Source organism: Mesorhizobium sp. WSM4850 (genome assembly GCF_055811735.1).
In genome coordinates, this window is record NZ_JBVVPV010000014.1 from 1 (window position 1) to 52,130 (window position 52,130).

Annotated in this window: 48 protein-coding genes and 1 tRNA gene; 23 read left to right on the forward strand and 26 right to left on the reverse strand. The window is 62.4% G+C overall.

Going from position 1 to position 52,130, the window contains the following annotated elements:
• Positions 1-96: 96 nt before the first annotated feature.
• Together AC0L2Z_RS15600 and AC0L2Z_RS15605 are read right to left on the reverse strand one after the other, a co-directional pair.
• The gene (locus AC0L2Z_RS15600; RefSeq protein WP_473628623.1) at positions 97-1,203 is read right to left on the reverse strand and encodes a CobW family GTP-binding protein; all 1,107 of its coding nucleotides are present in this window, start codon (positions 1,201-1,203) and stop codon (positions 97-99) included.
• Between the two features lie 4 nt (positions 1,204-1,207).
• Positions 1,208-2,389, reverse strand: a complete 1,182-nt coding sequence (locus AC0L2Z_RS15605; RefSeq protein WP_473628625.1) for a D-alanyl-D-alanine carboxypeptidase family protein — start codon at positions 2,387-2,389, stop codon at positions 1,208-1,210.
• A gap of 305 nt (positions 2,390-2,694) precedes the next feature.
• Between AC0L2Z_RS15605 and AC0L2Z_RS15610 the strand changes: the two genes are divergently transcribed.
• Positions 2,695-3,858, forward strand: coding sequence for a M20 aminoacylase family protein (locus tag AC0L2Z_RS15610; RefSeq protein WP_473628626.1), 1,164 nt, complete (start codon positions 2,695-2,697; stop codon positions 3,856-3,858).
• 239 nt (positions 3,859-4,097) lie between these two features.
• Here AC0L2Z_RS15610 and AC0L2Z_RS15615 read toward each other — a convergent pair whose 3' ends face one another.
• The gene (locus tag AC0L2Z_RS15615; RefSeq protein ID WP_473628627.1) at positions 4,098-4,397 is read right to left on the reverse strand and encodes a hypothetical protein; all 300 of its coding nucleotides are present in this window, start codon (positions 4,395-4,397) and stop codon (positions 4,098-4,100) included.
• 234 nt (positions 4,398-4,631) lie between these two features.
• On the opposite strand from AC0L2Z_RS15615, the gene AC0L2Z_RS15620 reads away from it, so the two are divergent.
• Positions 4,632-4,708: transfer RNA gene (locus tag AC0L2Z_RS15620), tRNA-Arg, on the forward strand.
• A 127-nt stretch (positions 4,709-4,835) separates the two neighbouring features.
• Here AC0L2Z_RS15620 and AC0L2Z_RS15625 read toward each other — a convergent pair.
• Together AC0L2Z_RS15625 and AC0L2Z_RS15630 are read right to left on the reverse strand one after the other, a co-directional pair.
• The gene (locus tag AC0L2Z_RS15625) at positions 4,836-4,982 is read right to left on the reverse strand and encodes a hypothetical protein (RefSeq protein WP_287140264.1); all 147 of its coding nucleotides are present in this window, start codon (positions 4,980-4,982) and stop codon (positions 4,836-4,838) included.
• 127 nt (positions 4,983-5,109) lie between these two features.
• Positions 5,110-6,249, reverse strand: coding sequence for a hypothetical protein (locus AC0L2Z_RS15630; protein ID WP_287218410.1), 1,140 nt, complete (start codon positions 6,247-6,249; stop codon positions 5,110-5,112).
• A 397-nt stretch (positions 6,250-6,646) separates the two neighbouring features.
• Between AC0L2Z_RS15630 and AC0L2Z_RS15635 the strand changes: the two genes are divergently transcribed.
• Positions 6,647-8,488, forward strand: coding sequence for an alpha/beta hydrolase (locus tag AC0L2Z_RS15635; protein WP_473628629.1), 1,842 nt, complete (start codon positions 6,647-6,649; stop codon positions 8,486-8,488).
• Between the two features lie 21 nt (positions 8,489-8,509).
• Positions 8,510-9,604 (forward strand): helix-turn-helix transcriptional regulator, encoded by a 1,095-nt coding sequence (locus tag AC0L2Z_RS15640; RefSeq protein ID WP_473628631.1) that lies wholly within the window; start codon positions 8,510-8,512, stop codon positions 9,602-9,604.
• Positions 9,605-9,750: 146 nt separating this feature from the next.
• Here the strand turns inward: AC0L2Z_RS15640 and AC0L2Z_RS15645 are convergent, their stop codons facing one another.
• From AC0L2Z_RS15645 to AC0L2Z_RS15680, 8 genes are all read right to left on the reverse strand, one after another.
• Positions 9,751-10,809: an ABC transporter ATP-binding protein gene (locus AC0L2Z_RS15645; protein WP_473628632.1), complete on the reverse strand. Its 1,059-nt coding sequence runs from the start codon at positions 10,807-10,809 to the stop codon at positions 9,751-9,753.
• Between the two features lie 45 nt (positions 10,810-10,854).
• The gene (locus tag AC0L2Z_RS15650) at positions 10,855-11,676 is read right to left on the reverse strand and encodes a carbohydrate ABC transporter permease (protein WP_023797160.1); all 822 of its coding nucleotides are present in this window, start codon (positions 11,674-11,676) and stop codon (positions 10,855-10,857) included.
• The gene (locus AC0L2Z_RS15655) at positions 11,677-12,618 is read right to left on the reverse strand and encodes a carbohydrate ABC transporter permease (RefSeq protein ID WP_473628634.1); all 942 of its coding nucleotides are present in this window, start codon (positions 12,616-12,618) and stop codon (positions 11,677-11,679) included.
• The gene (locus AC0L2Z_RS15660) at positions 12,618-13,955 is read right to left on the reverse strand and encodes an ABC transporter substrate-binding protein (RefSeq protein ID WP_473628635.1); all 1,338 of its coding nucleotides are present in this window, start codon (positions 13,953-13,955) and stop codon (positions 12,618-12,620) included. The genes AC0L2Z_RS15655 and AC0L2Z_RS15660 overlap by 1 nt, the downstream gene beginning before the upstream one ends.
• Positions 13,956-14,018: 63 nt before the next feature.
• Positions 14,019-14,678: a GntR family transcriptional regulator gene (locus AC0L2Z_RS15665; RefSeq protein WP_473628637.1), complete on the reverse strand. Its 660-nt coding sequence runs from the start codon at positions 14,676-14,678 to the stop codon at positions 14,019-14,021.
• Positions 14,679-14,701: 23 nt separating this feature from the next.
• The gene (locus tag AC0L2Z_RS15670) at positions 14,702-15,586 is read right to left on the reverse strand and encodes a dihydrodipicolinate synthase family protein (RefSeq protein ID WP_473628638.1); all 885 of its coding nucleotides are present in this window, start codon (positions 15,584-15,586) and stop codon (positions 14,702-14,704) included.
• A 149-nt stretch (positions 15,587-15,735) separates the two neighbouring features.
• Positions 15,736-17,022 (reverse strand): D-tagatose-bisphosphate aldolase, class II, non-catalytic subunit, encoded by a 1,287-nt coding sequence (locus AC0L2Z_RS15675; protein ID WP_473628640.1) that lies wholly within the window; start codon positions 17,020-17,022, stop codon positions 15,736-15,738.
• A complete protein-coding gene (locus AC0L2Z_RS15680; protein ID WP_473628641.1) occupies positions 17,019-17,963 on the reverse strand; it encodes a sugar kinase in 945 nt (314 codons plus the stop codon). The genes AC0L2Z_RS15675 and AC0L2Z_RS15680 overlap by 4 nt, the downstream gene beginning before the upstream one ends.
• A gap of 130 nt (positions 17,964-18,093) precedes the next feature.
• Between AC0L2Z_RS15680 and AC0L2Z_RS15685 the strand changes: the two genes are divergently transcribed.
• Positions 18,094-19,116 carry a LacI family DNA-binding transcriptional regulator gene (locus AC0L2Z_RS15685; RefSeq protein ID WP_413468450.1) on the forward strand — a complete coding sequence of 341 codons (1,023 nt, stop codon included), beginning with the start codon at positions 18,094-18,096 and terminating at the stop codon, positions 19,114-19,116.
• On the opposite strand, the gene AC0L2Z_RS15690 is transcribed toward AC0L2Z_RS15685, so the two are convergent.
• The 3 genes from AC0L2Z_RS15690 to AC0L2Z_RS15700 all read right to left on the reverse strand — a co-directional run bounded on the left by AC0L2Z_RS15690 (position 19,104) and on the right by AC0L2Z_RS15700 (position 22,267).
• Positions 19,104-20,081, reverse strand: a complete 978-nt coding sequence (locus tag AC0L2Z_RS15690; protein WP_473628643.1) for an alpha/beta hydrolase — start codon at positions 20,079-20,081, stop codon at positions 19,104-19,106. The two genes, AC0L2Z_RS15685 and AC0L2Z_RS15690, sit on opposite strands and share 13 nt — an antisense overlap.
• A gap of 16 nt (positions 20,082-20,097) precedes the next feature.
• Positions 20,098-21,246, reverse strand: a complete 1,149-nt coding sequence (locus tag AC0L2Z_RS15695) for a Gfo/Idh/MocA family protein (RefSeq protein WP_473628645.1) — start codon at positions 21,244-21,246, stop codon at positions 20,098-20,100.
• 259 nt (positions 21,247-21,505) lie between these two features.
• Positions 21,506-22,267, reverse strand: coding sequence for a DeoR/GlpR family DNA-binding transcription regulator (locus tag AC0L2Z_RS15700; protein ID WP_473628647.1), 762 nt, complete (start codon positions 22,265-22,267; stop codon positions 21,506-21,508).
• Between the two features lie 162 nt (positions 22,268-22,429).
• Here AC0L2Z_RS15700 and AC0L2Z_RS15705 point away from each other — a divergent pair, with 162 nt between their 5' ends.
• The 12 genes from AC0L2Z_RS15705 to AC0L2Z_RS15760 all read left to right on the forward strand — a co-directional run bounded on the left by AC0L2Z_RS15705 (position 22,430) and on the right by AC0L2Z_RS15760 (position 34,109).
• Positions 22,430-23,230 carry a beta/alpha barrel domain-containing protein gene (locus tag AC0L2Z_RS15705; RefSeq protein ID WP_128300831.1) on the forward strand — a complete coding sequence of 267 codons (801 nt, stop codon included), beginning with the start codon at positions 22,430-22,432 and terminating at the stop codon, positions 23,228-23,230.
• Between the two features lie 3 nt (positions 23,231-23,233).
• Positions 23,234-24,184 carry a PfkB family carbohydrate kinase gene (locus AC0L2Z_RS15710; protein WP_287066549.1) on the forward strand — a complete coding sequence of 317 codons (951 nt, stop codon included), beginning with the start codon at positions 23,234-23,236 and terminating at the stop codon, positions 24,182-24,184.
• Positions 24,185-24,273: 89 nt separating this feature from the next.
• Complete coding sequence (locus AC0L2Z_RS15715; protein ID WP_473628649.1) at positions 24,274-25,419, forward strand: ABC transporter ATP-binding protein; 1,146 nt, start codon at positions 24,274-24,276, stop codon at positions 25,417-25,419.
• 117 nt (positions 25,420-25,536) lie between these two features.
• Positions 25,537-26,781, forward strand: coding sequence for an ABC transporter substrate-binding protein (locus AC0L2Z_RS15720; RefSeq protein WP_473628651.1), 1,245 nt, complete (start codon positions 25,537-25,539; stop codon positions 26,779-26,781).
• A gap of 139 nt (positions 26,782-26,920) precedes the next feature.
• Positions 26,921-27,817, forward strand: a complete 897-nt coding sequence (locus tag AC0L2Z_RS15725) for a carbohydrate ABC transporter permease (protein ID WP_236368783.1) — start codon at positions 26,921-26,923, stop codon at positions 27,815-27,817.
• 5 nt (positions 27,818-27,822) lie between these two features.
• Positions 27,823-28,665 carry a carbohydrate ABC transporter permease gene (locus tag AC0L2Z_RS15730; RefSeq protein WP_023797144.1) on the forward strand — a complete coding sequence of 281 codons (843 nt, stop codon included), beginning with the start codon at positions 27,823-27,825 and terminating at the stop codon, positions 28,663-28,665.
• A 191-nt stretch (positions 28,666-28,856) separates the two neighbouring features.
• Positions 28,857-29,672: a sugar phosphate isomerase/epimerase family protein gene (locus AC0L2Z_RS15735; protein WP_473628653.1), complete on the forward strand. Its 816-nt coding sequence runs from the start codon at positions 28,857-28,859 to the stop codon at positions 29,670-29,672.
• 10 nt (positions 29,673-29,682) lie between these two features.
• The gene (locus AC0L2Z_RS15740; RefSeq protein ID WP_473628655.1) at positions 29,683-30,759 is read left to right on the forward strand and encodes a Gfo/Idh/MocA family protein; all 1,077 of its coding nucleotides are present in this window, start codon (positions 29,683-29,685) and stop codon (positions 30,757-30,759) included.
• Positions 30,759-31,577 carry a sugar phosphate isomerase/epimerase family protein gene (locus tag AC0L2Z_RS15745; protein WP_473628656.1) on the forward strand — a complete coding sequence of 273 codons (819 nt, stop codon included), beginning with the start codon at positions 30,759-30,761 and terminating at the stop codon, positions 31,575-31,577. Before AC0L2Z_RS15740 ends, AC0L2Z_RS15745 begins: the two co-directional genes overlap by 1 nt.
• A complete protein-coding gene (locus AC0L2Z_RS15750) occupies positions 31,577-32,410 on the forward strand; it encodes an alpha/beta fold hydrolase (RefSeq protein WP_473628658.1) in 834 nt (277 codons plus the stop codon). The genes AC0L2Z_RS15745 and AC0L2Z_RS15750 overlap by 1 nt, the downstream gene beginning before the upstream one ends.
• The gene (locus AC0L2Z_RS15755; protein ID WP_473628659.1) at positions 32,407-33,129 is read left to right on the forward strand and encodes a ribulose-phosphate 3-epimerase; all 723 of its coding nucleotides are present in this window, start codon (positions 32,407-32,409) and stop codon (positions 33,127-33,129) included. The genes AC0L2Z_RS15750 and AC0L2Z_RS15755 overlap by 4 nt, the downstream gene beginning before the upstream one ends.
• On the forward strand, positions 33,129-34,109 hold the full coding sequence (locus tag AC0L2Z_RS15760) for an ROK family protein (protein WP_473628660.1): 981 nt from the start codon (positions 33,129-33,131) through the stop codon (positions 34,107-34,109). Before AC0L2Z_RS15755 ends, AC0L2Z_RS15760 begins: the two co-directional genes overlap by 1 nt.
• 272 nt (positions 34,110-34,381) lie before the next feature.
• On the opposite strand, the gene AC0L2Z_RS15765 is transcribed toward AC0L2Z_RS15760, so the two are convergent.
• Together AC0L2Z_RS15765 and AC0L2Z_RS15770 are read right to left on the reverse strand one after the other, a co-directional pair.
• Positions 34,382-34,597: a hypothetical protein gene (locus AC0L2Z_RS15765; RefSeq protein WP_473512073.1), complete on the reverse strand. Its 216-nt coding sequence runs from the start codon at positions 34,595-34,597 to the stop codon at positions 34,382-34,384.
• Between the two features lie 148 nt (positions 34,598-34,745).
• A complete protein-coding gene (locus tag AC0L2Z_RS15770) occupies positions 34,746-35,282 on the reverse strand; it encodes a TetR/AcrR family transcriptional regulator (protein ID WP_473628661.1) in 537 nt (178 codons plus the stop codon).
• A 151-nt stretch (positions 35,283-35,433) separates the two neighbouring features.
• Between AC0L2Z_RS15770 and AC0L2Z_RS15775 the strand changes: the two genes are divergently transcribed.
• Both AC0L2Z_RS15775 and AC0L2Z_RS15780 read left to right on the forward strand, forming a co-directional pair.
• On the forward strand, positions 35,434-36,696 hold the full coding sequence (locus AC0L2Z_RS15775; protein ID WP_473628663.1) for an efflux RND transporter periplasmic adaptor subunit: 1,263 nt from the start codon (positions 35,434-35,436) through the stop codon (positions 36,694-36,696).
• The gene (locus AC0L2Z_RS15780) at positions 36,693-39,776 is read left to right on the forward strand and encodes an efflux RND transporter permease subunit (RefSeq protein WP_473628665.1); all 3,084 of its coding nucleotides are present in this window, start codon (positions 36,693-36,695) and stop codon (positions 39,774-39,776) included. Before AC0L2Z_RS15775 ends, AC0L2Z_RS15780 begins: the two co-directional genes overlap by 4 nt.
• 67 nt (positions 39,777-39,843) lie before the next feature.
• On the opposite strand, the gene AC0L2Z_RS15785 is transcribed toward AC0L2Z_RS15780, so the two are convergent.
• A complete protein-coding gene (locus AC0L2Z_RS15785; RefSeq protein ID WP_027153453.1) occupies positions 39,844-40,317 on the reverse strand; it encodes a L,D-transpeptidase in 474 nt (157 codons plus the stop codon).
• 579 nt (positions 40,318-40,896) lie between these two features.
• On the opposite strand from AC0L2Z_RS15785, the gene AC0L2Z_RS15790 reads away from it, so the two are divergent.
• Positions 40,897-41,064 (forward strand): hypothetical protein, encoded by a 168-nt coding sequence (locus AC0L2Z_RS15790; protein ID WP_023797130.1) that lies wholly within the window; start codon positions 40,897-40,899, stop codon positions 41,062-41,064.
• A 39-nt stretch (positions 41,065-41,103) separates the two neighbouring features.
• Here the strand turns inward: AC0L2Z_RS15790 and AC0L2Z_RS15795 are convergent, their stop codons facing one another.
• Positions 41,104-41,790: a response regulator transcription factor gene (locus tag AC0L2Z_RS15795; protein ID WP_023797129.1), complete on the reverse strand. Its 687-nt coding sequence runs from the start codon at positions 41,788-41,790 to the stop codon at positions 41,104-41,106.
• A 47-nt stretch (positions 41,791-41,837) separates the two neighbouring features.
• On the opposite strand from AC0L2Z_RS15795, the gene AC0L2Z_RS15800 reads away from it, so the two are divergent.
• Positions 41,838-42,617, forward strand: coding sequence for a response regulator (locus tag AC0L2Z_RS15800; protein WP_063830524.1), 780 nt, complete (start codon positions 41,838-41,840; stop codon positions 42,615-42,617).
• 51 nt (positions 42,618-42,668) lie between these two features.
• A complete protein-coding gene (locus tag AC0L2Z_RS15805) occupies positions 42,669-44,753 on the forward strand; it encodes a GAF domain-containing sensor histidine kinase (RefSeq protein WP_473628667.1) in 2,085 nt (694 codons plus the stop codon).
• Between the two features lie 131 nt (positions 44,754-44,884).
• Here AC0L2Z_RS15805 and AC0L2Z_RS15810 read toward each other — a convergent pair whose 3' ends face one another.
• The 6 genes from AC0L2Z_RS15810 to AC0L2Z_RS15835 form a co-directional block, all read right to left on the reverse strand.
• Positions 44,885-45,295: a hypothetical protein gene (locus tag AC0L2Z_RS15810; protein WP_473628669.1), complete on the reverse strand. Its 411-nt coding sequence runs from the start codon at positions 45,293-45,295 to the stop codon at positions 44,885-44,887.
• Between the two features lie 228 nt (positions 45,296-45,523).
• A complete protein-coding gene (locus tag AC0L2Z_RS15815) occupies positions 45,524-46,810 on the reverse strand; it encodes a flavin monoamine oxidase family protein (RefSeq protein ID WP_473628670.1) in 1,287 nt (428 codons plus the stop codon).
• A gap of 132 nt (positions 46,811-46,942) precedes the next feature.
• A complete protein-coding gene (locus AC0L2Z_RS15820) occupies positions 46,943-48,001 on the reverse strand; it encodes a dipeptidase (RefSeq protein ID WP_473628671.1) in 1,059 nt (352 codons plus the stop codon).
• A gap of 211 nt (positions 48,002-48,212) precedes the next feature.
• Positions 48,213-48,512, reverse strand: a complete 300-nt coding sequence (locus AC0L2Z_RS15825; protein ID WP_023797123.1) for a GNAT family N-acetyltransferase — start codon at positions 48,510-48,512, stop codon at positions 48,213-48,215.
• A gap of 3 nt (positions 48,513-48,515) precedes the next feature.
• Positions 48,516-49,151: an alpha/beta hydrolase gene (locus AC0L2Z_RS15830; RefSeq protein WP_023797122.1), complete on the reverse strand. Its 636-nt coding sequence runs from the start codon at positions 49,149-49,151 to the stop codon at positions 48,516-48,518.
• A 112-nt stretch (positions 49,152-49,263) separates the two neighbouring features.
• Positions 49,264-50,196 carry a VOC family protein gene (locus AC0L2Z_RS15835; RefSeq protein WP_473628673.1) on the reverse strand — a complete coding sequence of 311 codons (933 nt, stop codon included), beginning with the start codon at positions 50,194-50,196 and terminating at the stop codon, positions 49,264-49,266.
• 232 nt (positions 50,197-50,428) lie between these two features.
• On the opposite strand from AC0L2Z_RS15835, the gene AC0L2Z_RS15840 reads away from it, so the two are divergent.
• The gene (locus AC0L2Z_RS15840; RefSeq protein WP_023797120.1) at positions 50,429-52,009 is read left to right on the forward strand and encodes an alkaline phosphatase family protein; all 1,581 of its coding nucleotides are present in this window, start codon (positions 50,429-50,431) and stop codon (positions 52,007-52,009) included.
• Positions 52,010-52,130 lie beyond the last annotated feature (121 nt).

The window sequence follows — 52,130 nt, forward strand, 5'->3', positions numbered from 1 at the left end:
GCGACATCGATGGCGTGAGCCACCACGAAAGCGCAAATTTCAGTCCATGCCAAAACTATCTTAGCGCATATGCCCTCGAGGGGGAGATCAGCCGCTTCACCGCCCGGCGATGGCCAGCGGGTTGTTTTCCAGCGCTGCGCGGTCCGGTGTGTCGATCGACGGCCGGTTGGTGAAGGCGGCAAACAGCCGGCGGACGTAATCTTCCGGCATGTCGAGCGTGATCAGCACCAGCCTTGTGCCGCGTTGGCCGTCCGGCCAGGACGGCAGCCGCGCCGGCGGATGCAGGATCTTCTGCACGCCGTGGACGACCAGTGGCCGCGAAGGGTCTTCCAGCAATTCGATGACGCCCTTCATGCGCAGCAGGCGCTCGCCATGTGCTGATCGCAACAGGTCGAGGAACATCTCGATCGCCGAAAACGGCACCGGCCCCTCATGAACGAGCGAGTAGGAGCGCACCCGGGAATCGTGCCGGTGGTCATGATCGTGGTCATGGTCGCCGTGGTCACCATGGTGGTGGTGATCATGGGCGGCTTCCTCGCCCAGCCAGCGCCGCACGTCGGAGGACTTGGTGGCTGGGTTGTAGAGGCCGCAATCGAACAGCGCCGCTGCATCGGTCCTTCTGTCACCCGCATCGAGCAGCTCGGCACCCGGATTGATCTGCCGCAGCCGCGCCCGCAGGGCCTCGACGTCGCGCGGATCGGTGGCAAGATCGGCTTTCGTCAGCACGAGGCGGTCGGCGACCGCCGCCTGCTTCACGGCCTCGACATGGGCGTCAAGCGTCGCATCGCCGTTGACCGCGTCGACCAGCGTGATGACCCCGTCGAGCCGGAAGGCCTCGACCAGCGCCGGATGCGCCATGATCGACTGCAGCACCGGCGCCGGATCGGCCAGGCCGGTGGTTTCGATGACAACGCGGGCAAGGCGGGCGATGCGGCCGGTCTGTAGCCGGTCGACGAGATCGGCCAGCGTGTCGACCAATTCGCCGCGCACCGTGCAGCAGAGACAGCCGTCGGAAAGCTGGATGATCCCGTCGGAGGCCTGTTCGACCAGGAGATGGTCGATCGCCACCTCGCCGAACTCGTTGATGATGACCGCGGTGTCGGCGAGCGCGGGATCCCTGAGCAGCCGGTTGAGCAGCGTCGTCTTGCCGGCGCCGAGAAAACCGGTCAGCACCGAGACTGCGATGGGAAAGCCGCTGCTCATCAGGCTAGTTCACCGCCTTGGCGGGCTCCTGGGCCGCAGTGGCGGAACCGATCACTGCCGGCTCGGCGCCGGGCGGCGGCGGCAGGTCGGGCCGCCAACTCGGCAGCGGCACGTCGGCATATTCCTCGCCCGATGCATCGAGCATGGCTTTCGGTATCGGCCCGGTGGCGCCGCCAAGGCCGACTGCGACCAATGTCGGCGCGTGATCGAGTTTTTTTCGATAGAGAGATTTTGCCGCATTCTTATCGCCGACCGGGGGAGCTTCCGACTGCTCCTTAGCCGGCTTCTTCCTGCAAATCTCGTCATTCAGGTTGTTGATCGATGTGGTGTCGCCATAGGAAGGCAGCGCGGCCACCGTCAGCCAGCCCGGTGTCGGCGTGGCAAAGCCGTGGTCGAGCAGCCTGGCGACGGTCTCGGCGCGGGTGATGGCCGACTTCTCGCCAAGCACCACCGCCACCAGCGTGCGCCCGTCGCGTGTTGCCGAGCCGATCATGTTGAAGCCCGAGGGACAGACGAAACCGGTCTTCATGCCGTCGGCGCCGGGATAGCGGCCGATCAGGAGATTGTAATTCGAGATCTGCTTCTTGCCGATGGCCAGGCCCTCAATCGAGAACCATGAGGCATATTGTGGAAACTCCGTGCGGATCGCCATAACCAGCAAGCCGAGATCGCGCGCCGTCGTATACTGGTCCGGCGAGAACAGCCCGTTCGGGTTGACGAAATGCGATCCGCTCATGCCGAGCCGGCGCGCCTCGGCGTTCATGCGTTCGGCGAAAGCCGCCTGCGAACCGCCGATGTTCTCGCCGACGGCCATGGCGACGTCGTTGGCCGATTTGACCAGCATCATCTTCAGCGCGTTATCGAGCCGCATCACCGAGCCCGGCTTGAAGCCCATCTTGCTCGGCGGCTCGCTGGCGGAACGCTTGGTGACCTTGATCGGCGAATCGAGCCGGGCCTCGCCGGCGGCAATCGCGCGGAACGCCACATAGGCGGTCATCAGCTTGGTCAGCGAGGCAGGATACCAGCGCTTGAAAGCCTCCTGGTGCTGGAGGATGTTGCCATTCTCCAGGTCGAACACGATCGTCGGATTGGCGAGAGCCGAACCGGCCAGCGCCGGCACCACAGCGCACGCCAGCAATGCATGTCGCGCAAAAGTGCGCAGCGGTTTTGCGATAACGACATGCATAAAAACAACAACGCTAAAGCGCGTCGCCCGGTCAAACGCGACGCGCTTTAGTTTGAGGAAATGCCTGTACCGCATGGTGGAATCCGAAATCGCCTCTTGCCGCAGTCGCCTCTGGCTCCGTAAGATTTGTTACGCGATCGCCAGCATGGTGATCCGGTCCCTCTATCCGGATCACTATCTTGCGGTGCTATTTAGCCTATGTGACGTCAAGATGGCAAAGTGCCTGAATGACAATTCTAAAACAGCAGGCACAATTGCAAAGCAGCAGGCTGATTCCGTCTGCTCCAACAGCGAGATGGAACATCATGCCGATCCTGAACCGCGCCGCCGAAATGCAAGACGAGGTCGCCGGCTGGCGCCGCCATCTGCACCAGACGCCAGAGCTGAATTTCGACGTCTTCGAGACCGCCGCCTTCGTCACCGAGAAGCTGCAGGCCTTCGGTTGTGACGACGTGGTGACCGGCCTCGGCAAGACCGGTGTCGTCGGCATCATCCGCGGCCGCTTGGGCGAAGGCACGAGCATCGGCCTGCGCGCCGACATGGATGCGCTGCCGCTCAACGAGATCACTGGGAAACCCTACGCCTCGACCATTCCTGGCAAGATGCACGCCTGCGGCCATGACGGCCACACCGCGATGCTGCTCGGTGCCGCCAAATACCTTGCCGAGACGCGCAATTTCGCCGGCTCCGTCGCAGTGATCTTCCAGCCGGCCGAAGAAGGCGGCGGCGGCGGCAACGAGATGGTCAAGGACGGCATGATGGAGCGCTTCGGCATCTCCAAGGTGTTCGGCATGCACAACATGCCGGGCCTGCCGGTCGGACAATTCGCCATCAAGCCGGGCCCGATCATGGCGGCGACAGCCGAATTCACCATCACCGTCAAAGGCAAGGGCGGGCATGCGGCGATGCCGCACGGCACGATCGACCCGATCGTCATCACCAGCCAGCTCGTCGGCGCTCTGCAGACGATCGCCTCGCGCAGCACCGATCCGGTCGAGGCTGTCGTGGTGTCGGTGACGAAATTCCACGCCGGCGACGCCTACAATGTCATTCCCGAGAACGCCGAGATCGCCGGCACCGTGCGCACGCTGAAGAAGGAGGTCGCCAGGAAGGCTGAGCAGCGTGTGCGCGCCATCTGCGAGGGCGTGGGCGCGGCCTTCGGCGCAACGATCGAGGTCGATTACAAAGCCAATTATCCCGTCACCTTCAACCATCCGGAGGAGACGGTCTTTGCCAGCGATGTCGCCGCTGAAATCGCCGGCGAGGCACAGGTGCAACGCGCCATCCAGCCGGTGATGGGCGGCGAGGATTTCTCCTACATGCTGGAAGCGCGGCCGGGCGCCTTCATCTTCATCGGCAATGGCGACACCGCCGGTCTCCACAACCCTGCCTACGACTTCAACGACGAGGTCATCCCGCACGGCATGAGCTATTGGGTGAAGCTCGCGGAGACGGCGCTGGCCGCTTGATGCATCGGCCATAAAACCGCCCTGCGACTTGATCCGAGGGGTGCGCTGCGATTGGGATGGCTGCCAGGCGGTCGGGTCCGGGACGTGGCGATGCTCCGATCGTCACTTCCGACCGGACCGCCTCCGCGCAAGACCCAAGGCAATGCCCAGGGCGATACCGATTCCGATACCCGCAATAATATTGTCCAATGCGACGCTGCAACCGCTGGTCGGCTGCCATCCGATGTTGCCTGGGACCGCTACGGCCCGCTCTTCGGGTCGTCGACCTCCAGCGCCTCCACGACGGGCGCCAGATCACTCTCTTCGGCGGGATCGGCAGCCTGCGGCTGTTCGCCTGTCCTGGCCTTGCTCAGAGCCTTCTCAATGGCCTCTTCGATGTCGCCGATCTCGTCTTCGCGCACCTCGTGACCATAGCCAGCCGCGTCGGCATCCTGCTCGAATTGCTGAATCAGGACGGCCACGCTCACTTCGCTTTCCGCGGGCAGGTTACCGACGTTCTCCTGCAGCCAGGTTTCAAAGAACTCTTTCGTAGCACTCATGCGGCATCTCCTTCGGCACACTAAAGCGCGGCGGTGGTCCGAAGTTCCGCTGTTTCCGGCTCATGTTTGCAGTCCACACTCGTGGTTCAATCGTAGGCCGACGAGGATGCAATTTCGAATTGTGAGCAGAGGCCTCTCGACGGCTATGCTTCATCGGCCATTGTCGAAACCGGTTGATTGGGTACAGAGCGCCTCTTGGCGAAACGATCCGAAGCGGTTATGTGTCGGCCGCGTGGTCCCGTAGCTCAGTAGGATAGAGCGGCAGATTCCTAATCTGTAGGTCACAGGTTCGATTCCTGTCGGGATCACCACGCTATTCAATTACTTAGCGAGCCATCGCCGTAAACGGGGCAAAACCGGTGGCGGACGCGGCGTTATGACTCGGGTGTATCGGGTTAGAGCGGGAGGCGGTTTGGCGGGCGGCGTGATTCTGTCGGGCTACGGCGAAGCCACCGCGGGCAGCATGAGCGGATTTTTCACGACCATAGCCGTGGCAAGAGCGAAAACCAGCAGCAGCACTGAAATTAGGACGAGGCCGCTGCCACCGATCAGCAACGGCACCACCGCCACCAGCGCCTGCGGCATCGGAGAGACGCTTTCGCGGACGTTGCAATAGGCCCGAGCAGTGCAATTCGGATGCTTGCGCCCGATGTGGCGGGCGCTCCGACCGGCCGGCTATCTGTGGCCATCACAAGATTGCCGCGGCAAGTGACTAGCGGAACAGATATTTTGATACCTCTGGATTGCCTCGTCGCCACATAACGTTATCCAGAAAGTAGTGGTGCACGTTGATGAATATCCACGCTATGAAGAGAAACAGCGACGAGCCGAGCACCTCTTTATTATAAGGAATCAAAGCAGACAACGCGATCGGGACCAGCCAGAAACCGAGAATCCCAAGAATACTACCAATGATGATAAAGCCCAGCACTCGCAACCTATACATCGGACCAATAATGGACAGGACCTTGAATTCGGGCTCTATAACAGCATCTGAACGGTCGAGCTCTACATTGGTCTGATAACGCCAGACCACCGCCAGGTACTGCAACGAATGGAGCGCCGGCACCACAAGGAGCCAGAGCGGGTTTATCCTCACAAATAGAATCCAGGCGTATAGAGACACGACGTAAGCGACGACGCCGTTGTACGGTAGCGTGCCACCATGCTTGCGCCAGCGATTGATCAGCATCACGACCGTGGCTGCCGTGGAAGCGGCGGCGGCAAATACGGCAATATTGGTGACCCATGAGGGGGCGGCAAATGTGTAGTAGTCCAAGCCCCAGAATTGCCTTTCGGTGATCACCGCGTTTGTCTGAAGCCAGGCGAACAGCCATACGGCATAGCCGTTGAACAGCAGCACTTTCTTGTCTTGCTCGTTGAAGAACCTGCGCTTCAATACGGCGTCTACCATCAGCATGCCGTAGCCTTGCTTGACATAGTGCCAGCCCACAAAAAAGGCCATCGCATTGCCGGCATACCCCAGCAGGCGCGCATTCCCCGCTATTGAACCGTAAGCAAAAAAACCGCCCATGATCAGCGGGACGACAACGCCCGCGAAGATGTAACGGACCTGAAGGTTCTTGTCATATCCGTCTCCGCGCACCTTCCGCCCGAAATTGCGATAGAAAAGTTGATAAGAGTGGGCAAAGTGCGGATGGTTTATCAGATGAGCCAGCAACAACATCGTTGCGCCCACGAAACCTTCGTATTTAAGAGGGACAAAAAACAAGACCGGCAGGATGAGGAACGCGCTCCCGCCAAGCATGAGAAAGTCAGCGACCGGACCAAAAAGATACTTCTGTGGGGCCGCCGCCACAGGAACCGCATCTGCCGAAAGGTGAAGTGCCATATTTATGCCCCTTGGGGAAACTCATTTAACCAGCCCGTCGTTTCCTAATGGTTAACGTGAAACGGTTGTGACCACGATAATTGTTGGTCGTTCCATCGCTGCGGCATTTCTTCTTCTTATGCCCGTCGCGATAGCGTTCCAGGCAAAGCGCATTGTGGGATTCGCAATCGCGTGCATGCCGACGATCTCGTCGGCATGCACTAACCCGAATGCGACGGCGATCTCATCACGACAGCCCTGGATTGCTGCCGCCGCCGAAGGAGTAAGTCGGCGCGCTCCACAGGCTCAGGGGTACGGCAACGGTGACAACTGCCCTCACGCCACTGTCGCCATGATCCTATACCCAAATGGGTCATGCGCGGCCCATGGAACCACTCTATTATCGATGAGGGGTAGCTTGCTGCGAGCAAAATCGCACTTGGCAATTGGTGGGGCAGGGGGAAACTACGATCATTCCTACGACCGCGCTGATGTCAAAGCTCAGTGGGTGGCGAGCGACTGCCTCAGGCCTTGCTTCATGCTGGAGGGCAACATGCGCGCCTCTTTTCGACGTATGTTCATCAATCTGGATCGAGTACTCTTTAAGCTCGCGTCAGCTGTACTTCTCTTTTGCGCGTGGAGCGGGGATATCCATGCCGGAGAGTTCAAGAAAACGAATTGCTGGTTCGAAGTTCCGCGCGACCGTGGAATGACGTGCGGGACTCTCAATGTCCCTGAAAACCGCAAAAAAGCTTCTGGGACTGAGATCACTCTATCGGTGGTGGTCTTCGAACCCGACCGCGAGCGGCATGAGCCCATTGTGTTTCTCACGGGCGGGCCTGGCCAGCCCACCGATATTGGCGACAGGGAAGACATCGAGGCATGGTGGCAGTTCATAAGTGATCAAAATTGGATGATCGGGCGCCGAGTGGTCGTGGTCGACCAACGAGGGATAGGCAAGTCAATTCCCAGGCTGAGCTGTTCGCGATACTTCAAGGCCGATCATTGGAACTCCATTTCGCTAAGCGTCGATGCTGAAATCAGCTTTGACAAGCTCATGAGAGATGAGGTGGTCGCGTGCCGAAGCGCGCTGATAGCAAAGGGCATTGACCTCTTCGCCTACAACACCGCCGAAAATGCAGCAGACGTCAACGACGTTCGCATGGCTCTTGGCATAAAGAAGTGGGTACTCTACGGCGTCTCTTACGGCACAAGAGTTGCCTTGGAATTGATGAACGAGCATCCAGAGGGCGTCTCGGCGAGCATTCTGGATTCCGTTCTTCCCCTTGATATCGACTACCTCAAGGAAGACGGGCGAAATCTGGATCGTTCCTTGCGACTGCTGGAACAAGATTGCCAAAAATCAAAAAATTGCATGCGCGGACTGGGAGACGCGGTGCGAGCGATCGTAAAGCAGTTGGACAAACAGCCGGTGCTTTTGCGGAGCGACGACGGAGAAAACGCTCCCGCTCAGTACAGATATGTCTCCGGCGCGGATTTTCTTGAGCTTATATTCGGGCTGCTATATGATCGTTACGCTATCGAAGATCTTCCAAAGCTAGTCGAGAAAACATACGAAAACGATTTCAGACCGCTTGCGGAAATGATATTTGAGCATGACGATACAGAGATTGCCCAGGGCATGGATTTTTCTGTCACTTGCTCTGCGACCAACAGATCCGAGTTGCCTGACAAGCGCCTCGAATACTGGACGAAGTGGATCGGAGAGGCCGACTATACCTGGGTTTGCCCGCTTTGGTTTCCCCAGGGAACGACGGTTTCGCAAAAGCATCCCCGCCGCCTGGATATCCCGACCCTGCTGTTGGCGGGCGAGTATGATCCGGCAACACCAACTCACTGGGCATATCGTGCGGCCAAAAGCCTTCCTTTTGGGCAGGTCGTCGTGCTTCGCGGGATTGGGCACGATGTGATCGATTCCGACCCTTGCGGATCGGAGGTTGTCGGCGATTTCCTGGCCAACCCCAGACGCAAGCTGAAGACTGGGTGCATTGGACGGATGCAGGCTCCGCAGTTCACCGCGGCGGCGGAGGAGCAGTGGCGAGGGCCAGAAACGCAGCGGGCTGCGGCGATAAGGTCGCAAAAGCAGATGAGGTCGCCGTTCCGGTTCAGGCATCGCTTTTCAACATCGCCCAAAAAAACACCAATTCTCCTGGCGGCAAGCGCCGCCAAGTTGCATCACGATCGCGGGCGGCCCCGAGGCGGTCCGACTCGCTATCCAAGATTCAGTATGTTTAGATAGGTGCCTACCAAGGGGCTGGCGGTGGGCGCTGCTTTCGATTTTGACGCGATCGGTGTTGCCTTTGTCGAGGCAGCCCTCGATCCATCACGCTGGGATTCCGCGATGGAGGTGGCAGAAAAGGCCACCGGGAGCGCCGGACCGCTGCTCTTCGACATAAAAGGGCACCTGCCACTCGTGCCTTGCAGCCGCAACATGGCCCCTGCTCTCGACACCTATGTCCGCGATGGTTGGATTGACCGCGACGAGCGGTATCGCCTCATCAACTTCCTCGATCGGAAAGGGGTCACCTCGGAGTTCGACCTCCTGACGTCAGACGATATCGCCAAGCATCCATACTACCAGGAATTCCTCGCGCCTTTCGGCCTGCGATGGTGCGCGGCCGTCAAGATCGCTGCAGGCGACGACTTCTGGGCACTGTCGCTGCAGAGGTCGATCCAACAGGGCCCGTTCACGCCAGACGAAATGAGACAGCTGGCGGACCTTTCGAAACAGCTGGGCTCTGTGGCCGCAGTTGCGCGGGCAATCGGTTTCGGGAGGGCCGACGCGGCACTGGATGCGTTTAGCGCCACCGAAACGCCTGCCGTCATGTTGGATAGGAGCGGCAATGTCCTCCGGTCCAATGCTCCGGCGGAAAGGCTTCTGGGGCGAAGCCTGCAGATTACGCGCCGGCGTCTGGTCTACTTTGACCGAACCGCGACAGATGCTCTCGACCGATCGCTGAAAGCGCTGCTGTGTTCGCCGGACACGGCCGCATCCATGCCACCCGTGCCACTGCCCAGACTGCAAGGGCGGCCGCTCCTTGCCTATCCCTTGCGACTGCCGAAAGTCTCCTACAACGCGCTGGCGCCGTGCCAAGCAATCGTCATCCTCATTGATCCTGACGCGAGACCTCCTCCTGCCGAAGCCGTGCTGCAGTCCTGCTTCAGGCTGACAGCGTCCGAAGCGAGGCTGGCGAGAAAGATTTGCTCGGGACACGGCGTTGAAGCGGCAGCCGACGAACTTGGCGTTTCCTATGAGACCGGGCGCAACCAGCTGAAATCGGTCTTCGCGAAGACGCAGACGCATCGGCAGTCGGAGCTGGTCGCGCTTCTCACAAGGCTCTCGAGCGGCCGATAGTTCGGGCATGACCGTTCTGTCCAGCGCCATCAGGCACGTTATTGTCGGTGGAAACGCGTTTGGCGACAGGCGCCGCACTTGGTACTACGGCGCTTTTGCGTGAATATCGTCTTCGCGTCAGCGCACCCGCCGAGCAGGCCACGCCATCACATACGCCGACCTGTTTTCGCGTCGAACAGGTGGGCGCAGGCGCGATCGACTTCGATCCCTATCGCCGCGCCCTGCTTGAGCGGCAGCCGCTCGCGGAACAGGCAGGCAATTTCCTCGCCGGCGCAGTCGACCTTGGCGAAGATTTCCGAACCCGTGGCTTCCAGAAGCGTGACCGTGCCCGGCATGCCCTGGGGAGTTGCGCGGATGTGCTCGGGGCGGATGCCGTAGACAAGTTCGCGTCCTGCAGCGTCGGTCGGGCGGGCGCCGTCCGGCAGCGGCAGGATCAGCCCGCCGACGCTGCGGAACACGCCTTCCTCGATGCGGCCGGCAATGAAATTCATGGCGGGTGAACCGATAAAGCCGGCAACGAAGAGATTGGCCGGCTGGTCGTAAAGGTCGAGCGGCGCGCCGATCTGCTCGACCAGGCCGTCATGCAGCACGACGATCTTGTCGGCCATCGTCATGGCTTCGATCTGGTCATGCGTGACATAGATCGTGGTAGTGCCGAGCCGCTGGTGCAGCGCCTTGATCTCGCCGCGCATCTGGACGCGCAGCTTGGCGTCGAGATTGGAGAGCGGCTCGTCGAACAGGAAGACCTGCGGGTCGCGCACGATGGCGCGGCCCATGGCGACGCGCTGGCGCTGGCCGCCGGAGAGCTGACGCGGATAGCGCTCAAGCAACTTTTCCAGGCCGAGGATATTGGCGGCATTCTTGACGCGGCCAGCGGTATCGGCGGGATCGGCTTTCTTGATCTTGAGGGCAAAGCCCATATTGTCGGCCACCGTCATATGCGGATAGAGCGCATAGTTCTGGAACACCATGGCGATGTTGCGGTCCCGCGCCCGCAGATTGTTGACCATACGCTCGCCGATGGTGATCTTGCCGCCAGAGATCGTTTCAAGTCCGGCGATCATGCGCAGCAGCGTCGACTTTCCGCATCCCGACGGGCCGACCAGGATGACGAATTCGCCGTCGGCGATATCGACACTGACGTCGTGAATGATCTTGGTGGCTCCGAAAGCCTTCTGCACGTTGTTGATGGTTACCGATGCCATTGGATTTCTCCGGGAGAAAAATTGATGTCGAGCTGGAGTGCGTCTTCAGCCGCCCTTGACCGCGCCGGCGGTCAGTCCCGCGACGATCTGCTTTTGCGCGAACATGGTCAGCACCAGCACCGGCAGCGTCACCACCAGTGCGGCGGCGGCGAGCGGCCCCCAGCTCACCTGCTCGTAGGAAAGCATGTTGTAGACGGCGACCGGCAGCGTCCGCGTCTCACGGCTGGCGAGCACCACGCCGAAGACGAAATTGTTCCACGAAAAGATGACCGACAGGATGAAGGCGACAACGATGCCCGGCTTGGCGATGGGCAGGGCGACCAGCCGGAACACCTGCCAGGAGCTGGCGCCGTCGATATTGGCCGCCTCTTCCAGTTCCATCGGCGTGGTTTCGAAATAGCCGATCATCACCCAGACCACGATCGGCACCGTCACCACCAGGTGGATGATGATCTGCGGCCAGAGCGTGCCGAGTATCCCGATCCATTGGAACAGCAGAAACAGCGGGATGAGATAGGACAGCCCCGGCGTCATGCGGGCGATCATGATGACGACCGCCGATTTTTCGGCCTTGAGCCGCGCTATGCCATAGCCGGCCGGTACGCCGATCAGCAGCGCCAGCAGTGTCGCCGTGCCGGTGACCAGAACCGAATTCCAGAGATAGAGCAGGAAATTGTTCTCCTCGAACACCTTTACATAGTTCGACCAGGCGAAGCGTTCGGGGATCAGGATCGGCGGATAGGCGCCGTTGTCGATCTCGAATTTCAGCGAAAGCGAGATCATCCAGAGAAAGAAAAGAATCGCCGGCGAGACGATGACCAGAGCCGCGAAAAACAGGCCGATCTGGTTGAGCAATCGTGAGCTCATCTATTTGCCCTCCGCGTCGTTCCACTGCGAGCGCTGGCGCAGCATCAGGAGGATGAAGGACAGCGCCACGATGACAATGAAGAACACCACGGCCATGGCCGAGCCATAGCCGATGTCGTAATAGGAGAAGGCGGTGTTGTAGAGATAGATGTTGATGGTTTCGGACGCCGTGCCCGGCCCGCCCTGGGTCATCGCATAGATGATGTCGAAGCTCTTCAGCGCATCGATGGTGCGGATGATCAACGCAATCATCAGGAACGGCGCGATCATCGGCAAAGTGAGGTAGCGGAATTGCTGCCAGGCATTGGCGCCATCGATCTCGGCGCTCTCGAACGGCTCGCGCGGCACCGAGGCCAGCCCGCCCAGCACGATCAGCATCACCAGCGGCGTCCACTGCCAGGTCTCGACCGCGACCAGCGAAGGGATGACCGTGTTGGCGTTGAATATCCATTCCTGCGCCGGGATGCCGACCAGCGACAGAAGGTAGTTGAGCACACCGAGCTGGGGATGGAACATCATGGTCCAGACCAGCGCCACGGCAACCGGCGTTGCCATCATCGGCATGACGAAGACGCCGCGCAGCAGGCCTCGCAGCGGAAACCTGGCGTCGAAGATCAGGGCGGCGACGGTGCCCAGGAACATCGGCGCTGCCACCGACAGCGAGGTGTAGGTCAACGTATGAACAAGCGATTCCCAGAATCGCGGGTCGCTGGCCAGACGGAGATAGTTTTCCATCCCGGCAAAGCTCCGCGACTGGCCAAGCGTCCAGCGGTTGACGCTCATCCAGAGCGTGAACGCCCAGGGAAAGACGATCACGGCGCTAACGACGACGAGCGCCGGAACGACGAAGGGCCAGTAGTTGGGAGCCAGCCGAATCGTCTGGCTCCCTTCGATGGCCTGTTCAGTCGTCGCCCCGGTGCGTTCTGGGGCAATGGCGGACATCAGCCCTGCTCGCTCCTGTCGAGAACCGGCTGGAACTGTACGGTGGCCTTCTTCAGCTCTTCGGCAGGATCGGCACCGGCAATCATGTTGGTCAACGCCACGCCGTAGATGTCGCGGAACTCGGTGACCGGGATGATCACCGGCAGCGCCAGCCTGCTGATATTGCCGGACTGAACCACCGCATCGAGCCAGCTTGCCGGCATGGTGACGCCTTCGCGCACCTTGGGATCTTCCAGCACCGACTTGCGGAACGGCACGCCGGCGCCGGCCTGGAGCAGGCGTGCGCCCATCGCCGGGGAAACCGCCCACTGACAAAACAGATAGGCGGCTTCCTTCTTTTCACTGGAGGCGGTCACGCCGAGGCCGTCGCCAAACGTCCCGGAGGCATGCGCTTTGGGCCCCTTGGGCATGACGCCATAGCCGACCTTGCCGACCACGCGCGACTTTTCGGGATTTTCCATCGGCGGGGCAAAACCGACGCCATCGAACCACATGCCGATCTTGCCCTGCAGGAAGGCGGACTGCGCTTCCGCCCAATTGAAGCCGGTGACGCCCGGAGGGGCGGACTTGGTCATCAGCCTCTGGTAGAGGGCAGCGGCCTCGATCGCCTCGGGCGTTTCGGTGCGCAGCTTTCCCTTGTCGTCGAGCGGCGTCATGTCGTAGCCGAGCATCAGCGACGTCCACACCGGCGTGTTGGCATTCTTGAGGCCGCGGGCGACGAAACCGAACGTGTTGGTCGATGGATCGGTCAGCGCTTCGGCGGCGGCTACCAGCTGGTCGAACGATTCAGGGTATTTGAGGCCCTTGGCCTCGAACAGCTCCTTGTTCCAGTAGACGATCCAGTAGTCCACCGAGAAGGGCAGCGAACGCAGCACGCCCTGGTTGTCCTTGGCGAAAAGCATGCCGGCCTCGGCGAAATCGCTTTCGACCAGGCCGGGATCGGTCAGCGTCGGATCGGCGAGATAGCCGGCGATGTCGGCCAGCCAGCCACCCTTTTCGAACTGGCGCTTCTGCACGTGATAGCTCAAATGCACGACATCGAAGCTCGGTCTGCCGGAGCTGAGCTCGATCACCGTCTTCTGCCGCTGCTGCTGTTCCGGCGTCGCCTCGGCATTGACCTTGATGCCGGTCAGTTCCTCGAATTCGGCGATGTATTTCAGGATGGTGTCGCTGCGCGGGCTTTTCACCAGATTGACGTCGAGCGTGGTGCCGGCAAAGCGCTTCCAGTCGACGCTGGCGGAAAAGCTCGGGCGAAGGCCGGCCAGGCCCGCGGCGGCGAGCGCCGTGGTTCCTGCAAGGACTTGCCTTCTCGTTGGCTTGAACGGATTGGACGACATTTCTTCCTCCCTTGGGTTGCTGTCGTTGTTGATAGTCTCGCGGCAGCCGCGAACCATACGTCCTCAGATCTGGAGCGCCAACCGGCGCGCATTGTCGATATGCCGGCTGATCGCCTCGACCGCCTTTTGCGGATCGCGGCTCTCGAGCGCTTCGATCACCGTCAGGTGCTCCTGCATCACCGGCACGACGCGCCCATCGATGCGGAAACGCTCCTGGTGGATCAGCCTGATCTTTACCGAATTGACCAGATACGCCTTGGCGATGATCTCGTTGCCCAGCGCATCGATGAAGGTGTCGTGCATGGCCCAATCGATGTTCTGGGCCTTGGCTTCCATTTCCGGCGTCGGCGTCTGCGACAAGGCTTGAGCCAGCATGTCCTCATGTTCGCGCCGCAGGCCGGCGAGCACGGCGTCGGAGGCGTTGACGGTGAACAGCGCCACCGCCTCACGCTCCATGAACAGGCGAAACTGGAAGGCCTCGCGGATCAGGTTGATGTCGATATGGGCGATCTGCATGCCGCGCTGCGGGATGGTCATCAAAAGCCCCTCGGCTTCGAGACGCGGCACGATCTCACGGATGGCGCCTAGCGGCAGCCCGGTAAAGGCAACCAGTTCGCGCTGTGACACGAACTGTCCCGGCCGCAGATCGCGGGCCAGCAAATGCCGCGTGAAGCTGGCATAAGCTCTTTCCCTGAGGGTTGCCGGTTCGCTGCTGTCGTCCATTTCAGCGCGCTTCCCTTTGCCGGTCAGGCCGGCTCTGTCGCAAACAGCCTGTCATAGGCGGCAGCAAGCTGTTGCCGCCCCTGCGAACCGATCGGCTCCAGCGGCGGACGGACCGCCAGCCAGCGCTCGTCGCCGGTTTTGCGCGCCACCATGACCTTCACCGCCGGGATGACCGAATATCTAAGCAATTCGAGCACGAAGCTCTCGACACGGGCATCGTCGCGCCCATCCTCGGCCATGGCGCGGATTTCGCCGGTGACGAAATTGGCCATGCCGGAAATGGCGCCCTGCCCGCCCTGGCGCACGCTTCTGGCCAGGTGCCGCTCGTCGCCGATCAGGATCACCATGTCGCCATGGGCTCTCAGCAGCGCCTCGCTGTAACTCCAGTCGCCACCCGAATCCTTGACACCGGCGATCACGCCGGGGAAGGCCGCACACAGCCGACCGATCAGGGTAAGCGGGAGCGGCACCATGGTGACAGAGGGGATGTTGTAGAGGAGGATGCCGCGAGCCAGCGGCCCGAGCGCTGCGAAGACAGCAGAAAACCATCCGAACAGCCCGTCCTCGCCGACATTCTTGAAGTAGCTCGGCGGAGCCAGCAGGATGTTGCGGACGCCACACTGCAAGGCTTGCCGCGCCTGTTCGGCGGCGTCTTCGGCCGCATCGACCAGCACGCCGGCGACGAGCCGATGTGCCGGAATGCCGGCGGCCAGCATGGCCTCGGTGACGATCCGCCGTTCTCCCGTGCCCACCGAGGCGCCTTCCCCGGTGGTGCCGAACAGCGTGGCGCTGCTGCAGCCGGCGCCAAGGCAAGCCCGGGCCTGCGTGATCATGGGAAGGATGGCGATTTGCCCGGACGCATCGAATGGCGTGGCGAGGGCAACCGAAAGACCAAAGCGCGAGGCCACTATTTTCTCCGGATGTCGATGTGCAAGCAATACTAGCACACTAACATGTTAGCTGTAAATTGCGGCGACCACCTTTTCGAAACAGCGTCGATATCGGACGTATTATGGGGCGGATTTAGGCGGATGCCGACTTTCCGGCAGCGCGATCCCTAATGTCCCGTCGCGTCCGCGTAGATATCGAGGACACGGGTGATGCTGCCGATCAGAAGCTCGTGAGCGAGGGGCTTGACCCGGCCTGCCGCAACCTCGGCGTCGAGCTGCCCCAGATACTGGCTGATCAGCGGCCGGGGTATATCCTTCTCGCCCAATACGTCCAGCAGCGTCCTTGTTGCGCGCTGCGCCTCCGGCGTCGGCCAGTAATAGCGGATGCGGTCGCTGAACGAGAAATGCCGCTGCACGCGCTGCTCGTCCGGCGTGCCCGGATAGTATCGCTGCCAATTGTCCGGCGACGCCAGCATGATGCGTTCCATCGCGGCAGGCAGGCTTTCGCGCGAAAAGTCCGGCGCGAGGATATCGGCGATATGGCTGAGCCCATACAGCGCTTCGCGGAGCGCGAAGGTCAGCCAGGGGCCGACCTTGAGGATGGCAAAACCGTCGCGAACGAGAGCATTGAGCGCTTCGGCCGGCTGGTAGTCGGTTGAATGCGCCTCAAATACCAATTGCGGCATACGGTCGAGCACAGCCACCAGTTCAGTCGCCTTGGCCGGTGCATAGGGCACGATCTCGGTGTTGCCGAACTCGACGCCGGGCTGGACGACGACACCGACCGCACGGCCAAATGCGGCTTCGAGCCCGGCGCGGGAAAACGCTCGCGCGTGGATCTCGACGGTGCGCAAGGCATCCGCGGGCGCAGTCACTTGCAGGTCGTCGAGCGCCTCCAGCGCACCGCCCGGCACCGGCACTTCGGTGCCGATGACGTAGACCGGTTTTTCGCCGCCTGCCCGCTCGACCGCCGCCTCGGCGATTTCAGCAAGTTCAGCCGCGCGCGCGGCGATCGTTTCATCGGCAAGCACGGCTGGATCGTCGGCGCAGGCCATGCTCGTATCCAGATGCATTTTGGTGAAGCCGGCGCTCGCATAGGCATCGATCATCGCCGCAGCCTTCTTCATCGCGGCGGCGGCAGCCATGTGCTTCCACGGATTGGGCCCGAGATGATCGCCGCCGAGGATCAGGCGATCGACTGGGAAACCCGCTTTCAGCGCATGCGCCTCGACAAAGCTGCGGAACCCCGCAGGCGTCATCCCGGTGTAGCCGCCCTCGTGGTTGACCTGGTTGCAGGTGGCCTCGATCAGCACATCCGCGTGCCGCGCCGCACCATGGCGCAGGGCAGCCTCGATGACCAGCGGATGCGCCGAGCAGACCGAGGCGATGCCGCTTCTCTCGCCTGCGGCGCGTCGGGCCGCAATGTTCGCAAACCTTCGCGTCGCGTCACTCACTGCGTGTTCCCCGTGGCAATGAAGGCCTCGACCGCTTCAAGCGGGAAAATGCCTTCCATCGGCCCCTTGCGGGTGACGGCAAGCGCGCCGCAGGCATTGGCGATCCGCAGGGCTTCGGCAGGAGCCGCCCCGCGCAGCCAGAACGAGACGAAAGCAGCACCGAAGCAATCGCCCGCGCCGGTCGGATCGACCTCGTCGACGGCAAAGCCGGACGAGGCGACCGCACCGTGATGATCATGATAGACGGCGCCGGCGGCGCCTTTCTTCAGGACGATGCAGGACAGGCCGCGGGCCAGCAGTTCGTCGACTGCACGCTTCTCGTCCTTGGCGGATGAAAACAGGAAGAGCTCCTCGCCACTCGGCAGGAAGATGTCGGCTTGCGCCAGCACTTGGTCGAGTGCTTCGCGCATGCCGGATGCCTGCATGATCTCGCGGCGGATGTTCGGATCGAAGGACACGGTTCCCCCTTTGGCCTTGACCGTCTCGATCGCCGATAGCGCCACCGCGATGGCGCGGTCGGAAAACAACGACGAACCCATGACATGGACATGATCGGCACCGGCGAGCAGCTTTGTCGCCGCCGCGTTTGTCTCGATCAGGCCGGAGGCGCTGTTGCGGATGTTGAAGACGAAATGCCGGGTGGCGTCGGCGCGGTAGGTGACGAAGGCCGTGCCCGTCGCATGGCCCGGGTGAACCGCGATCGCCGACACGTCGGCGCCCAGTGCCCGCAGCCGATCGATGTTCAGCCTGCCGAAATCGTCGTCGCCGACGGCGCCGATGAGACCGGCCGGCTGGCCGAGCGCCGCCGCCTGGCCGATGAAGATCGCGGGCGCGCCCGACGGGTAAGGTCCAAGCAGCGGACCAGGCTCGAGAAAGCTCTGGCCGATCCGCTCGGCCATGATTTCGACCAGAATCTCGCCGGCACCGACCAGCTTCTTCATCTCGCGGAATCCCTCGAATTCGCCCACTGCAAGTGAATACGGCTTGTGCTTTTTCGCGTCAATTAATAAATTTACGCATGGAAACTATGCAATTTTTCTGTAAAGTTTCGCCTTGCATTCGGGGGTTTTGATGTCGATGACGCACAAGACGATGGAGGATTTTGCTCGCTCTTGTGGTGTCTCCAGGCCGACACTGTCGAAATACTTCGACGATCCGACCAGCGTCAAGCCGGCGACACGTCAGCGGATCGAAGTGGCGCTGCGCTCGTCCGACTACCAGCCAAATCTCTTTGCGCGCAACCTCAACCGCAAGCGGACCCGCAGCATCGGCATTGTCGTGCCGACGCTCGCCGATCCCTTCTATTCGGAAATGGTCAGCCGCATCGAACTCAGGCTGCGCGACGAAGGCTACTGGCCGATCGTGATCTCCTCGCACGGCTTGCGCGAGCTCGAAGTGGAAGCGACACGAACCATTCTTTCCCTGAAAGTTTCCGGCGCGCTGATCGCGCCGCTCGGCCTGCGCTCCGACGAGCGCACGCTGGAGAAGCTGACACAGACCATACCGATCGTCTATTTCGACACTTATCTCGAGGGCGACACGCCGTTCGTCGGCAACAACAACAGCCAGAGCGTCTCGACCATCGTCGATTATCTCTGCCGCTCCGGTGACGCCCCGGTCTATTTCGACATCCCGCACGTCAACCACAATTCGCGCGAGCGCCTGAACAGCTATGTCGGCGCCATGCAGCGGCTCGGGCATGAGCCGGTGCTCATCGGCACCCCTTATGACTACACTTGGGATTTCGAACGGATCGGCTACCAGCAGATGGAAGCGATGCTCGCGCGTGGCGGTCTGCCGGGCAAGACCATTCTGTGCGCCAACGACCGTCTCGCCTTCGGCGTGATGGCCGCCGCCTACTCGCAAGGCCGCAAGGTCGGCCGCAAGGGCGATTGCGACCTGCGGGTCGCAGCCCATGACGACCATCCGCTGAGCCGCTACACCTGCCCTGCCCTCACCACCATGGCGCAGGACTTCGCTTCGATGGCCGGACGCAGCGTCGAGACGCTGCTGGCCTTGCTGGATGAGGACGACGCGACAGTTGCACGCAAGGTCAGTCTCGACGCGACGCTGGTCATGCGTCAGTCGGCCTGAGCGTTTCCAAACACAGGATCGAAGCCGCGCCATGCGGCAACTGCCGCGCCGACCGCTTGCCGCGCCGCCGGACCATGGCGGCCCATCGAAACGAAGCCGTGGATCTGGCCGGGCCAGCGCCGCAGAACGACCGGCACCTCGTCATCTTCCAGACGCTTCGCGTAGGCCTCGCCTTCGTCGGCGAGGATATCATGGCCGGCGATTGCGACAAAAGCCGGCGTTGCGCCGGCAAGGCTTGCGGCCTTGAGCGGCGACACGCGCCAGTCATCAATATCGCCAGCATGGTTGATATAGTGGTCGCGGAACCAGGCCATGGTCGCCGAAGTCAGGCCATAACCGTCGGCAAAGCGGCGATAGCTGTCCGCCGCCTGCGAGGCGTCCGTGTTCGGATAGAACAGCAGCTGCGCCACCGGCGCCTTCTTGTCGCCGCGCGCAAGCAGGCAAAGCACGGTAGCGAGATTGCCGCCGGCACTGTCGCCGGCGACAGCGATCCGTTCGGCGTCGATGCCGAGATCGCCCGCGCCGCCCTGCATGAAGGAAAGTACGGTGCGGCAATCTTCGATGGCCGCCGGAAATTTGTGTTCCGGCGCCAGCCGGTAGTCGGGAGAGACGACGACGCAGGCCGCCATATTCGCAAGCCAGCGGCAGATCTCGTCATGCGACTCGAGATTGCCGATCACCCAGCCGCCGCCATGCAGATAGAGCAGCGCCGGGGCAGCGGCTCCGACCGCGCCCTGTCCGCGATAGATTCTGAGCGTCAACGGGCCGCCGGGTCCGTTGATGGTGCGCTCGGTCAATGAGCCGACCGGCTCGCGCTCGCCCTGGAGTGCCGGAACGCCCTCCTCATAGGCGCGGCACGCCTCTTCAGGCGTGCCGGCTTCGAATGGCGGGGCGGCCGCCTGCCGGTCAAGGTCGAGCACATGCCGGGCCTCCGGATCGAGCAATGGTGAAAGCAATGTCGTCATCGTAAGCCCTCCGATATCAGGCGAGCAGGCTCGCCGCTTCGGCGTTCTGGAAGCGCGGCGGCTGATCGACCGTTGCGTTGACGGCGACGGACTCGCAGCTCTCACCCGAAGCGAGGATCGCCTCCATGATTTCCAGCACATGAAGCGCAAGGTCGCCGGACGCCCGCGGCTTTCTTCCTGTTGTCAGCGCGCGCGAAAGATCGGCAACGCCGAGCATGCGGTAATTCGCGCGGTCGGGCGCGGCGAAGGGCCAATTGCGCGCGCCATAGAGTTCGCTCTCACTGTGGAAGTCGGCCCAGTCGGCCCCTCGTTCCGACAGCGAGACGGTGCCGCCGAACGTATCCGGATCGGGCAGCCTGAGCGAGCCTTCCGTCCCATGCAACTCGATCGGGTGGTTGGAGTGCCTGAAGACATCCCACGAGGCGCCGAAGGTGACGGTGGCGCCTGAGCGAAACTCCAGCAGCGACAGGATGTTGGTCGGTGTGCCGACCTTGAAGCTGGTGTTCCGGTAGGGGCCTTCGGCGGTGATCAGCCGCTCCTCCTGGCCCCGCGTCGCCATCGCCATCACGCGGGCCACCGGCCCGAGCAAATTGACCAGCATCGTCAGGTAGTAGGGACCCATGTCGAAGACCGGTCCGCCGCCGGGCTGATAGTAGAATTGCGGATTGGGATGCCAGTGCTCCATGCCGCGCCCCATCATGAAGGCGGTGCCGGTCACCGGCCGGCCGAGCGCACCCTCGTCCATGAGGCGGCGTGCCCGCCGTCCGGCGGCGCCAAGGAATGTGTCCGGGGCCGAGCCCAGCATCAGCCCGCGCTCCGCCGCCTCGGCGACAAGCCGCCTGCCGTCCTTGGCCGAGGTCGCCAGCGGCTTTTCGGTGAAGACGTGCTTGCCCGCCGTAAGCGCTGAAAGCGAAACGTCGAAATGCGCCACCGGGATGGTCAGGTTGAGGACGAGGTCGATCTCCGGATCGGCCAGAAGCGCATCGACGCTGACCGCCCGGATGCCGTATTCGCTGGCGCGCAGGGCCGCCAAATCGGGCGAAAGGTCGGCGCAGGCGCGTAGCTCGACCTCGCCGAACAGGGCCGCATTGCGCAAATAGGTCATCGAGATATTGCCGCAGCCGACAACGCCGATGCCGAGCTTAGCTCCTGATTTTCCTGGCATTTTCCACTCTACCTCCCGACGTCGCAACGTTCTGGTTAAATCATTGCACCAGCAACGGATCACATTCGAAAGCCGCTTTACAGCATTTTAAATGTTGACGCGCGTAAAATTATTATAGAACATGCGAAAATGATGGCGCAACATTGGAGGCCGCCAGCCTTGAGGAGGAGAACATGACTGACGGCCAACAGCCAGATGCGAATCCCGTGGGTCATGCGCGCATTGGATCTTTCCGTTGCGGTCAGGGACCGAGACGGGTTCAGGCATAGATCACCTTGGCCCCGGTCATCTCAAGCGCGCCGCGTATTGGACCGGGCAGGCCATCGTCGGTGATCACCACATCGACGGCCGACAGCGAAAATGCCTTGGAGGTCCCGCTGACGCCCCATTTGCTCGAATCGGCGAGGAGGACAACGCGCCGGGCCATGCGAACGAGGTTTCGCTTCGTTCGCGCCATGTCTTCGTTCACGTCGACCACATCCAGTGACGAGTCTATCGCATGCGCTCCAACAAAGACCTGATGCGCTACCAAGCCGCCGAGAGCCGTATCGGCATCTGTGATCAGCGTGCTCACCGTGTCGGGATAGACCCGGCCGCCGATCATATGAACGTCGAGCCCGGGACGATGCATAAGATGCTGCACGATATTCATGGCCGTGGCCGCGACCACGACATTGCTGAGCGGCGGTAACTGCATGGCAACCTGCATCAATGTCGAGCCGCCGTCGAAGATGACCGATTGGTTGTCCTCGAATAGCTCCACCGCCGCCCGGGCGATACGCTTCTTTGCGTCGAGGTTCGTTTGCATCCGCCGGGCGAACGCGGCCGTGGTCGAATCTGTGGTCCGGGTCACGGCCCCTCCACGGGTCTTGGTCAGCAGTCCCTTGCGGTCCAGTATCTCGAGGTCGGAGCGCACCGTGACTTCCGACACGCCAAAATCTTCTGACAGGTCCTTGATGCGAACCTGTCCGTTGCGTTGCACTTCACCCAGGATCGATTGGCGTCTCTGCTCTGACAACATTGCCCTGTCCTTGCCTCCCTGCGCCAAGCAACCGCTCTGGCCTCGGCTCACCTTACCAAAAATTCACAAATTCGAAAGCTTTCGAAAGGTTGTATTTCTCATATCTTTCGGAAACACTGGGTCCAGGATTTTGAAATCAAACGATTGGGGAATTTTGCACTCATGAGCCTCGGAACCAAGGTGCGTCTTGCGCGCCTCTTCTCGCATCCATCGGGGAACCTTTTTGGCGGCGCGGTCGACCACTTCGTCGGCTATGGCGACGTGCGCAAAGGCGGCCTTGCCGACCTGCCGGGTGCGCTCGCACGCGTCATGGTGGGCAAACCCGACTACGTCAGCATCCAGCCTGGCACCGCCCGCCATCTATGGCCGCAATATGCGGGCAAAGCTTCCCTGGTGATTCAGGCGGGCTGCTTCACTCCGGACGATCGCATCAGCGAGTTGATCGCAACGCCCGAGGATGCGGTGCGCGCGGGGGCCGATGCGTTGGCCGTGGCCATTCCGGTACGCGGCGCGACCGAGGGCAAATACATACGCTGGCTGACCGATTCGGTAAATGCAGCGGCCCGCTACGGCATGCCTGTGGTGGCGCATATCTACCCTCGCGATTTCACCGACGGAGCAAAAATCGTCTTCACCCCCGACGAGATCGCCTATGCGGCGCGCATCGGCTACGAGTCCGGCGTCGACGTGATCAAGATCGGCTACACGGGCGATTTCGAGTCGTTTCGAGAGACCGTCCGGACCTGCCCGGTGCCGGTTGTGATCGCGGGCGGTCCAAAGACCGATACGCTGCTCGGCGCGCTTCAGCAGACGGCGGACGCCATCCGTGCCGGCGCACGCGGCGCCGTGGTAGGCCGCAATCTCTGGGGGCATGGCGATCCGGAGAAGGCAGCGCTTGCCTTTCGGGGCGTCATCCATGACGGCCTTTCGGCGCAAGACGCCCTGGCGAAGGCGGGTGCCTGAACGATGCCCACCGTCCCCGCGATCCTCGGCTTCGGCGCTATTGCGATCGACGACATCGTCTACGTCGATCAGCCGTTGTCGGCGGGCAAGGGGAAGGTTCTGCAAAGTGCCCGCGCTTTCGGGGGAAATGTTGCGACGGCGCTGGCCGCCGTCGTGCGACTCGGCGGAACCGCCGGGTTCGCCGGATGGCTGGGCAGTGCCGCGGACGACGCCGTGCTGCGCGATCTCGTTGCGAGCGGTGTTGAAACCGCATTCGCGCCGCGCCACCCCGACGCGCGCCCGGTGCGCTCGCGGATCACCGTCGGCTCGGACGGGGAACGGTTCATCGCGTATGACGACGATGCGATGCTGGGCACCGCTCCGGATTTTCCGGACGATATCCTCAGCCGCGCGACCGTCCTGATCGTCGATAGCTACGCGATCCGGTCCCTGGATGTCGTGGCTCGGGCTCGCGATCTCGGCCTTGCGATCCTCGGCGATATCGAATGGAGCAGCGGCCCAGCCACGGAGCGGCTGATCGCGCTCTGCGACCATCTCATTCTTCCACTCGGCTTTGCGCGGACTGCCACGGGGTGCCGATCGCCCGCCGAGATGCTCGATACATTGTGGTTGCCGTCGCGGTCCGCAGTGGTTCTGACCGACGGTGGCAGGGGCGTGTACTATCGTGGGCGTGAAGAGACAGGTCTCTGGCACCTGCCCCCGCACAGGATTGTGGTCGTCGACTCGACCGGTGCGGGTGACTGCTTTCATGGCGCCTATGCCCATGCGTTGACGCGCGGAGCCGGCACCGCAGGCCGGGTGGCATTCGCGGCCGCGGCGGCAGCCCTTTCGATAACGGGCCGTGGCGGGCGCGAGGCGCTTCCGACCGACGACCAGGTTACGGAACTCCTGGCATCGACGAACGCGCCGTCAGCAGTCGAACTGAAAAAAACGCATGTCAATACTGGAACATAGCTAGAAACTATACGATGAAATATTTCGCAGGTGAACATGCTCCGAGGAGGGTTATAAAAATCAGCGGCTTATACTTGCGAGGGAGGAATATGTCAGAAGTCATTCTTGAGAATATCTGCAAAACCTACGGTAACAATTTTCGCGCAATCGACCAATTGAACCTATCGGTCGAGGACGGCGAGTTCTTGATTCTCGTCGGGCCGTCCGGCTGCGGCAAATCCACCGCGTTGCGAATGATCGCGGGATTGGAGGACATCACCAGCGGCAGCCTTCGGATCGGCGGAGTCGACGTCGTCGACATGCCGCCCAAGGACCGCGACATCGCGATGGTCTTCCAAAGCTACGCGCTCTACCCGCATATGACGGTGTTCGAAAACATCGCCTTTTCGATGCGGCTGGCAGGCAAGCCGAAGGCCGAGCGCAAGAAGCGCGTGGACGAGATCGCCAAAACCCTTCAGCTGACGTCTTTGCTGGACAGCAAACCCGCGAACCTTTCAGGCGGACAGCGTCAACGGGTTGCCATGGGCCGCGCCATGGTGCGCGAGCCGGCCGCCTTTCTCATGGACGAACCCCTTTCCAATCTGGACGCGAAACTGCGCGTGCAAATGCGCGCCGAAATCACCAGTCTGCAAAAGCAGCTCGGCGTAACGACCATATACGTGACCCACGATCAAATCGAAGCGATGACGATGGGAGACAGGGTCGCGGTGTTGAAAGGCGGCGTGCTGCAGCAGGTCGATACACCCAAGAGGCTCTATGAATCGCCGGTGAACGCCTTCGTTGCCGGCTTCATCGGCTCTCCTTCGATGAACCTTTTCGAGGCGACCCTGACGGGCGACGAACTGATGTCCGGCACCTTCGCCATCCGGCTGCAGGAGGCAGCCTTCGTGCGCAGGCCGGGCTTGAGGTCGTTTGCGGGGCGCAAGGTCGTGTTCGGCATACGACCGGAGGATCTTTATGACAGCAGCCTCGAATCCGGTCGCAAGTATCAGACGATACCGGCCAAGGTGACCTCGATCGAAGAACTCGGATCCGAACATATTGTCCATCTGAACATCGACGCGGTCCGGGTGGACTCCGGCGATCCGGACGCGGTGGACGATTTTGGCCTGGCATCGAACGCGGTGGCGAGATTCGAGCCGATCAGCGCCGTCCACTCCGGCTCGGAAATCCGGTTGGCCGTGGATGATGCCAAGTTCCATTTCTTCGATCCCGAGACGCATCTGGCGATCTGAAGATCTGCGGCAGACCACAGGCGAGAGCGAGGCGCCTGCGAAACGCAAGAAGGCTTCTGAGTAGAGCAGACGATCGTCCGCATTGTGCGGTCGATCTTAAAGAAGGAGGAGAAAATCATGTTTCGGATACAACCCGCGATGCTGAAAATAGCCGCGGCCGCATGGTTGCTTGGCGCAACCGGCGCCATGGCGGACACGACGCTGGAATTCACCCAATGGTGGGAGCCCGAATTGCCGGCCGGCTCGCTCAGGGCAATCATGGATGACTTCGAGGCTGCAAACCCCGGAATCAAGGTGACGCTGGTCAGCGGCCCCTATGCGACCACGCGAGACCAGATCTCGGTTGGTGCTGCAACTGGAACGCTTAGCGACGTCGTCGGTCTCGACGGCGCCTGGGTGAACAATCTGAACGCGCAGAATGCGCTGGCCGACATGAACCCGATGATGGATGCGAGCGAGTTCGACAAGACCCAGGTCGCGGATATCATCAAGGTGGACGGCAAGGCGGTGATGTTTCCCGTGGCTTCGTTCGTCTATCCGGTCTTCGTGAACATGGATCTCGCCGCCCAGGCAGGCGTGACCAAGCTGCCGTCGACCCGCGCGGAGTTTCTCGAAGCCGCCAAGAAGATGACCCATGCCGACAAGAACCAGTATGGCTGGGTGCTGCCCTTGTCGCTGCAAACGCCGTCCGGTGTCCAGAACGACCTGATGTCGTGGGTCTGGGCCTCGGGTCAATCGATGATGGCTGACGGCAAGCCGGCTCTCGAGGGCAAGCCGATCGTCGATATGCTCACTTTCGTCAAATCGCTGAACGACGCCGGCGTCATTTCGCCCGGCATTGCCACCAAGACCGAGCAGGAAAAGGTCGAGGAATTCGTGAACGATCGGGTCGGAATGATGATCGACTCGCTCGCGCATGTGAACCTCATTCGCAAACGCAATCCCAAGCTGAACTTCGACCTCATCCCCGTCCCGGTCGTGGAGAATTACAACGGCAAGCGCGGCCTTCCCTACGCCTCCTGGGGCATCGGCATCTCTGCGGCCTCAAAACATCAGGAGGAAGCCTGGAAGCTCGTCCAATATCTGATGAGTGAAAAGGTGAACGCCAAGCTCGTGACGCTTGCAAACGCTTTCCCGGGCAACGTCAATGCCAAGCCCGATTTCGTGACCTCGGACAAGGCTTTCGCCAAGGCTTTCGAAATCTTCAAGACCGGCTATCTCGCCAACGAGTTCACGGGTCTGCCGGTGGCTGAAGACCTCATGACGCAGTTCGACGTGGAAGCCCAGAAGATGCTCGCCGGCGAGCAGTCTCCGGAAGAAGCCGCAGCCAACGCTCAAAAGGGTTGGATGGCGAAATTCTGAGCGACCTGTTCCCCGTTGCTATCTTCCACCGGGTAGCCTGACTTAGGGCAGGCCACCCGTCAACAACGGATCGGCAATTTGAGATGGACCTCTTTCCGAAGCGCACCTTCCTCTTGAAGGCACATCCCAAGGGTGGCACATGACTCGGCAGAAGCGCTCCCACCATCGACTGAAACGAGCGGTCGCACCCTATCTCTATCTGTCACCCTCGCTCCTCATCATCGGCCTTCTGATGCTACTGCCGATGGTGACGGTGATTGGCTATTCGTTCCAGAACAGCGCAGTGCTGCGTCGGGACCCATCCTTTGCCGGACTGAAACACTACCACGCGATCTTTGCCGATCCGGTGTTCTGGGCCTCGCTGTGGCACACGCTCTACTTCACCTGCATGAGTGTCATCTTCCATATGACCATCGGCATGATCTTCGCACTCATGCTGAACAGCGACCGCATCAATCCGACGCTGCGCAACATTCTGCGCGTGCTCTACATACTGCCTTGGCTGTTCACCGCGGTGATTATCGCCGTGATCTGGCGCCTCCTGCTCGAGCCGAACGGTGTCGTGAACAGCGTTCTCATGCAGATGGGCATCATCGGTTCCAAGGTCGAGTGGTTTTCCTCGACGGCGACCGCGCTGCACGCCGTCACCTTCGCCAATATCTGGGCGGGCTACCCGCTTTTCATGGTCAGCTTGCTCGCAGGCTTGCAGGGCATTCCCAAGGATTTCTACGAGGCCGCCGATATCGACGGGGCGAAGGCCTACCAGAAGCTGATCTTCATCACCATCCCGCAGCTGATGCCGATCATCATCAGCATCTCGCTGCTCGACTTCATCTGGACCATGCAGGTCTTTCCATTGATCTGGATAACGACGGGCGGCGGTCCGATCTACTCGACCGAGGTCCTCAGCACCTACACGTACAAGCTGGCGTTTTCGAGCTACAACCTGTCGCAGGCGTCGGCGAGCGCCGTGGTCATCCTGCTGATCTCTCTCGGCCTGACGCTGTTCTACATCCGCTATCAAAAGGCTCGGTAGTCACCATGAGGAAAAGGCACACACCGAAAGACAGACTGATCACCGTCGCGCTCCATGTCGCGCTTGCCGCAGGGCTCTTTTTCGCGGCCTTCCCGATCTACTGGATGCTGAGCAGTTCGTTCAAGTCGAATACCGAAATCTTTGCCCTGCCACCAACCGTCCTGCCGAAGGCCTTCACGCTGGAAGCGTATGCGGCCATCCTTGGCGACCCGGTAAAGCTGCGCTTCTTCTTCAACAGCTACTTCGTGGCCGGAGCGGTGACCGTGCTGACGGTCCTGATCGCCTTGCTGGCGGCTTATGGGTTCAGCCGTTTCAATTTCCGCGGAAAGGGCAGCCTCAACACACTCATCATCAGCACGCAGACGATTCCGCCGATCACGCTTTTGATCCCCTTCTTCGGGCTTGTCGTCTCGTATGGCATCTTCGACACCTACGTCGCACTGATCCTGACTTACCTGGTGTTTACGCTGCCCTACGCGATCCTGCTGATGACGGGATATCTGAACACCTTGCCCCGCGATCTCGATGAAGCGGTGGCTGTCGACGGCGGCACCAGCTGGACCGCACTCTGGCGGGTGATCGTCCCGATTTCACTGCCTGGTATCGTGGCGACGTCGGTCTACACCTTCCTGTTGTGCTGGAACGAATTTCTCTTTGCGCTGACGCTGACGAAGTCAACGTCCATGCGCACCGTCCCGATCGGCATCCAACTTTTGATGGGGCAGCACGCCTTCGAATGGAACCAGATGATGGCGATGAGCGTGCTGGGCTCGCTACCGCTCTTGCTCATCTACCTCGTTGCCCAGAGGTTCTTCCTCGCCGGCATGACCGCGGGCTCGGTCAAGTAGGATGTCCCTCCCACGGAGAACCGATGGGGAAGGCCGCGCGTCGAAATCGATGGATTGGACCTTCTCTGCTGGCAGGCGATATCGCCGCGTCCTCGGGCGTCTTCATAGCGCCGCTGAATCGTGCTCGTGCTGTTCGTCCAGCGCCACATCAACAAAGTGCTGACGCAGGGCGGCATCATAGGAATGAAAGCATGAAAGACCTGAAAGTCGGTTGCCAGACCTTCACCTGGGAAATGCTCGGAGACCGGTTTGCCGGTGGTCCCGACGATCTGCTCAAGGCGATCGCCGATGGCGGTTATGCCGGCATCGAGATCACCGACACGATGATCGGCCGCTATGCCGACAGGCCGGCGGAATTGGCCGCGGCGCTGAGATCGGCCGGCCTCACCCTTGTTTCTTTCGCCTTCGGCTCGAAGAGCGGCTTTACGCTGAAGGAGAGCATCGGCGCCGACCTTGAGACAGCGAAACGCTGGATCGATTTTGCCGCTGCCTTTCCAGGCGCGCTGGTCTCGATGGGCTCGGCCACCGTCGTGTCCGACGGCCCGCGCGACGACAAGTTCCCTATTGCTGCCGAGTTCTACAACAAGGCCGGCGAATTTGGACGCAAGGCGGGCGTCGAAATCGCTGTCCATCCCAGCTCCCACCACAACACGCTGCTGTTCGACCGTGCCGACTACGACCGGATCTTCGCACTGATCGATCCCGCGCTTGTCGGCTGGGTGCCCGACACCGGACACATCTTGCGCGGCCATCAAGACATGATCGATACGCTCACCACCTACCGCGACCGCATCCGCTACGTGCATCTGAAAGACGTCGACGCCAGCGGCACCTGGGCCATGCTCGGCAAGGGCGTCTGCGACACCCAAGTGGTGATCGATATCGCCAGCGCCGCACCTCGTTTCAACGGCTGGCTGGTGCTGGAAGAGGAATCCGAGACCGCCGCCGGCGATCCGGCCGCCGCGGTCAAGACCAACCGCCAGACGATGCGCGGCTACGGCGCGTGAGGAAGAGACCATGATCCGGAAGCAAGACCGTCGCCTTCGTGTCGGCGTGCTCGGCTGCGGGCCGATCGCCCAATTCGCGCATCTCGAATCCTGCGTGAAGGCCGGCAACGCCGATCTCTATGCGATCTGCGATGCCGCCCCCGATCTTCTGGCGCGCATGGCCGCGACCTATGAACCCGAAAAAATCTATGGCGATTACGATGAGATGCTCGCCGACCCGCAACTGGAAGCGGTGATCGTGGCGACCTCCGACGCCTATCACGTGCCGATGTCGATCAAGGCGCTCGAGGCCGGCAAGCACGTGCTGTGTGAAAAGCCGATCGGCGTCTCGGTCGAGGAAGGCGAGATGCTCGCTGATGCGGTCCGGCGCTCCGGCAAGGTGCTGCAGGTCGGCCACATGAAGCGCTTCGACCCGGCACTGGAAGCGGCGCGCGATTTCGTCCGCGACGAGATCGGCGAGATCCTGGCGCTAAAAGCCTGGTATTGCGATTCCACGCACCGCTACACCAACACCGACGCGGTCCAGCCGCTGCCGGTCACCAGCAAGCTGGCGCGCAAGCCGGGCGGCAATCCGAAGGCCGATCTCAGGCAGTATTTCATGCTCGCGCACGGCTCGCACCTCATCGACACCGCGCGCTTCCTGTGCGGCGAGATCGTTGCCGTGCGTGCCCGGCTCAACGAGCGTTTCGGCGCCTATTGCTGGTTCGTCGAAACCGAATTCGCCAATGGCGCGCTCGGCCACCTTGACCTCACCGTGGCTGTCCGCATGGACTGGCACGAGGGTTTTCAGCTCTATGGCGAAAACGGCTCGGTGATCGCGAAGACCTTCAATCCCTGGTATTTCCGGGCGAGTGAGGTCGATATCTTTCACGAGAAGGATGCAACGTCGCGAAAGCCGCTCGGCGCCGACGGGCATTTCTTCAGGCGCCAGCTCGAAGGCCTCGCCGAGACAATCCTTGACGGCAAGCCGATGCGCGGCGCCAACGTCGAGGACGGCCTTGCCTCGATCCGCGCCATGGTGGCGATCGCCCGTTCGGTCGAAACCGGTGATCGCGTCGAGATCGCCTCCGTAACGGGAGCGGTCTGATGCAGATCGGGGTGTTCGCCAAGACCTTCCCGGGCAGCGAGCCGGCTGGCGTGCTGGCAGCGGTCCGCGACTCGGGATTTGCCGTCACCCAGTTCAACCTTGCCTGCGCCGGGCTGCCGTCGATGCCGGAGGCGGTGCAAAAAGACGCCATTGATGCCATCGCGGACGCATCGAAGGCTTGCGGTGTCGCCCTGGCAGCGCTCTCGGGCACCTACAACATGGCCCATCCCGACAGGAATTTGCGCGACGACGGCTTGCGCCGGCTTGGCGTGGTCATCAAGACCGCGGCAGAGCTTTCCGTTCCGCTGGTCACCTTGTGCACGGGAACACGCAACGCCGACGATCAGTGGGCATACCATCCCGACAATAGCGAGCCCTCGGCATGGGAAGACATGGCGGGCGAGATGGAAAAGGCGTTGCAGCTCGCGGAGCGTCACGGTGTCGATCTCGGCATCGAGCCCGAAGAGGCCAACATCGTCACCTCGGCGTCGGACGCGATGCGCCTGATCGCCGAGATGGGCTCGACACGGCTGCGCATCGTGCTCGATCCGGCCAACCTGTTCGAGCAGGCGAGCCCCGAGGAAGCACGCGCCATCGTCGCCGCCGCCGTCGAACGCACAGCGGGCCACGTCGCCATGGCCCATGCCAAGGACCGTTTCGCTGACGGCCGCTTCACGACGGCCGGCCGGGGTGTCGTCGACTTTGCGGATTTCGTCGCCAGGCTGAAAGCATCGGGCTTTGATGGGCCGCTGGTCACGCATGGCCTCTCGGCCGAAGAGGCACCCAGCGTTGCCCGCTTCCTCAAAGGGCTGGTGTGATGGCGCGCCTGGCCACGCTGCTTCGCGATGACGCCACGCTTCGGATTTCCGATAGTGGCGACGGCATTGCGGTCATCTTTCAGCATGGGCTGGGCGGTGGCGACGCGCAGGTCGCCCAGGCCTTCCCTTCCGGGCCGGGCTTGCGGCGCATCACGCTGGAATGCCGCGGGCACGGCGCCTCCGGACTGGGCAGCCGCCGGCCGTTCTCCCTGGAGATGTTCGCGGACGATGTTGTTGCCGCCGCCGATCAGGCCGGTCTCGATCGTTTCGTCGCCGGCGGCATTTCGATGGGCGCGGCGATCGCCATGCGCCTGGCCTGCTGTCATCCGGACCGCGTCGCGGGTCTTCTCCTGGTGCGGCCGGCCTGGATTTTCGACGACGCGCCGGTGAACCTGCGGCCGATCGCCGAGGTTGCCAGGCTCATCCTGGACCACGGCCCCGACAAGGCGAGGGCGATCTTCGCGCAATCGGAAACCGCCGCGCGCCTGCGGCGTGAAGCACCCGACAATTTTGCCTCGCTGATCGGCTATTTCGACCGGCCGGACGCGGCGCCATTCGCGCAGGTCCTCGCCGACATTGCCGCCGACGGCCCGGGCGTTTCGGCGCGTGACGCCGCCGTGCTTGGCATTCCGACCTTGGTCATCGGCAATGCGATGGATGCGGTGCATCCGCTCTCGGCCGCCCATATGCTCGCCGCAGCCATTCCCGGCGCGACCTTTGCCGAAATCCATCCCAAGGCGCTCGACAGCGTCAGGCATTTCGCCGAACTGCGGGCTGAGATCACGACTTTCCTTCAGACCTACTCGAACTTCCGGAGCCTCGTTCCGTCATGACGACCAAATCCTTGTCCGGTCCCGACGCCATCGCCGCCCTGCCGCGCAGCCGGCTGCTCGGCGAATTTTCCTTGTGGTCGGCCGATCTTGCCAATATGGAGCGCGACCTGAAGCGCATAGAACCCCATGTCGACCTCCACCACATCGACGTCGCAGACGCCCGCTTCACCCCCGGCTTCCTGTTCTTCCCGGACCTGGTGGCGCGGATCGCCAGGCTGACGGCAAGGCCTATCCATGTGCACCTGATGGTCGAAGCCGAGATCGTCGAGGAGCAGACGCGTCAGTTCATCGAGGCCGGTGCCGACCTGGTCAGTGTCCACGCCGAAAACGGCGAAGCCGGCCTGCGCGCCGTGCGGCTGGCGCATGCGCTCGGATCCGAGGCCGGCGTGGTGCTCAGGCTGGAAACGCCGGTGGCCGCGGTCACGCCTTTCCTGTCGCAAGTGGCGTTTGTGACGCTTCTCGGCACATCCATCGGCGTCAAGGGCCAGAGCCTTTCCGAGCAGGCCTGCCCACGTTTGATCGAAGCGCGCGCACTGATGAGAAAAGCCGGTCGCGAGACCGACATCATCCTGGCTGCCGACGGCGGCATCCGCCACGAGACGGTGCCGCGCCTGCGCGCCTCTGGCGCCGAGACGGTGGTGCTCGGATCGCTGGCGTTCGGCGACCCCGACCTCGCGCAGCGCATTCGCTGGCTGCATGGGCTGAAGGTCGCCGCCTGATGACAAGACTGGCCCTCGCCTTCGATCTCGGCGGAACGGAGCTGCGCGGCGCGCTGGTCGAGAGCGACGGCGGCGTTGTCGCGCAGGTCTCGGCGCCGACGATGGCGATCGCGGGATCGGATGCGGTGATCGGCCAGATCATCGCATTGGCCGGAGCTCTTCTGACACAGCGCCCGAAGGCGGATGTCGTCGGCATCGGCATCGGCGCGCCGGGACCGCTCGATCCCAAGGCCGGTATCGTGATCGCGCCGCCGACGCTGGCCGGCTGGCACGACGTGCCGTTGATCGACATTCTTGGCAAGCATTTCGGCCTGCCGGTGCGGCTGGAAAACGACGCTAACGCGGCCGCTCTTGGCGAATGGCGCTTCGGCGCCGGCCAAGGTACCGGATCCCTCGTGTTCGTCACCGTATCGACCGGCATTGGTGGCGGCGTCGTCGCCGACGGCCACATCTATCACGGCCGGCGCGGGCTTGCCGCCGAGATCGGCCACATGACCATCACCGGCGAGGGCGACCGCTGCTTCTGCGGCGCCGTCGGCTGTTTCGAGGCGGTCGCCTCCGGTACCGCGCTCGGGCGGCGTGCCACGGCGCTGACCGCGCCGGGCGACGGCTCCCTGCTTAGGCGCCTTTCGGCTGACGGCGACGTTTCGGCCAGGCAGGTCGTCGAAGCCGCACGTGCCGGCGATATCAGCGCGCTCGAATTGATCGAGGCTGAGGCGAAGTGGCTCGGCATCGGCTTCACCAATCTGCTTCACCTCTATTCGCCGGATCTGATCGTCATGGGCGGTGGCCTCGCCAACGGTTTCGACCTGTTGGCTCCGACCATCAGGGCAACCGTCGAGCAGCGGGCGATGCCGGCCTACAGGGATGTGCCGATCGTGCCGGCGCAGCTTGGCGACCGCGCAGGACTGATCGGCGCGGCCAGCCTGATCCTGTGGGAAGGCGAACCGGGCGCGCCATTGGCGATGGCGACCTGCTGATCGATGGCGTTCGCGCCAACGACAGATGCCGGCGGGACAGCGCCCCTCTCTGTCCTGCCGGACATCTCCCCCACTTGGGGGGAGATTGGCTGTCGTCGCCGCTTTCGCCAATCGCCAACGTTGAAGAAAGGGCGTTGTCGGTGAAGCTGCCAATCTCCCCCCGTGTGGGGGAGATGTCCGGCAGGACAGAGGGGGGCGCCAAGGATCGCTACAGTCTTCATTCTGCGCCGCTGCATCGCCCGACTGCGCTGGCGGGCGCCGCAGCCGGCCGCCTACTTCCCGCAATGGTGATCGTTGATCTTGTTCAAGGCATTCGCGTCGGGTCCGACCCTGTGGTAGGAGCAGGCTCCTGCGGCTGTCGTGAACAACTGCCGATCATAGTAGCGCGGGCCGCCGAACAGAATGTCGATGATGTTGCCTTCGGCGGGGACGTAGCGATCACGGTCAGGCCGATCATCGCGATCTCCAGCCAAGGCCGCGGCAGACATGCTGCACCCCATTGCGAAAACGAGAGCGCGGATCGCAAAACGTTTTGTTGTCATCGGGGAATGCCTTTCTGGCCGTTCGGCTTCTCACCATACATCCAAAATCGCGAGGCGGACAAAGGTTCCCTGAACGGCACTCCTGCGCGGCAATCTATCCCGCAATCTCCAACAAGGACGATATCAGCAACCGGCGTTCGTCGACCGAAAGAACATCCGAATCGAAGAGATTCATGCTGCGAAGTCCTTCGATGGCGAGGTAGCAGACCAGCAGCGCCTTGAGGTCCGGCGTTTCTCCCTTGAGCCGTTCGAAAACCTGCCGCCTGAACGCTTTTATCGGCGTCAGGAAATCGGGATCCTCGGCGATCGCCGAAAATATCCAGGACGCCGACGGTTTCGATGCCGCGGCATGTTCGGCCGAAAGCTTGATGTAGGTCGCAAGCGGGCTCTCTCCGCTGACGCCGGCAGTGCGGGCGGCGTCCAGCGCCTGCTCGAAGGCGCGCAGATAATCCTCAACCAGCGCCTGCATCAGTTTCGCCTTGGTCGGGAAATTGTACAGCAAGCCGCCTTTCGACACCCCGGCCCGGCTGGCGACGGCGTCCAGCGACAGGCTGCCCGGCCCTGTCTCACGTGCCACATCAGCGGCGGCGGCGAGAATTTTATCACGCGAATTTGCTCTGCGGGCTTTCATCAATCGTTCCCCCATACATTAGCCTACGCGGAATTGACAAGACCGTCCAGACGGTACAGTAAGGTCGCCGTCATTTGATATCGGGACCAGTCACAGCTATGTGTTTGGGTCATCCGACTGTTGTGCCGGGCCATGGCCAAGGGGACTGTTCGTGATCAAGCGTTTCATCATCGCCTCCATTCTGCTCGTGCTGGTCTGCGGCGGCATCGTCGGCTTCAACTTGTTCCGCGACAATGCAATGCAGGAATTCTTCGCCACGATGAAGCCGCCGGCGGCGACCGTGTCGACGATGATCGTCAAGCCGACGGGGTGGACGCCGGGCGTCGAGGCGATCGGCACTGTCAGTGCGGTCCGCGGCGTCGACCTGACCGTCGAGACCGCCGGCATCGTCAAGGACATCCTGTTTCAGGCCAATCAGAAGGTTGAAGCCAACGCGGGTCTCCTTCAGCTCGACGATGCCGCAGAGCGCGCCGATCTCGATGCGACGAAGGCGCAAGCAGCGCTCGACCAGACGGCGTTGACACGCGCCCTTGAATTGCAGAAACGCGATGTCGGCTCGGAATCGACGCTCGATTCAGCGCGGGCAGCCGCATTGGCTTCCGCTTCGCGGGTCAACAGGCTGCAGGCGGTGCTCGAGCAGAAGCTGCTGACAGCGCCCTTCAGCGGCACCATTGGTATCCCCAGGATCGATCTCGGCCAGTATCTCTCACCCGGCACTTCCGTAGCGACCCTGCAGGATCTGGAGACGATGCGAGCCGATTTCTCGGTTCCCGAACAGCAGCTTCCGCTGCTGAAGATCGGCCAGACGCTGCGGCTGGGCATTGGCGACGGCGAGCTTCCGTTCGCCGGCACCATCCGCGGTATCGACCCGAAGATCAATCCGACCAGCCGGATGGTGACGGTCAGGGCCGAGGTCGCCAACCCCGAAGGCAAGCTGACACCTGGCCAGTTCGTGCAGGTGCGCGTCGAACTGCCCGAGGAAAACAACGTGCTAACGGTGCCGCAGACCGCGCTGACCTCCAGCCTCTACGGTGATTTCGTCTTCGTGGTGCGTCCGGCAAAGCCCGCCGCCGACGGTGGCGCCGCCCCTGCTGCTGCGGCGAAGCCGGAAGAAAAGCCGGCCACGGATGCCAAGCCCGCGGCTGAAGCGCCCGCGGCAAAACCCGAGGAAAAACCCACTGCTGCGCCGGCCGAGCCGACGGCACAAGAGCAGAAGCCGCAGCTCGTGCTTGCCCAGGTGTTCGTCAAGCCGGGCCGTCGCAATGACGGCCTGGTTGAGATCCTGGAGGGCCTTGCGCCCGGCGACGAAGTCGTTACCGCCGGCCAGAACCGCCTTTCCGCCGGCATGTCCGTTGCCGTCGACAACACCATCGACCCGACCAAGCCGGCAAACCAGCAGGCAGCCCAGAAATGAGCTTCTCCGACATCTTCATTCGCCGTCCGGTCCTTTCGACCGTGCTCGCCTTGATGATTCTGCTTCTGGGTTTCCAAGGCATCTTCAGCCTCTCGATCCGGCAGTATCCGGAGGTCGAAGAGACGGCCATCACGATCACCACGGCCTATCCCGGCGCCAGCGCCGACCTGATCCAGGGGTTCATTTCTGCGCCGATCGCCCGTGCCGTCGCTTCGACCGAAAACATCGATTACGTCACGTCGGCGAGCCGGCCGTCCTCAAGCACCGTGACGGTGCAGATGAAACTCGGCTCCAACCCCGATGTCGCGCTGAACGAAGTCCTGTCGAAGGTACAAAGCGTGCGCGGCGACCTGCCGGACGAGTCCGAAGACCCGGTGATCGTCAAGGGCACCGGCGAGCAGTTCGCGATGATGTATATCTCGATGCAGAATCCGAACATGACGCCGGAACAACTCACCGAATATATCGAGCGCGTCGTTCGGCCGCGCATGTCGACGGTCGAGGGTGTCGCCGACGTGCAGATCTTCGGGGCCGCCGAATATTCGATGCGCGTGTGGATCGACCCGATCAAACTGGCGGCGCGCGGCGTGACGGCGTCGGACGTGCTGACCGCCATCAACGCATCGAATTTCCTGTCGGCACCCGGCAATACCGAAAACGAATACGTCGCATCCTCGATCACCGTCCGCTCGACGCTGCAGACGCCGGAGGCTTTCGCCGCTCTTCCGCTTCGTTCGACGGACGGCAATGTGGTGAGGCTGCGCGACGTGGCGCGCGTCGAGCTCGCCGCGGCGAACACCGACACCAGGGTGACTTTCAATGGCAAGCCCGGCATCTTTCTCGCCATCTTCCCGACGCCGGCCGCCAATCCGCTGACGACGGCGGAGGCGATCCACGAAATCGTGCCGACCATCCAGGAGACACTGCCGCAAGGCATGACGATCGAGATCGTCTACGATTCGACCGAGCAGATCAGCGCCTCGATCGAGGAGGTGTTCAAAACCATCGGCGAAGCGGTCGCCATCGTCATCGTCGTCATCCTGCTCTTCCTCGGCTCGTTCCGCTCGGTGCTGATGCCGATCGTGACCATTCCGCTGTCGCTGATCGGCGTCTGCTTCCTGTTGTTTACGCTGGGCTATTCGATCAACCTTTTGTCGTTGCTGGCCATGGTGCTGGCGATCGGCCTCGTCGTCGACGATGCCATCGTGGTGGTGGAAAACATTCACCGCCACATGGAGGAAGACGGTTTGTCGCCGATGCAGGCGGCCTTCAACGGCATGCGCGAGATCTCGTCCGCCGTCATCGCCATGACGATAACGCTGGCCGCCGTGTTCGCGCCGCTGGCCTTCACCGGCGGCCTGACCGGCGCACTGTTTCGCGAATTCGCGGTGACGCTTGCCGGCTCGGTGGTGCTTTCGGGTGTCGTCGCCCTCACCGTCACGCCGATGATGTCGGCACGCATCCTGCGAGCCGGCTCGCACAGCCGCTTCCAGCGCATTGTCGACAACACATTCAGGCGCGTCGAAAACGTTTATGAGCGGCTGGTCAGCGGCTCGCTGAAATATCGTCCGGTGACGCTGATGATCGTCATCGCACTGGTCGCCACGACCGGCTTCATGTTCACCAAGACCGCCGGCGAACTGGCGCCGGAAGAGGACCAGGGCTTCTTGCTGTCTCTTGTGAATGCGCCGCGTTATGCCACGTCGGACTACACCGAGACCTATGTGAACCAGATTCTCGGACTGATGAATGATATCCCCGAAACCAGGGCGCGGTTCTCCGCCGTCGCCTTCCAGGGCCCGACGAACAGCGCCTTCGTCGGCTTCGCATTCAAGGACTGGGCCGAGCGCGAGCGCAGCTCGAAGGAGCTTCAGGAAGACATCACGGGTCGCCTCAGCAAGGTGGCGGGCGTCGAGGCTTTCGTCTTCGCCCCACCGACGCTGCCCGGCTCCGGCGGCGGCCTGCCGGTCACCATGGTGGTGCGCTCGACCGGCGATGCCTCGCAGGTGTTCGAGGCGGCCGAGGACATAAAGAACAAGGCGCAGGCCTCCGGTCGATTCCTCGCAGTGCAGAATTCGATGTCCTTTGACGCACCGCAAGTGACGGTGACGATCGACCGCGACCGCGCCGCGGCGCTCAACCTGCCGATCGCCGACATCGGCCGGACGCTGACCCTTTTGGTCGGCGGCGCCGAAGTGGCGCAGTTCGACCGCGAATCCAACAGCTACGACATCATCCCGCAGGTGCCGCAGAACTTCCGCGACAACCCTGAAAAGCTGGCCGAGTATTTCGTCCGCAGCGCGTCGGGCGAGATGGTGCCGCTCTCGGCAGTGGTGAAGATCTCGACGAACGCCTCGCCGGCCGTGATCGAGCAGTTCAACCAATTGAACTCCGCCACGATTTCCGCTCTGCCATTGCCCACCCTCACCACCGGTGACGGGCTGAGGACCATCGAGGACATTGCCCGGGAAAGCCTGCCCGACACGTTCTTCATCGACTATACCGGCCAGTCGCGTCAGGAGAAGGAGCAGGGCTACACGATCATCATCGCCTTCGCGGCAGCTGTTCTTGTGATCTATCTGGTGCTGGCGGCGCAGTTCGAAAGCTTCCGCGATCCGTTGATCATCATGATGTCGGTGCCGCTGTCGATCTTCGGCGCAATCGTGCCGCTCAATCTGGGGCTGGGGACGCTCAACATCTACACGCAGGTTGGGCTGATCACGCTGATCGGCCTGATCACCAAGCACGGCATTCTTCTGGTCGAATTCGCCAACCAGCAGCGCGAGCTCCACGGGATGCGGCGGCGCGATGCGATCGTCGCCTCGGCCAGGGTGCGGCTAAGACCGATCCTGATGACGACGGCGGCGATGGCGCTCGGCGTGGTGCCGCTGATCATTTCCAGCGGCGCTGGCGCCGCAGCGCGCTATTCGATGGGCCTGGTGATCTTCACCGGCATTCTGGTGGGAACCATGTTCACCCTGTTCGTGGTGCCGATGTTCTACACCTTCATCGCCAGCAAGGACCTGCCGCATCACGCCGAGAAGCCGGACCCGAAGCTGATGCCGGTGCCGGTTGATTGATTGACAAAAAGGCCGGAAACTTCCGGCCTTTTTTCTTGGGCAGTGATGTCCGAATCGCCTTCTTTATCTATTTGACGATGACGATCCTGGTGTTGGTCGGACCGAACATCTCGACAAGCTGGTAGAAGTCGGCGGCGTTGTCCGGATGCAGCCGCACGCAGCCATGCGAGGCCGGCTGGCCGAGGCGCCTGACGAAATTGGTCGCATGCACGGCGTAGCCACCCTTGAAGAAGACCGAATGCGGCATCGGCGCGTTGTCATATTTCCTCGAATACCACATCTGGTGCATGCGGGTCGGCTTGAACGACCCGGTCGGGGTGAGATGCCCCCTACCGCCGGTCGAGACTTTCCACGCGAAGGTCGGCCGGCCGTCGACGAGGACTTCCATCGTCTGCTGCGAAAGCGAAATCCGCGCCACGATCTGATTGGCGGCCCGATTGGCAGCATCGGCAACGCCGTTGCCGGCGCCGAACAGAAGAACCGTGCCCGCGGTGACGGCGGCGGCGATGTTGATGAGCTTGGCGGAAATGGCAGTGTACATGATATCCCCCTGTCTGCCGGGTATGGCCCGGCTCCAATTCGATGACTGGGCTTGTCGTTGGGTCACGTTTCGAATTGATTTCGCACGGCCGACGTTTCTGTTTCGAAACTGTTTCCTCTGGTTAACGGCCGGGAGGCCCATCCGAGGCATTTGCAGGGGTGAAACCAAGGAGAAATTTGACTTGGCTCGAAACCAATCGGCAACAAAGCGCGGACTCGAGCGGCATGATCTGGATACAGGCCGCCCGCAGAGTTGACCCAACGAAAACAGCCGGCACAAACGAAGATGAACATGCAGTCTAACGCGATCTCCTGGCTGTTCAGGATAAGCATAGCCGCAGTGTTGATTTGCATGCCGCACTGTTTTCGCCACGGTCTGGATCGTCTCCAGCCTGCGCATAACCGGCTCAAGGCCCTCTGGCGGGTCGGTTTTGGGCTGAAGAAGATGCGCGGCACCTCCGGCAACTTGCAGCCGAGAGGACCGAAGGCCCGCGCCGCAACGGGGGGCTCCGATGGCGGCGGGGGCACTTCGGGGTTTTCCCTGAAGCGAACCTGAAACCAAATTTGGGGGACGAAAACGATGAACACGAAATTTGCAGCTTCGGTACTTTCCGCACTGCTCTACGCACAGGGCCTGCTCGGCTTTGCCGGCCTCGCCACCGTGCTTCTCAGGGATCGTGCCCATGCCAGCGAATTCGTCGCGGCCAGCGAAATGCCGTCAGGTCCGTCGCTTCTCGTGGTGCGCTGAGCGTCTGGGCCTGTGGACAGTACGGTGAGGGCCGCGGCCTCAGTCGGCGAACTGCGTCGGCGGATCGAACCGGTAGCCCGCACCCCGTATGGTGGTGATGGTTTCGGTGTCGAGCTTGCGGCGCAGTCGCACGATGCGCGAATCGATCGAGCGATCGAAGGCATCGGCATTTTCGGCGGGCGCGGCGGCAATGATATCGTCGCGCGTCAAGACCTTGCGCGGACTGGCCAGGAACAATCTGAGCAGCGCCACCTGACCCGGCGACAACTGTTCTTCCGTGCCGGAGCGATGCATGACCATGGCCGACCGGAGGTCGACCGTCGCGTTCTCCAGCACGACCAATTCCCCGGCGTTCCGGCCGCGCCGTGCCAGCAAGCCGCCGATACGTGCGGCGAGTTCCCTGACGTTGAGCGGGCTCTCGACGACGTCGGCGGCGCCGAGTTCGAGCGCCAGCACCTTGTCGACGAGATCGGCCGGCCGGCAGATCAGGATGAAATCCGGCCCGCCCTCGCCGCCATGGCGCTTGAGCAGATCACGACCTTCCGCCTGGCTGAGGCTGTCGCCGACGACAACGACATCGATGCCGTTTCCGGAAAGCAAGGATTCGGCCTCCCACGGCTGCCGTACTGCGCGAACGTCATGACCGCGCCGTTCGAGATGGTCGGCCAGATCGGTTGCGACCACTTCGGCGACGGAAACAAGCGCGATGATGGATCGTGCAGCCATTTTTTTCTACCCTGCAACCCGGCAACCCAAGATGAGTGCTGGACATGATGTTTATACCCAATCTACTTTCCGCTGAAAGTGGGAGCGAGAGCATCGTGCGGGCACGAATTGTCGTCGTCGAGGACGAGCCGGATCTGAGGGACGCGGTTGCCGAGTATCTCGACGCCAGCGGCTACGATGTCGCTACGGCCGAGAGTGCCAGCGCTGCGCGAACCTTGCTGGAAACGCAGTCGTTTCACCTGGCCATCCTCGACATCGCCATGCCGGGCGAGGACGGCCTGTCGCTTGGCCGCTGGATGCGCTCGAAAACGCCGATCGGCATCATCTATGCCACTGCCGCCGGCACCGCGCTCGACCGCATCGTCGGGCTGGAACTCGGTGCCGACGACTACATCGTCAAGCCCTACGAATTGCGCGAGGTGCTGGCGCGGGTCCGCAGCGTGCTGCGCCGCGTGCCGCAGCCGGCCGAGCCGCAGGCCGCCAAGGCCGAAACAACTGCCAACCGCCGTTCCATGAGCTTCGGACCTTTCCATGCCGATCTCGACGGTCGGTTCGTCACCGGCACCAATGGGACGGTCATCGACCTGGCCAAGAGCGAGTTCGACGTGCTGGAGGTCTTCCTGACGCGTGCCAACCGCTTGCTGACGCGTGCGGCGATCTCCGAGGCGATCGGCTTCGCGGAAGATCCTGAATCCTCACGTGCAGTCGATATCCGCATCATGAGGCTGAGGAAGAAGATCGAGGCGGACCCGGCCAATCCGAAATTCCTGCGCACAGTCCGCGGCGAAGGCTATATCTTCTCGCTGCCGACCGGCGAAGGCAACTGAGCGGCGCGACCAACCACTCTCGGTGGCACGACTGTGAAATGACGGCTGACCATGACGGCTGAAGCACGCAGCGATAGGCACGGCGTCAGGCAGGGCGCGGCGATGGCCGCTGTTCACATCGTTCGCCGGCTTCACGAAGCTGGCGACTGGCAGCGCGAGATGGGCAGCATCCTTGAAACGCTGTGCGGGGCCATGGATTGCCAGCGCGGCATCCTGTTTCGGCTGCGCGAACTGCCCGGCCAAGGCTTTGCCCAATCGGTGGCGGCCTACTGGATCGACCCCCGATATGGTGGCGAGCTGGCATCGCCGACGGTGATCATGCAGTCGGTTGTCAATTCGGACCCACTGCTGGAACGGTTGGCGGAGGACGAGCGGCAAGGCAAGATCTTCGCGGGACACACGCGCGACCTCGAAGGCTTTCTGAGAACCGACTTCGAAAAGCAGCACATCAAGTCGTTCCTGTCGGTGTCGGTCTTTGCGCATGGCCATCTGTGGGGCACGCTGGCGGTCAACGACTGCGTGAACGAGCGCGAATGGACCGACGAGGAAGTGGCGACGCTGCACATCGTGGCGCTGGCCATCGGCGACGCCATCGAACGATCGCTTTCCGATGCCCACGCCAGCGAAGTCATCCGCCGCACCATGCTGCAGGCCTCGCTCGACGCGATCATCGTCATCGACGAGACCGGTTCGATCATCGAGTTCAATCCGGCCGCCGAAAAGATGTTCGGCTACCAGCGCAGCGACATCCTCGGCAAGGACCTGCTCGACACCGTCGTTCCGGACTATTATCGCAAGGGCTATGTGTCGGGCGCCGAATACATGTCGGGCCGCCGCGCGCCGATGGTCGGGCAGCGGATCGAGACCGTCACCCAGAATGCTGCCGGCGAGGTCTTTCCGATCGAATTGACGGCAACCGAGATGCGGGTCGCCGACCGCCGTCTGATCTTCGGCTCGATCCGCGACCTCCGCGACAAATTGCGTGCCGAGGAGGAGATCGGCCGCCAGCGCGAAAAGCTGCACCAGAACGAGAAGATGGCGGCGATGGGCTCGCTGCTTGCCGGCGTGTCACACGAGCTCAACAACCCGCTTGCCGTGGTCGTCGCCCAATCGACTTTGTTGCACGAGTTCGCTTCAGACCCGCAGACCAAGGTGCGCGCCGAAAAGGTGCGCGCCGCCGCAGAGCGCTGCGGCCGCATCGTCAAGAGCTTCCTCTCGATGGTCCGCCTGCATCCGGCGTCGCAGGCCGAGACCGACCTCAACCAGGTGGTCCGCGCGGCACTCGAAGTGACCGCCTACGGCGCCAGGTCGACCGGCATCATCATCGATACCGATTTCGCCAGCGGCCCGCTGCTGGCCATGGCCGACGCCGACCATGTGACGCAAGTTGCCGCCAACTTCCTCATCAACAGCCAGCACGCTCTGGCCGGCATCGGCGGCGACCGGCTGATCAAGGTTCGCACGTTTCGCAGCGATCGCGGCAATCCCTGTTTCTCGGTCGAGGACAACGGGCCGGGCGTGCCGGAAGCGATACGCTCTCGCATCTTCGAATCGTATTTCACCACCAAGCCGGTCGGCGTCGGCACCGGCATCGGCCTGTCGATTTCGAAATCGATCATCGAACGGCACAATGGCAATGTCTGGTTCGAGGAAGTTCTGCCGAGAGGCGCCCGTTTCGTTGTCCAGTTGCCGGCGATCGCCGGCGGCGCGGCCGCCGCCGGCGAAAACCCGTCGCGCTCGAGCGGATTGCGCCACGCCCTGATCATCGACGACGAGCCGGATGTCGCCGCCTCGCTGTCCGACATTCTGGAGTTGATGGGCATCAAGTCGCGGATCGTGCCGAGCTGGGCGTCAGCCGCCGCGACCTTGTCGGGCCATATGCCGCCGGACATCGTCTTTTCCGATCTGCGCATGCCCGGCACCAGCGGCATATCGATCTATCGCGAACTGCTCGCCGAAAAGCCTGATCTGGCGCGGCGCTTCGTTCTGGTCACCGGCGACCTGATCGGCGCGAAAGCCGAAATCGAGGCATTGCCGGCGCCGCAGCGGCCGCAGATCCTGGAAAAGCCGTTCAGCACGCTGGACGTGCGCGGGGTGCTGTCGGCCATCGCCGAGCAGGCCGCATTGGGCAGCTAGGACTTCGGACTGGTTGAAATCGGTTTTTGAAAAAATCCGATGCTCAACAAAGGGGCTTTCCAGAGAAAAAAGACTCCCGGCCGAGGATGCGGCGGGAGCCTGCCTGGAGCGCTGGAGGGGTCGCTCGGGCATCAAAAAACGTTCGGCGTATCGGTCAGCGGCGCGGCATTGGCGATCACGCGAACCGCGCGGGCCTTGTGAATGCCGGATTGCTCGGCAATGACGCGCAGGCACTCCGCACTCTCGGCGCCCCAGGCCTGCCCCTTGCAGACAAAATCGATCTCCGGCATCGGCAGCCGCGCGGTCTTGGTCGTGGTCGGCGCGCCCTTGACGATGTTTGCCGGCGGGTTCAGTGAAGCAAAGGCGGGACCAACAGTCGGCGCGAACGCCATGCCGGCGAACGCGGCGGCGCCCAGCACCACGAACAGCGCCATCGGATGGTTATTGGCGCGCTGGCGCAGCGCCAGCTTCGGCCGCCGATCCTTGCCCTTCAGCGCTTGCAGACGGCGGTCATTGCAGGCAGTCCGGATTTTCGTATACATCGCGCTTCCCTTCGTCGATCTTCTTTTTTTGTTGAAACGAACTTAGTCGCACCTTGTAACGGACGAACGACGCACGCAAACTGACCGTGTAACAGCTTTGAAACGGGATTTCGGCGGGCACATCCGGTCATCGCAGGGGCGCGGGATCAAATCGCGCCGCCGCTCTGGCCCGGCGACGTCCGGTCGCCACCTTGAGACGCCCTCGCCTGCACCATGAGGCGCTAGTGATTACTGCGGATTAAATTCCCTGAGGATTTTCCGTGCCGCAATGCGCCCAGCCACGATTGCGCCTTCGACATAGCCCGGAAACAACGGCGACAATTCCGAGGATGCGAAATACACCGGCGGCGCGCCGGCCAGGATGGTTTGTTCGGCCTCGGTGGCGCTCGTATCGATGATGAGATCGGCGTAGCCGCCACCGCTCCAGCGATCATCGGTCCAGTCGCGACAGCTGAAGTCGATGAAGCCGTCAGCGTCCGTGCCGAGCGCCTGCCTCAGCCGCGCCATAACCTCGGTGCGCAACGCGGCATCTCCCAGTTCCCGCCAGCGGAGGGCAAGCGGCCCGCCGACGAAGACGACCAACGCAGGGTGGCCACAATCCTTGCTGACGTCACAGGCAAAAAGTGCCGGCGGATCCCGCCACATCACCATGCCGCTCAGGCCCTTGGCGCGCCAAAAGGCGGTGGCATAGCGCAGCTGTATTTTGATCACCGCGCCGCTTTGCCAGACGCCGAGAACCTTTTGCAAGGCAGCCGGCAGCGGCGGCGCGAAGTCCAGCTTCGAAGCCATCATCGGCGGCATGGCGATCAGCGCTATTCGAGCCGTGATCGAGCCCGTCGTCGACGCGAGACGAACGCGTCCCGGTCTGCGCTCGATCGTTCTGACCGGTGTGTTCAATCGCAGGCGGTTGCCGAGATCGCCAGCCAGATCATCCGCCAGGGACTGCATGGTTTCGTGCACGAAATACTGCAGCTCCGACACCTCGTTGGTGATACGGCGGTCATTGTCGATGAGGTGCCAAAGCGGCAGTTTTTCAAGCGCTTGGCACCACAGGCCCTCGATCATCGAGCGGAAAGCCGCCTTGGCCTCGCCAGGATCGTTCTGGCGATCGAGCCATGCGGCGACGGTCAAGCCGGCGATAGCCGGATCGCCCGGTGCGATCGCGTTCATGCGGTCGCGGATCGACATCGAGGCGTGGTAGATTCGCTCGACTTGCTTTGCGCCGGTCAGCGGCTGGGCAACGAACTCGCCCTTAGCATAGGTCTCGACCAACGTCTTGCCGCGCGTTCGCACCAGGGCCATCAGTTCCGGCATGTCCTCGCACAGGAACTGACCGCCGCTGTCGATCCGCTCGCCAAGCCCGTTCCACTGGGACTCGACCCGCCCGCCGACGCGGCCGCGCGCCTCGAGCAGCGCAAGATCGATGCCGGCCTTGCTCAATTCATGCGCGGCTGACAGGCCGGTAAAGCCGGCGCCGACGATGGCGACATCGGTTCGTACGGTCTGGCGCTTCAAGAGCCGGCCCTGAAGGTCTCGAAGTCCGCAATCATCCGCGGCTTGAGCTTCGGAGACAACGGTCCTGTCGAGATCATCAAACCCCGCTCGATCGAATTGCAGGTTGCTGGCTGCTCCGCCGGGCGGCCCGCTTTAGCCAATGGTCTTTTCCAGCATGCTTATCCAGTTGCGGTAGGCGATCTTCTCGATCAGCGCGAGACCGAAGCCGCGCGCGGCGAACGCGTCGAGCAGCTTCGGCAGGCCGGTGACGTCGCCGACCACAGCCGGGATCATGGCGCCGTCGAAGTCGGACCCGAGCCCGACGCCGTCTTCGCCCAAAGCCTGCAGCAGTGAATCGACATGGCGCACCATGACGTCGATACTGGTATCGGCATTCATCCTGCCGTCTTCGCGCAAAAACCCGGTCGCGAAATTCAGCCCGACCATGCCGCCCGAGTCGCGGATCGCGCCGAGCTGCCATTCGGTGAGGTTACGCGAATGGCCGCAGATCGCATGGACATTGGAATGGGTCGCGACCAGTGGTGCGTCGCTGATCTCGGCGACGTCGCGAAACCCCTTCTCGTTGAGGTGCGAAAGATCGACCATGATGCCGAGCTGGTTGCAGGCCTTGACCAGCGCCTTGCCGGCATCGGTCAGGCCAGGTCCGGTGTCGGGCGTCGACGGGAAACGGAACGGCACGCCATGGCCGAAAGCGTTCGGGCGGCTCCAGACGATGCCGAGCGAGCGCAAGCCGGCCGCATGCAGCACGTTGAGCATGGTCAGTTCGGGGTCGATCGCCTCGACGCCTTCGATATGGAACACCGCTGCGATCGACCCTTGCGCCATCGCGTTTCGCACATCGCCGGCGCTGCGGCAGACGGTGAGCGCCGACGCTCGTTCCAGCCTGAACAGGATCGAGGCCATGGCGATGGTGGAAGCAAGCGCGTCGGCGCGCGGAATTTCGGGCGGCAAGGGCTCGATATCGCTTGGCGCGGGAGGAACCGCACTGCGCTTGGATTTCTCGACCGGCGGCGGAAAGATTGCGAACATGCCGCCGGCAAAGCCGCCCTGTTTCGCGCGCGGCAGGTCGATGTGGCCACCCGATGTTCCCTCGATGAACAGCTTTTCGACATCCGCGTCTTTCGACTGATAGAGCCTGAGCAGCGTGTCGTTGTGGCCGTCGAAGACGGGAACAAGATCGGTTTCGGTCATCAAGGGATCATCTCGGTTCGATTGGTCGGGCGGGCAATATCCTACTTAGGCAAGGCAATACCCACTAGGCAAGACGACCCAGTGGCCAAGGCTGGCCACGGGGTAAGAATGGCCACTGGCAAGACTGGCAATCTGCGCAATTGAAGCGAGCGCTTGTGGCTGCCCGCCCGCAACCGTCATCGTGCGCCGAGGCTTGGCGCCAGGACCGGCGCTATTGCTTCAGCACGTCGGCCCATTCCTGGTGACGCCGGAACTGGGCGTTGGCGAACGGGCAGAGCGGAATGATCTTCTTGCCCGCCGCGCGCGCGTCCTCGACGGCGCGGGTAACGAGCCTAAGTCCCGCGCCCTGGCCGCGAAACGCATCCGGCACTTCGGTGTGGTCGATGATGATCTGGTGCTCGCCGACCTTGGTAAAAGTCATCTCCGCCTCGGCGCCGTCAGGCCCGCGCAGGAGATAACGGCCCTTGGAACCGCGATCCTCCAGTTCGACCTCCGGCAATTGGTCAGGCATTGCTTACGCTCCTTCTGCCGGCGTAGCGGACAGGAACCGCCGCGCCGCCTCGATCTCGTTCGACTGCACCTCATGGCCGCCGTCGTGCCACTCCACTGTGACATCGGCGCCATCGGCGCGCAAATGGGCTTCTAGCCGCGACGTCAGGTTGGGCGGACAGATCGGATCGCGCCTGCCTGCTGTGACCAGGATGCGGCGGCCGGCGAGACTTCCCTCGATTTCCGGCTCGAATGGGATCAGCGGATGCATCAGCACCGCCGCGTCGAACAGAGAGGGCGCCGCGAACACCACCGAGGCCAGGATGTTGGCGCCGTTGGAATAGCCGAGTCCAAGCACCGACGCGGGCTTTGACGCCTCGACATGCGCCCCGATGTGCGCCTTGACGAAGCCAATCATCTTGTCCGTCGCCCGCGCCAGGTCGTCCATGTCGTAGACGCCCTCGCCGGTGCGGCGAAAGAAGCGCGCAGCACCGTCTTCCGAGACATCGCCGCGCGGCGAAACGATAGTCGCCTGCGGCGCGAGATCACGCCCGAGCGACAGAAGCTGGTTCTCGTCGGCCCCGGTGCCGTGGAAGACGAAGAGCAGCGATCCATCAGGCGAACCCGGCAGTGTCCTATAGGTGTAAGCGTCCTTGCTCATGGCCTTGTCCTTAATGCATGTCGCGCAAAAGTGCGCAGCGGTTTTGCGATGACGACATGCACAAAACCAAACTAAAAGCGCGTCGCCCAACCTGGTCAAACGCGATGCGCTTTTAGTCTTCCAGCTTTTGCAGATGTTGCTCGAGATAGGGCCTCAGATGCTGGTGCTGCGACGGCAGCTTCAGCGCCTCGCCGAGATGGGCGGCGTCCTCGTCGCGATCGAAGCCCGGCTCGTTGGTGGCGACTTCGAACAGCACGCCGCCCGGTGTGCGGAAATAGATCGCCCAGAAATAATCGCGGTCGATCACCGGCGTCACCTGGTAGCCGGTGTCCATCAGCGCCTTGCGCACTTCGAGCTGCTTGGCGCGGTTTTCGACAGCGAAGGCGACGTGGTGGACCGAGCCGGCGCCGAGATCGGCAAATGCGGCGCCCGGCAGCGATTCGATATCGACGATGTTGGCGCCGTTGCCGTCCTTCAGCGCCAGCCTTTTTATAGTGCCGGACGTGTCGACTTCCTCATAGCCCATGAAATTCAGCAGCTCTTCCGTGGCGCCGCCGTCCTTCAGCCTGAGCGACACCGAGTGAAAGCCGCGGATCGCCTCGTCGGACGGAACATCGCCCTTCGCCCATGGCGCACGGGTGTCGGCCTTGTTCTCGACCAGCGCAAACCCGTCGCCATCGGGACCGGCGAAGCCAAGGCGCTTGTCGCCGAAGCTCTCTTCGCGCGACAGCCCGGCGACGCCCTCATCGGCAAAACGCTTTTCCCAATAGGCAAGCGTGCCTTCGGGCACCGAATAGACCGTGGTGCCGACCTCGCCAACGCCGTGGCGGCCCTTGCCGATGTTGCGGAACGGAAAATAGGTCATCACCGAACCGGGCGTGCCGAGCTCGTCGGCATAGTAGAGATGGTAGACATCCGGCGCGTCGAAATTGACGGTTTTCTTGACCCGGCGCAGGCCGAGCTTTTTTGTGAAGAACTCGTTGTTCTGGCGCGCATCCCTGGCCATCGAGGTGACGTGATGCAGACCCCTGATCTGGTTGAGCATTTTCCTGCTCCTTCCTTGTCCTGTGCGGCCCATGCCGCGGTCCACGCCAATATGAGGAGCCGCCAGCCGGCGGCAAAGGCCGCAAACACAGAATAGACTGTGCTCTATAAGTGAACAATAAAGCGACTTTTGTTCACCGTTTTGCGAACACCTGAGGCTTGTGTCGCCACAAAAATTCGGCTCCCGTGATCGGCAGGTATTCGCGACAGGTTTTCAATGAAGGACACCAGCATTGGTCAGAAAAGACAGACGCCCGAATGTTCTCCTGATCACCTGCGACCAGTGGCGCGGCGACTGCCTGTCGGCGGCAGGCCACAAGGTGGTGCGAACGCCGAATGCCGATGCGCTCGCCGCCGAGGGTGTGCTGTTTCGACAGCATTTTGGCGGGGCGGCGCCCTGCTCGCCGGCACGCGCCTGCCTCTACACCGGCCTTTACCAGATGAACAACCGCGTCTGCCGCAACGGCACGCCGCTCGACGCTCGCCATGGCAACATCGCACTCTCGGCACGCAGTCTCGGCTATGATCCGACGCTGTTCGGCTATACCGACGTGTCGCCCGATCCGCGCACGCTGACGCCAGGCGACCCGCGGCTGAAAAGCTATGAAGGCGTGCTGCCCGGCTTCACCGTGCGCCAACTCCTGCCGGAGCACCAGAAACCGTGGCTGTCATGGCTCAAGGCGCGCGGCATCGATAGCAGCGCCGGTTTTCCCGATATCCATCGCCCAGCGGACGAAATCGTTGCTGCCACGACGGACGGCGCCGTGACCACCTCACCGCCCGTCTACTCGAAGGACGAGACCCCAGCCGCCTTCCTGACCGGCGAATTCGTCCGCTGGCTCGGCGAACAGGAGCGCGGTACACCGTGGTTTGCGCATCTTTCCTTCCTCAGCCCGCATCCGCCCTTCATCGTGCCGGAGCCTTACAACAAGATGTATGATCCAGCCGACGGAACAACCTTCCGCCGCGCCGCGAACTGGCAGGCCGAGGCGCAGAGCCACCCCTACCTTGCCTATGAACTTGGGCAGCAGCAGCGGGCAAATTTCCGCCCCGGCGCAGAGGGCAAGGTGCGCGACTGGGGCGACGACAATTTTCGCCGCATCCGCGCGCTTTATTACGGCATGATCTCGGAAGTCGACGCGCAGCTTGGCCGCATCTGGCAGGTGGTCAAGGCGGCGGATGCCTGGGACGACACCATCATCGTGCTGACCTCTGACCATGCCGAGATGATGGGCGACCATTTCATGCTGGGCAAGGGCGGCTTCTTCGACGGTAGTTTTCATATTCCGCTGATCATCCGCGACCCGCGTCGCCGCAAGGCGGCCGGCGCCAGCGTCGACCGCTTCACCGAAGCAGTCGACATAGCGCCGACATTGCTCGATCTGCTTGGCGAGGTATTCCCGCCGCATCTCGACGGACAATCGCTGAAGCCGTTCCTGGATGCCGGGGAGCCGGACAATTGGCGCGAGGCCGCGCATTGGGAGTTCGATTTCCGCTCGGTTGCCGACGCTGATGCCGAGCGCTATTTCGGCATCGGTCCGCGCCAGTGCAATCTGGCGGTCATCCGCACGAAACAATTCAAATATGTACATTTCGCCGGCGGCCTGCCGCCGCTGCTGTTCGACCTGGAGAAGGATCAGGACGAACTGAGCAATGTCGCTGCCGATCCGGCCTATCTGCCGGTCCGGCTGGAGCTTGCCGAAAGGCTGCTTGCCTGGCGGGCCGAACATCTCGATCAGTCGCTGGCGCTTGCCGAACTGACCGAGGATGGCGTGGTCGGCCACGTCGCAGGCCTGCCACCTTTCCCATCATGAAAAGGCCCCCCCCCCGGGGGGGGCCGGGGGGGGTTGGAAGGTGGGGGAGAAAAAAAAAAAAAAAAAAAAGGGGGGGGGGGGGGTTTGGGAAATTTTGGGGGGTTAATTTGGGGGGGGCCGG

What these genes read in the sequence shown, in the direction of transcription:
- AC0L2Z_RS15600 (WP_473628623.1), bottom strand. Translation starts at nt 1,203, where the DNA reads ATGAGCAGCGGCTTTCCCATCGCAGTCTCGGTGCTGACCGGTTTTCTC.
- AC0L2Z_RS15605 (WP_473628625.1), bottom strand. Translation starts at nt 2,389, where the DNA reads ATGCATGTCGTTATCGCAAAACCGCTGCGCACTTTTGCGCGACATGCA.
- AC0L2Z_RS15610 (WP_473628626.1), top strand. Translation starts at nt 2,695, where the DNA reads ATGCCGATCCTGAACCGCGCCGCCGAAATGCAAGACGAGGTCGCCGGC.
- AC0L2Z_RS15615 (WP_473628627.1), bottom strand. Translation starts at nt 4,397, where the DNA reads ATGAGTGCTACGAAAGAGTTCTTTGAAACCTGGCTGCAGGAGAACGTC.
- AC0L2Z_RS15625 (WP_287140264.1), bottom strand. Translation starts at nt 4,982, where the DNA reads ATGCCGCAGGCGCTGGTGGCGGTGGTGCCGTTGCTGATCGGTGGCAGC.
- AC0L2Z_RS15630 (WP_287218410.1), bottom strand. Translation starts at nt 6,249, where the DNA reads ATGGCACTTCACCTTTCGGCAGATGCGGTTCCTGTGGCGGCGGCCCCA.
- AC0L2Z_RS15645 (WP_473628632.1), bottom strand. Translation starts at nt 10,809, where the DNA reads ATGGCATCGGTAACCATCAACAACGTGCAGAAGGCTTTCGGAGCCACC.
- AC0L2Z_RS15650 (WP_023797160.1), bottom strand. Translation starts at nt 11,676, where the DNA reads ATGAGCTCACGATTGCTCAACCAGATCGGCCTGTTTTTCGCGGCTCTG.
- AC0L2Z_RS15655 (WP_473628634.1), bottom strand. Translation starts at nt 12,618, where the DNA reads ATGTCCGCCATTGCCCCAGAACGCACCGGGGCGACGACTGAACAGGCC.
- AC0L2Z_RS15660 (WP_473628635.1), bottom strand. Translation starts at nt 13,955, where the DNA reads ATGTCGTCCAATCCGTTCAAGCCAACGAGAAGGCAAGTCCTTGCAGGA.
- AC0L2Z_RS15665 (WP_473628637.1), bottom strand. Translation starts at nt 14,678, where the DNA reads ATGGACGACAGCAGCGAACCGGCAACCCTCAGGGAAAGAGCTTATGCC.
- AC0L2Z_RS15680 (WP_473628641.1), bottom strand. Translation starts at nt 17,963, where the DNA reads ATGAAGAAGCTGGTCGGTGCCGGCGAGATTCTGGTCGAAATCATGGCC.
- AC0L2Z_RS15685 (WP_413468450.1), top strand. Translation starts at nt 18,094, where the DNA reads ATGTCGATGACGCACAAGACGATGGAGGATTTTGCTCGCTCTTGTGGT.
- AC0L2Z_RS15690 (WP_473628643.1), bottom strand. Translation starts at nt 20,081, where the DNA reads ATGACGACATTGCTTTCACCATTGCTCGATCCGGAGGCCCGGCATGTG.
- AC0L2Z_RS15695 (WP_473628645.1), bottom strand. Translation starts at nt 21,246, where the DNA reads ATGCCAGGAAAATCAGGAGCTAAGCTCGGCATCGGCGTTGTCGGCTGC.
- AC0L2Z_RS15700 (WP_473628647.1), bottom strand. Translation starts at nt 22,267, where the DNA reads ATGTTGTCAGAGCAGAGACGCCAATCGATCCTGGGTGAAGTGCAACGC.
- AC0L2Z_RS15705 (WP_128300831.1), top strand. Translation starts at nt 22,430, where the DNA reads ATGAGCCTCGGAACCAAGGTGCGTCTTGCGCGCCTCTTCTCGCATCCA.
- AC0L2Z_RS15710 (WP_287066549.1), top strand. Translation starts at nt 23,234, where the DNA reads ATGCCCACCGTCCCCGCGATCCTCGGCTTCGGCGCTATTGCGATCGAC.
- AC0L2Z_RS15715 (WP_473628649.1), top strand. Translation starts at nt 24,274, where the DNA reads ATGTCAGAAGTCATTCTTGAGAATATCTGCAAAACCTACGGTAACAAT.
- AC0L2Z_RS15720 (WP_473628651.1), top strand. Translation starts at nt 25,537, where the DNA reads ATGTTTCGGATACAACCCGCGATGCTGAAAATAGCCGCGGCCGCATGG.
- AC0L2Z_RS15725 (WP_236368783.1), top strand. Translation starts at nt 26,921, where the DNA reads ATGACTCGGCAGAAGCGCTCCCACCATCGACTGAAACGAGCGGTCGCA.
- AC0L2Z_RS15730 (WP_023797144.1), top strand. Translation starts at nt 27,823, where the DNA reads ATGAGGAAAAGGCACACACCGAAAGACAGACTGATCACCGTCGCGCTC.
- AC0L2Z_RS15735 (WP_473628653.1), top strand. Translation starts at nt 28,857, where the DNA reads ATGAAAGACCTGAAAGTCGGTTGCCAGACCTTCACCTGGGAAATGCTC.
- AC0L2Z_RS15740 (WP_473628655.1), top strand. Translation starts at nt 29,683, where the DNA reads ATGATCCGGAAGCAAGACCGTCGCCTTCGTGTCGGCGTGCTCGGCTGC.
- AC0L2Z_RS15745 (WP_473628656.1), top strand. Translation starts at nt 30,759, where the DNA reads ATGCAGATCGGGGTGTTCGCCAAGACCTTCCCGGGCAGCGAGCCGGCT.
- AC0L2Z_RS15750 (WP_473628658.1), top strand. Translation starts at nt 31,577, where the DNA reads ATGGCGCGCCTGGCCACGCTGCTTCGCGATGACGCCACGCTTCGGATT.
- AC0L2Z_RS15755 (WP_473628659.1), top strand. Translation starts at nt 32,407, where the DNA reads ATGACGACCAAATCCTTGTCCGGTCCCGACGCCATCGCCGCCCTGCCG.
- AC0L2Z_RS15760 (WP_473628660.1), top strand. Translation starts at nt 33,129, where the DNA reads ATGACAAGACTGGCCCTCGCCTTCGATCTCGGCGGAACGGAGCTGCGC.
- AC0L2Z_RS15765 (WP_473512073.1), bottom strand. Translation starts at nt 34,597, where the DNA reads ATGTCTGCCGCGGCCTTGGCTGGAGATCGCGATGATCGGCCTGACCGT.
- AC0L2Z_RS15770 (WP_473628661.1), bottom strand. Translation starts at nt 35,282, where the DNA reads ATGAAAGCCCGCAGAGCAAATTCGCGTGATAAAATTCTCGCCGCCGCC.
- AC0L2Z_RS15780 (WP_473628665.1), top strand. Translation starts at nt 36,693, where the DNA reads ATGAGCTTCTCCGACATCTTCATTCGCCGTCCGGTCCTTTCGACCGTG.
- AC0L2Z_RS15785 (WP_027153453.1), bottom strand. Translation starts at nt 40,317, where the DNA reads ATGTACACTGCCATTTCCGCCAAGCTCATCAACATCGCCGCCGCCGTC.
- AC0L2Z_RS15790 (WP_023797130.1), top strand. Translation starts at nt 40,897, where the DNA reads ATGAACACGAAATTTGCAGCTTCGGTACTTTCCGCACTGCTCTACGCA.
- AC0L2Z_RS15795 (WP_023797129.1), bottom strand. Translation starts at nt 41,790, where the DNA reads ATGGCTGCACGATCCATCATCGCGCTTGTTTCCGTCGCCGAAGTGGTC.
- AC0L2Z_RS15800 (WP_063830524.1), top strand. Translation starts at nt 41,838, where the DNA reads ATGTTTATACCCAATCTACTTTCCGCTGAAAGTGGGAGCGAGAGCATC.
- AC0L2Z_RS15805 (WP_473628667.1), top strand. Translation starts at nt 42,669, where the DNA reads ATGACGGCTGAAGCACGCAGCGATAGGCACGGCGTCAGGCAGGGCGCG.
- AC0L2Z_RS15810 (WP_473628669.1), bottom strand. Translation starts at nt 45,295, where the DNA reads ATGTATACGAAAATCCGGACTGCCTGCAATGACCGCCGTCTGCAAGCG.
- AC0L2Z_RS15820 (WP_473628671.1), bottom strand. Translation starts at nt 48,001, where the DNA reads ATGACCGAAACCGATCTTGTTCCCGTCTTCGACGGCCACAACGACACG.
- AC0L2Z_RS15825 (WP_023797123.1), bottom strand. Translation starts at nt 48,512, where the DNA reads ATGCCTGACCAATTGCCGGAGGTCGAACTGGAGGATCGCGGTTCCAAG.
- AC0L2Z_RS15830 (WP_023797122.1), bottom strand. Translation starts at nt 49,151, where the DNA reads ATGAGCAAGGACGCTTACACCTATAGGACACTGCCGGGTTCGCCTGAT.
- AC0L2Z_RS15835 (WP_473628673.1), bottom strand. Translation starts at nt 50,196, where the DNA reads ATGCTCAACCAGATCAGGGGTCTGCATCACGTCACCTCGATGGCCAGG.